The organism is Pseudomonas sp. L5B5 (assembly GCF_020520285.1).
Classification (GTDB): Bacteria; Pseudomonadota; Gammaproteobacteria; order Pseudomonadales; family Pseudomonadaceae; genus Aquipseudomonas.
The window spans coordinates 4,873,172-4,929,214 of sequence record NZ_CP084742.1 but is presented as its reverse complement, the minus strand read 5'-3'; the positions used below and the strand labels follow the sequence as shown (position 1 = coordinate 4,929,214).

61 protein-coding genes, 6 tRNA genes and 3 rRNA genes (2 of these 70 only partly in view) are annotated in these 56,043 nt (G+C 56.4%); 9 read left to right on the top strand and 61 right to left on the bottom strand.

Annotated elements, in window-relative coordinates; translation table 11 throughout:
* The 52 genes from LGQ10_RS22575 to tyrS form a co-directional block, all read right to left on the bottom strand.
* A protein-coding gene (locus LGQ10_RS22575; RefSeq protein WP_007970428.1) for a DNA-directed RNA polymerase subunit alpha crosses the window boundary here: on the bottom strand, positions 1-668 show its 5' portion. Its footprint begins 334 nt before the window's first position; the window shows 668 of its 1,002 coding nt (coding positions 1-668); its start codon is at positions 666-668; its stop codon lies beyond the left edge, outside the window.
* A gap of 22 nt (positions 669-690) precedes the next feature.
* The gene (gene rpsD, locus LGQ10_RS22570; RefSeq protein ID WP_011063772.1) at positions 691-1,311 is read right to left on the bottom strand and encodes a 30S ribosomal protein S4; all 621 of its coding nucleotides are present in this window, start codon (positions 1,309-1,311) and stop codon (positions 691-693) included.
* 18 nt (positions 1,312-1,329) lie between these two features.
* Positions 1,330-1,719 carry a 30S ribosomal protein S11 gene (gene rpsK / locus LGQ10_RS22565; protein ID WP_007924177.1) on the bottom strand — a complete coding sequence of 130 codons (390 nt, stop codon included), beginning with the start codon at positions 1,717-1,719 and terminating at the stop codon, positions 1,330-1,332.
* 30 nt (positions 1,720-1,749) lie between these two features.
* Positions 1,750-2,106 (bottom strand): 30S ribosomal protein S13, encoded by a 357-nt coding sequence (rpsM, locus tag LGQ10_RS22560; RefSeq protein ID WP_058438692.1) that lies wholly within the window; start codon positions 2,104-2,106, stop codon positions 1,750-1,752.
* A 130-nt stretch (positions 2,107-2,236) separates the two neighbouring features.
* Entirely contained in the window at positions 2,237-2,353 is a 117-nt protein-coding gene (rpmJ, locus tag LGQ10_RS22555; protein ID WP_002555468.1) for a 50S ribosomal protein L36, read from the bottom strand.
* A 24-nt stretch (positions 2,354-2,377) separates the two neighbouring features.
* Entirely contained in the window at positions 2,378-3,706 is a 1,329-nt protein-coding gene (gene secY / locus LGQ10_RS22550) for a preprotein translocase subunit SecY (protein ID WP_022641370.1), read from the bottom strand.
* Entirely contained in the window at positions 3,707-4,141 is a 435-nt protein-coding gene (gene rplO / locus LGQ10_RS22545; protein ID WP_007924183.1) for a 50S ribosomal protein L15, read from the bottom strand.
* Between the two features lie 3 nt (positions 4,142-4,144).
* Positions 4,145-4,321 carry a 50S ribosomal protein L30 gene (gene rpmD, locus LGQ10_RS22540; RefSeq protein WP_003176408.1) on the bottom strand — a complete coding sequence of 59 codons (177 nt, stop codon included), beginning with the start codon at positions 4,319-4,321 and terminating at the stop codon, positions 4,145-4,147.
* Between the two features lie 2 nt (positions 4,322-4,323).
* The gene (rpsE, locus tag LGQ10_RS22535; RefSeq protein WP_007924184.1) at positions 4,324-4,824 is read right to left on the bottom strand and encodes a 30S ribosomal protein S5; all 501 of its coding nucleotides are present in this window, start codon (positions 4,822-4,824) and stop codon (positions 4,324-4,326) included.
* 3 nt (positions 4,825-4,827) lie between these two features.
* On the bottom strand, positions 4,828-5,178 hold the full coding sequence (gene rplR / locus LGQ10_RS22530; protein ID WP_003186037.1) for a 50S ribosomal protein L18: 351 nt from the start codon (positions 5,176-5,178) through the stop codon (positions 4,828-4,830).
* 10 nt (positions 5,179-5,188) lie between these two features.
* The gene (gene rplF / locus LGQ10_RS22525) at positions 5,189-5,722 is read right to left on the bottom strand and encodes a 50S ribosomal protein L6 (protein ID WP_025129400.1); all 534 of its coding nucleotides are present in this window, start codon (positions 5,720-5,722) and stop codon (positions 5,189-5,191) included.
* A 12-nt stretch (positions 5,723-5,734) separates the two neighbouring features.
* Positions 5,735-6,127, bottom strand: coding sequence for a 30S ribosomal protein S8 (gene rpsH, locus LGQ10_RS22520; protein WP_011063773.1), 393 nt, complete (start codon positions 6,125-6,127; stop codon positions 5,735-5,737).
* Between the two features lie 207 nt (positions 6,128-6,334).
* On the bottom strand, positions 6,335-6,640 hold the full coding sequence (gene rpsN / locus LGQ10_RS22515) for a 30S ribosomal protein S14 (RefSeq protein WP_007918460.1): 306 nt from the start codon (positions 6,638-6,640) through the stop codon (positions 6,335-6,337).
* A gap of 13 nt (positions 6,641-6,653) precedes the next feature.
* Positions 6,654-7,193: a 50S ribosomal protein L5 gene (rplE, locus tag LGQ10_RS22510; protein ID WP_003210069.1), complete on the bottom strand. Its 540-nt coding sequence runs from the start codon at positions 7,191-7,193 to the stop codon at positions 6,654-6,656.
* Between the two features lie 20 nt (positions 7,194-7,213).
* Positions 7,214-7,528: a 50S ribosomal protein L24 gene (gene rplX, locus LGQ10_RS22505; RefSeq protein ID WP_007896770.1), complete on the bottom strand. Its 315-nt coding sequence runs from the start codon at positions 7,526-7,528 to the stop codon at positions 7,214-7,216.
* Between the two features lie 11 nt (positions 7,529-7,539).
* The gene (gene rplN, locus LGQ10_RS22500; RefSeq protein WP_002555479.1) at positions 7,540-7,908 is read right to left on the bottom strand and encodes a 50S ribosomal protein L14; all 369 of its coding nucleotides are present in this window, start codon (positions 7,906-7,908) and stop codon (positions 7,540-7,542) included.
* A gap of 23 nt (positions 7,909-7,931) precedes the next feature.
* Positions 7,932-8,198: a 30S ribosomal protein S17 gene (rpsQ, locus tag LGQ10_RS22495; protein WP_003194644.1), complete on the bottom strand. Its 267-nt coding sequence runs from the start codon at positions 8,196-8,198 to the stop codon at positions 7,932-7,934.
* Between the two features lie 2 nt (positions 8,199-8,200).
* Positions 8,201-8,392: a 50S ribosomal protein L29 gene (gene rpmC, locus LGQ10_RS22490; RefSeq protein ID WP_002555481.1), complete on the bottom strand. Its 192-nt coding sequence runs from the start codon at positions 8,390-8,392 to the stop codon at positions 8,201-8,203.
* Entirely contained in the window at positions 8,392-8,805 is a 414-nt protein-coding gene (gene rplP, locus LGQ10_RS22485) for a 50S ribosomal protein L16 (protein ID WP_025215754.1), read from the bottom strand. Before rplP ends, rpmC begins: the two co-directional genes overlap by 1 nt.
* 12 nt (positions 8,806-8,817) lie before the next feature.
* Positions 8,818-9,504, bottom strand: coding sequence for a 30S ribosomal protein S3 (gene rpsC, locus LGQ10_RS22480; protein ID WP_007924192.1), 687 nt, complete (start codon positions 9,502-9,504; stop codon positions 8,818-8,820).
* A 13-nt stretch (positions 9,505-9,517) separates the two neighbouring features.
* Complete coding sequence (rplV, locus tag LGQ10_RS22475; RefSeq protein WP_003103908.1) at positions 9,518-9,850, bottom strand: 50S ribosomal protein L22; 333 nt, start codon at positions 9,848-9,850, stop codon at positions 9,518-9,520.
* Between the two features lie 13 nt (positions 9,851-9,863).
* Positions 9,864-10,139 (bottom strand): 30S ribosomal protein S19, encoded by a 276-nt coding sequence (rpsS, locus tag LGQ10_RS22470; protein ID WP_002555486.1) that lies wholly within the window; start codon positions 10,137-10,139, stop codon positions 9,864-9,866.
* Positions 10,140-10,155: 16 nt separating this feature from the next.
* A complete protein-coding gene (gene rplB, locus LGQ10_RS22465; protein WP_058436290.1) occupies positions 10,156-10,980 on the bottom strand; it encodes a 50S ribosomal protein L2 in 825 nt (274 codons plus the stop codon).
* 14 nt (positions 10,981-10,994) lie between these two features.
* Complete coding sequence (gene rplW, locus LGQ10_RS22460) at positions 10,995-11,294, bottom strand: 50S ribosomal protein L23 (protein WP_002555488.1); 300 nt, start codon at positions 11,292-11,294, stop codon at positions 10,995-10,997.
* Positions 11,291-11,893, bottom strand: coding sequence for a 50S ribosomal protein L4 (gene rplD, locus LGQ10_RS22455; RefSeq protein WP_058436289.1), 603 nt, complete (start codon positions 11,891-11,893; stop codon positions 11,291-11,293). The genes rplW and rplD overlap by 4 nt, the downstream gene beginning before the upstream one ends.
* Positions 11,894-11,905: 12 nt before the next feature.
* On the bottom strand, positions 11,906-12,541 hold the full coding sequence (gene rplC, locus LGQ10_RS22450; protein ID WP_007924205.1) for a 50S ribosomal protein L3: 636 nt from the start codon (positions 12,539-12,541) through the stop codon (positions 11,906-11,908).
* An 80-nt stretch (positions 12,542-12,621) separates the two neighbouring features.
* Positions 12,622-12,933 carry a 30S ribosomal protein S10 gene (rpsJ, locus tag LGQ10_RS22445; protein ID WP_003186070.1) on the bottom strand — a complete coding sequence of 104 codons (312 nt, stop codon included), beginning with the start codon at positions 12,931-12,933 and terminating at the stop codon, positions 12,622-12,624.
* A 140-nt stretch (positions 12,934-13,073) separates the two neighbouring features.
* Positions 13,074-14,267 carry an elongation factor Tu gene (gene tuf, locus LGQ10_RS22440; RefSeq protein ID WP_226523231.1) on the bottom strand — a complete coding sequence of 398 codons (1,194 nt, stop codon included), beginning with the start codon at positions 14,265-14,267 and terminating at the stop codon, positions 13,074-13,076.
* Between the two features lie 34 nt (positions 14,268-14,301).
* Entirely contained in the window at positions 14,302-16,449 is a 2,148-nt protein-coding gene (gene fusA / locus LGQ10_RS22435) for an elongation factor G (RefSeq protein WP_226523236.1), read from the bottom strand.
* A gap of 30 nt (positions 16,450-16,479) precedes the next feature.
* Positions 16,480-16,950, bottom strand: a complete 471-nt coding sequence (gene rpsG / locus LGQ10_RS22430) for a 30S ribosomal protein S7 (RefSeq protein ID WP_003186074.1) — start codon at positions 16,948-16,950, stop codon at positions 16,480-16,482.
* 111 nt (positions 16,951-17,061) lie between these two features.
* On the bottom strand, positions 17,062-17,433 hold the full coding sequence (gene rpsL / locus LGQ10_RS22425) for a 30S ribosomal protein S12 (RefSeq protein WP_003186084.1): 372 nt from the start codon (positions 17,431-17,433) through the stop codon (positions 17,062-17,064).
* A gap of 199 nt (positions 17,434-17,632) precedes the next feature.
* A complete protein-coding gene (gene rpoC, locus LGQ10_RS22420) occupies positions 17,633-21,832 on the bottom strand; it encodes a DNA-directed RNA polymerase subunit beta' (protein WP_226523235.1) in 4,200 nt (1,399 codons plus the stop codon).
* Between the two features lie 64 nt (positions 21,833-21,896).
* Positions 21,897-25,970 carry a DNA-directed RNA polymerase subunit beta gene (rpoB, locus tag LGQ10_RS22415; protein WP_226523234.1) on the bottom strand — a complete coding sequence of 1,358 codons (4,074 nt, stop codon included), beginning with the start codon at positions 25,968-25,970 and terminating at the stop codon, positions 21,897-21,899.
* Positions 25,971-26,191: 221 nt separating this feature from the next.
* A complete protein-coding gene (rplL, locus tag LGQ10_RS22410; RefSeq protein WP_058437692.1) occupies positions 26,192-26,557 on the bottom strand; it encodes a 50S ribosomal protein L7/L12 in 366 nt (121 codons plus the stop codon).
* A gap of 80 nt (positions 26,558-26,637) precedes the next feature.
* Positions 26,638-27,138, bottom strand: a complete 501-nt coding sequence (rplJ, locus tag LGQ10_RS22405; protein ID WP_025132369.1) for a 50S ribosomal protein L10 — start codon at positions 27,136-27,138, stop codon at positions 26,638-26,640.
* Positions 27,139-27,336: 198 nt separating this feature from the next.
* Complete coding sequence (rplA, locus tag LGQ10_RS22400) at positions 27,337-28,032, bottom strand: 50S ribosomal protein L1 (protein ID WP_226523233.1); 696 nt, start codon at positions 28,030-28,032, stop codon at positions 27,337-27,339.
* Positions 28,032-28,463 carry a 50S ribosomal protein L11 gene (gene rplK, locus LGQ10_RS22395; RefSeq protein WP_003176435.1) on the bottom strand — a complete coding sequence of 144 codons (432 nt, stop codon included), beginning with the start codon at positions 28,461-28,463 and terminating at the stop codon, positions 28,032-28,034. Before rplK ends, rplA begins: the two co-directional genes overlap by 1 nt.
* A gap of 117 nt (positions 28,464-28,580) precedes the next feature.
* Positions 28,581-29,114 (bottom strand): transcription termination/antitermination protein NusG, encoded by a 534-nt coding sequence (gene nusG, locus LGQ10_RS22390; protein ID WP_002555501.1) that lies wholly within the window; start codon positions 29,112-29,114, stop codon positions 28,581-28,583.
* Positions 29,115-29,123: 9 nt separating this feature from the next.
* Positions 29,124-29,492, bottom strand: a complete 369-nt coding sequence (gene secE / locus LGQ10_RS22385; protein ID WP_226523232.1) for a preprotein translocase subunit SecE — start codon at positions 29,490-29,492, stop codon at positions 29,124-29,126.
* Positions 29,493-29,537: 45 nt separating this feature from the next.
* Positions 29,538-29,613: transfer RNA gene (locus LGQ10_RS22380), tRNA-Trp, on the bottom strand.
* 54 nt (positions 29,614-29,667) lie between these two features.
* Positions 29,668-30,861 (bottom strand): elongation factor Tu, encoded by a 1,194-nt coding sequence (tuf, locus tag LGQ10_RS22375; protein ID WP_226523231.1) that lies wholly within the window; start codon positions 30,859-30,861, stop codon positions 29,668-29,670.
* An 84-nt stretch (positions 30,862-30,945) separates the two neighbouring features.
* A tRNA-Thr gene (locus tag LGQ10_RS22370) sits at positions 30,946-31,021 on the bottom strand.
* A 26-nt stretch (positions 31,022-31,047) separates the two neighbouring features.
* Positions 31,048-31,121: transfer RNA gene (locus LGQ10_RS22365), tRNA-Gly, on the bottom strand.
* 24 nt (positions 31,122-31,145) lie between these two features.
* Positions 31,146-31,230 (bottom strand) — tRNA-Tyr (locus tag LGQ10_RS22360).
* 142 nt (positions 31,231-31,372) lie between these two features.
* A complete protein-coding gene (locus LGQ10_RS22355; RefSeq protein WP_226523230.1) occupies positions 31,373-31,819 on the bottom strand; it encodes a hypothetical protein in 447 nt (148 codons plus the stop codon).
* Positions 31,820-32,007: 188 nt separating this feature from the next.
* Positions 32,008-32,967, bottom strand: coding sequence for a bifunctional biotin--[acetyl-CoA-carboxylase] ligase/biotin operon repressor BirA (gene birA / locus LGQ10_RS22350; protein ID WP_226523229.1), 960 nt, complete (start codon positions 32,965-32,967; stop codon positions 32,008-32,010).
* A 241-nt stretch (positions 32,968-33,208) separates the two neighbouring features.
* A 5S ribosomal RNA gene (gene rrf, locus LGQ10_RS22345) occupies positions 33,209-33,324 on the bottom strand.
* 145 nt (positions 33,325-33,469) lie between these two features.
* A 23S ribosomal RNA gene (locus tag LGQ10_RS22340) occupies positions 33,470-36,360 on the bottom strand.
* 216 nt (positions 36,361-36,576) lie between these two features.
* Positions 36,577-36,652, bottom strand: a tRNA-Ala gene (locus LGQ10_RS22335).
* Between the two features lie 10 nt (positions 36,653-36,662).
* Positions 36,663-36,739, bottom strand: a tRNA-Ile gene (locus tag LGQ10_RS22330).
* 123 nt (positions 36,740-36,862) lie between these two features.
* Positions 36,863-38,399 (bottom strand): 16S ribosomal RNA (locus LGQ10_RS22325).
* The 16S, 23S and 5S rRNA genes sit together here with 2 tRNA genes alongside, the layout of an rRNA operon.
* Before the next feature lie 552 nt (positions 38,400-38,951).
* Entirely contained in the window at positions 38,952-40,151 is a 1,200-nt protein-coding gene (gene tyrS / locus LGQ10_RS22320; RefSeq protein ID WP_226523228.1) for a tyrosine--tRNA ligase, read from the bottom strand.
* A 210-nt stretch (positions 40,152-40,361) separates the two neighbouring features.
* On the opposite strand from tyrS, the gene LGQ10_RS22315 reads away from it, so the two are divergent.
* The gene (locus LGQ10_RS22315; protein WP_058436445.1) at positions 40,362-41,783 is read left to right on the top strand and encodes a peptidoglycan DD-metalloendopeptidase family protein; all 1,422 of its coding nucleotides are present in this window, start codon (positions 40,362-40,364) and stop codon (positions 41,781-41,783) included.
* Positions 41,784-41,786: 3 nt separating this feature from the next.
* Positions 41,787-42,878 (top strand): anhydro-N-acetylmuramic acid kinase, encoded by a 1,092-nt coding sequence (locus tag LGQ10_RS22310; RefSeq protein WP_226523227.1) that lies wholly within the window; start codon positions 41,787-41,789, stop codon positions 42,876-42,878.
* Positions 42,879-42,947: 69 nt separating this feature from the next.
* Here LGQ10_RS22310 and erpA read toward each other — a convergent pair whose 3' ends face one another.
* Positions 42,948-43,298 carry an iron-sulfur cluster insertion protein ErpA gene (gene erpA / locus LGQ10_RS22305; RefSeq protein WP_226523226.1) on the bottom strand — a complete coding sequence of 117 codons (351 nt, stop codon included), beginning with the start codon at positions 43,296-43,298 and terminating at the stop codon, positions 42,948-42,950.
* Between the two features lie 169 nt (positions 43,299-43,467).
* Complete coding sequence (gene argC, locus LGQ10_RS22300) at positions 43,468-44,502, bottom strand: N-acetyl-gamma-glutamyl-phosphate reductase (RefSeq protein ID WP_226523225.1); 1,035 nt, start codon at positions 44,500-44,502, stop codon at positions 43,468-43,470.
* A gap of 137 nt (positions 44,503-44,639) precedes the next feature.
* Here argC and hemJ point away from each other — a divergent pair, with 137 nt between their 5' ends.
* The 6 genes from hemJ to coq7 all read left to right on the top strand — a co-directional run bounded on the left by hemJ (position 44,640) and on the right by coq7 (position 49,140).
* Complete coding sequence (hemJ, locus tag LGQ10_RS22295; RefSeq protein ID WP_058437217.1) at positions 44,640-45,071, top strand: protoporphyrinogen oxidase HemJ; 432 nt, start codon at positions 44,640-44,642, stop codon at positions 45,069-45,071.
* Positions 45,072-45,103: 32 nt separating this feature from the next.
* Positions 45,104-46,072, top strand: a complete 969-nt coding sequence (locus tag LGQ10_RS22290; protein ID WP_058437216.1) for an NAD(P)H-dependent flavin oxidoreductase — start codon at positions 45,104-45,106, stop codon at positions 46,070-46,072.
* Between the two features lie 94 nt (positions 46,073-46,166).
* Positions 46,167-47,111: a DUF805 domain-containing protein gene (locus LGQ10_RS22285; protein WP_226523224.1), complete on the top strand. Its 945-nt coding sequence runs from the start codon at positions 46,167-46,169 to the stop codon at positions 47,109-47,111.
* 60 nt (positions 47,112-47,171) lie between these two features.
* Positions 47,172-47,960 carry an SDR family NAD(P)-dependent oxidoreductase gene (locus LGQ10_RS22280; protein WP_058434066.1) on the top strand — a complete coding sequence of 263 codons (789 nt, stop codon included), beginning with the start codon at positions 47,172-47,174 and terminating at the stop codon, positions 47,958-47,960.
* 75 nt (positions 47,961-48,035) lie between these two features.
* Positions 48,036-48,374, top strand: a complete 339-nt coding sequence (locus LGQ10_RS22275; RefSeq protein ID WP_058434065.1) for a histidine triad nucleotide-binding protein — start codon at positions 48,036-48,038, stop codon at positions 48,372-48,374.
* Positions 48,375-48,492: 118 nt separating this feature from the next.
* Positions 48,493-49,140, top strand: coding sequence for a 2-polyprenyl-3-methyl-6-methoxy-1,4-benzoquinone monooxygenase (gene coq7, locus LGQ10_RS22270; protein ID WP_058434064.1), 648 nt, complete (start codon positions 48,493-48,495; stop codon positions 49,138-49,140).
* Positions 49,141-49,211: 71 nt separating this feature from the next.
* On the opposite strand, the gene LGQ10_RS22265 is transcribed toward coq7, so the two are convergent.
* Complete coding sequence (locus tag LGQ10_RS22265; RefSeq protein ID WP_058434063.1) at positions 49,212-49,634, bottom strand: OsmC family protein; 423 nt, start codon at positions 49,632-49,634, stop codon at positions 49,212-49,214.
* A gap of 239 nt (positions 49,635-49,873) precedes the next feature.
* Between LGQ10_RS22265 and crp the strand changes: the two genes are divergently transcribed.
* A complete protein-coding gene (gene crp, locus LGQ10_RS22260) occupies positions 49,874-50,518 on the top strand; it encodes a cAMP-activated global transcriptional regulator CRP (protein WP_226523223.1) in 645 nt (214 codons plus the stop codon).
* Here the strand turns inward: crp and LGQ10_RS22255 are convergent.
* The 6 genes from LGQ10_RS22255 to LGQ10_RS22230 all read right to left on the bottom strand — a co-directional run.
* Entirely contained in the window at positions 50,515-51,216 is a 702-nt protein-coding gene (locus tag LGQ10_RS22255) for a biotin/lipoate A/B protein ligase family protein (protein WP_058434062.1), read from the bottom strand. The two genes, crp and LGQ10_RS22255, sit on opposite strands and share 4 nt — an antisense overlap.
* A 68-nt stretch (positions 51,217-51,284) precedes the next feature.
* A complete protein-coding gene (gene trpC, locus LGQ10_RS22250; protein WP_226523222.1) occupies positions 51,285-52,121 on the bottom strand; it encodes an indole-3-glycerol phosphate synthase TrpC in 837 nt (278 codons plus the stop codon).
* The gene (trpD, locus tag LGQ10_RS22245; protein ID WP_058434060.1) at positions 52,118-53,167 is read right to left on the bottom strand and encodes an anthranilate phosphoribosyltransferase; all 1,050 of its coding nucleotides are present in this window, start codon (positions 53,165-53,167) and stop codon (positions 52,118-52,120) included. The genes trpC and trpD overlap by 4 nt, the downstream gene beginning before the upstream one ends.
* A gap of 9 nt (positions 53,168-53,176) precedes the next feature.
* Positions 53,177-53,770 carry an aminodeoxychorismate/anthranilate synthase component II gene (locus tag LGQ10_RS22240; protein WP_058434059.1) on the bottom strand — a complete coding sequence of 198 codons (594 nt, stop codon included), beginning with the start codon at positions 53,768-53,770 and terminating at the stop codon, positions 53,177-53,179.
* 12 nt (positions 53,771-53,782) lie between these two features.
* On the bottom strand, positions 53,783-55,270 hold the full coding sequence (trpE, locus tag LGQ10_RS22235; RefSeq protein ID WP_226523221.1) for an anthranilate synthase component I: 1,488 nt from the start codon (positions 55,268-55,270) through the stop codon (positions 53,783-53,785).
* Between the two features lie 71 nt (positions 55,271-55,341).
* On the bottom strand, positions 55,342-56,043 hold the 3' portion of the coding sequence (locus LGQ10_RS22230) for a phosphoglycolate phosphatase (protein ID WP_058434058.1). It continues 117 nt past the right edge of the window; 702 of the gene's 819 nt are visible here — the last part of the coding sequence; its start codon lies off the right edge, out of view; the stop codon is at positions 55,342-55,344.

Below are 56,043 nucleotides of genomic sequence, written 5' to 3'. Positions count from 1 at the left end.
AGGATGGTTGCAGCACGACGGATAGCCTCTTCAGGATCCAGAGTACCGTTGGTTTCCAGATCAATAACCAGCTTGTCCAGGTTGGTACGCTGCTCGACACGGGCGTTTTCCACCACGTAGGCGATACGGCGAACCGGGCTGAACGAAGAGTCGAGCTGCAAGCGACCAATGCTGCGGCTTTCATCTTCATCGCTTTGACGCGAGTCGGCCGGTTCATAACCACGACCACGAGCTACGACGAGCTTCATGTTCAGAGCGCCGTTAGACGCCAGGTTAGCGATTACGTGATCGGGGTTAACGATCTCGACATCATGATCCAGCTGAATATCGGCAGCGGTAACCACCCCCGAACCCTTCTTCGACAAGGTCAGCGTAACTTCGTCACGGCCGTGCAGCTTGATAGCCAGACCTTTAAGGTTCAACAGGATTTCAATTACGTCTTCCTGTACACCTTCGATGGCGCTGTACTCGTGGAGCACACCGTCAATCTCGGCCTCGACTACTGCACAGCCGGGCATTGAGGACAACAGGATGCGGCGCAGCGCGTTGCCCAGGGTGTGGCCAAAACCACGCTCGAGAGGCTCGAGAGTGATCTTGGCGCGGGTTGGACTGACAACCTGCACATCAATATGGCGGGGTGTCAGGAACTCATTTACCGAAATCTGCATGGATGCACCTATTTTCTAGCCCTTACTTGGAGTAGAGCTCGACAATCAGGCTTTCGTTGATGTCGGCGGACAGATCACTGCGAGCTGGAACGTTCTTGAAAACGCCCGACTTCTTCTCAGTGTCTACTTCTACCCATTCTACGCGGCCACGTTGGGCACACAGATCGAGAGCTTGGACAATGCGAAGTTGATTTTTTGCTTTCTCGCGGACAGCGACCACGTCACCAGCACGAACCTGGTAGGACGGAACGTTAACGGTCTGACCGTTTACGCTGATCGACTTGTGCGATACCAGCTGACGGGATTCGGCACGAGTGGAACCGAAGCCCATGCGGTATACAACGTTGTCCAGACGGCATTCCAGCAGCTGCAACAGGTTCTCACCGGTTGCGCCCTTCTTGCCGGCTGCTTGCTTGTAGTAACCGCTGAATTGACGCTCGAGAACGCCGTAGATACGACGAACTTTTTGCTTTTCACGCAGCTGGGTACCGTAGTCGGATTGACGACCACGACGCTGGCCATGGATGCCAGGAGCTGCTTCGATGTTGCACTTGGATTCGATAGCGCGCACGCCGCTCTTCAGGAAGAGATCGGTGCCCTCGCGACGAGCCAGTTTGCATTTTGGACCAATGTAACGAGCCATTCTTTACAATCTCCTGGATTACACGCGGCGCTTCTTCGGCGGACGGCACCCGTTGTGCGGGATTGGCGTCACGTCGGTGATGCTGGCGATCTTGTAGCCACAGCCGTTGAGAGCGCGGACTGCGGATTCACGACCTGGACCTGGACCCTTGACGTTAACGTCGAGGTTCTTCAGGCCATATTCCAGCGCAGCTTGGCCAGCACGTTCAGCAGCTACTTGAGCAGCAAACGGAGTGGACTTGCGAGAACCGCGGAAACCCGAACCACCGGAGGTAGCCCAAGAAAGAGCGTTGCCTTGACGGTCGGTGATGGTCACGATGGTGTTGTTGAAAGACGCGTGGATGTGGGCGATGCCATCAACCACTGTCTTTTTGATTTTCTTACGAGGACGAGCAGCAGGTTTTGCCATGACTAAATTCCTGTCGATTCGCTGGTGCGATTACTTGCGGATCGGCTTACGCGGACCTTTGCGAGTACGCGCGTTGGTCTTGGTACGCTGACCGCGTACTGGCAGACCACGACGATGGCGCAGACCGCGGTAGCAGCCCAGATCCATCAAGCGTTTGATTTTCATGTTGTTTTCGCGACGCAGGTCACCTTCAGTGGTGAACTTCGCCACTTCGCCACGCAGCTGTTCAATTTGCTCGTCGCTCAGATCCTTGATCTTCGCAGCTGGGTTGACCCCAGTCTCTGCACAGATTTTATGTGCAGTAGTGCGACCGACACCATAGATGTAGGTCAGCGAGATAACAGTATGCTTGTTATCTGGAATGTTAACGCCTGCAATACGGGCCATTCAGTGGGACTCCAATTGACAGCTACCTACGCCCCGGAAGCCAAGAAATAGGGCGCGAGATAATATCGCTGTAATAACAAATAATCAACCCGGCAGCGCACTAGCTGCCGGGCTTGAAGCACAATCACACTCAGCCTTGGCGCTGCTTGTGACGTGGTTCCGCGCTGCAAATTACTCGAACAACACCTTCGCGGCGAATAATCTTGCAGTTGCGGCACAGCTTTTTCACCGATGCACGAACTTTCATCACCAACTCCTCGAACCTTATGGATTAGCGCAGCATGCCGCTGCCGTAACCCTTCAGGTTGGCTTTCTTCATCAGGGATTCGTACTGGTGGGAAACGAGATGCGATTGTACTTGCGACATAAAGTCCATAACAACCACAACCACGATCAGCAACGAGGTCCCGCCAAGGTAGAACGGAACGTTTGCAGCAACCACCAAGAACTGTGGCAACAGGCAGACGGCCGTCATATATAGAGCACCGAACATGGTCAAGCGGGTCAGAACACCATCAATGTAGCGTGCCGACTGCTCGCCTGGACGGATGCCCGGAATAAAGGCACCGGACTTCTTCAGGTTTTCCGCTACGTCTTTCGGATTGAACATCAACGCCGTATAGAAGAAGCAGAAGAAAATAATCCCTGCACTAAACAGCAGAATATTCAACGGCTGACCAGGAGCGATCGACTGCGAGATGTCCTGCAACCAGCCCATACCTTCAGACTGACCGAACCAGGCACCCAACGAAGCCGGAAACAGCAAAATGCTGCTCGCGAAGATAGCTGGAATAACACCGGCCATATTCACTTTCAGCGGCAAGTGGCTGGTCTGAGCAGCAAAGACCTTGCGGCCTTGCTGACGCTTGGCGTAGTGAACAGCAATACGACGCTGGCCACGCTCAATGAACACCACAAAACCGATGATCGCTACCGCCAGCAAACCGATCGCAACCAGGGCGAAGATGTTGATATCACCCTGACGTGCAGACTCGAAGGACTGCCCAATCGCTCTCGGAAGACCGGCGACGATACCTGCGAAGATCAACATCGAGATACCGTTGCCAACACCACGCTCAGTAATCTGCTCACCCAGCCACATCATGAACATCGCGCCAGCCACAAACGTGGATACCGCGACGAAATGGAAGCCAAAGTCACCAGTGAACGCAACGCCCTGTCCAGCCAGACCAACGGACATGCCGATGGCCTGAACCAGAGCTAGGACGACAGTGCCGTAGCGGGTGTACTGGCTGATCTTGCGACGGCCAGCTTCACCTTCCTTCTTCAACTGCTCCAACTGCGGACTGACAGCGGTCATGAGCTGCATGATGATCGACGCCGAAATGTACGGCATGATCCCCAATGCAAAAATACTCATGCGCTCCAGTGCACCGCCGGAAAACATGTTGAACAAGCTAAGAATGGTCCCCTCATTCTGTCGAAACAGGTCTGCGAGTCGATCAGGGTTGATACCTGGAACCGGGATGTGCGCACCTATCCGATAGACGATAATCGCCATGAACAGAAAACGCAGACGAGCCCAGAGTTCAGACATACCGCCTTTGCCGAGCGCAGAGAGAGCACCTTGCTTAGCCATTTATTCCTCGAACTTGCCGCCAGCTGCTTCGATAGCCGCACGCGCACCTTTGGTGGCGGCGATACCCTTGATGGTCACAGCGCGAGTAACTTCACCGGACAGCATGATTTTCACACGCTGAACGTTCTGGTTAATCACGTTGGCATCTTTCAGGGACTGCACGGTGACGATATCGCCTTCCACTTTAGCCAACTCGGACAGACGCACTTCTGCGCGATCCATGGCTTTCAGGGAAACGAAACCGAACTTTGGCAGGCGACGATGCAGCGGCTGTTGGCCGCCTTCAAAGCCTGGAGCGATGGTGCCACCGGAGCGGGAAGTCTGACCTTTGTGACCACGGCCACCAGTCTTACCCAAACCACTACCGATACCACGGCCCGGACGATGCTTTTCGCGACGGGAACCCGGCGCTGGACTCAGATCATTGAGTTTCATCGATTAACCCTCGACACGCAGCATGTAGTAAGCCTTGTTGATCATCCCGCGATTCTCGGGAGTATCCTGGACTTCTACAGTGTGACCGATGCGACGCAGACCCAGACCCTTAACGCACAGTTTGTGGTTAGGGATACGGCCGGTCATGCTTTTGATCAGCGTTACTTTTACGGTAGCCATGATCAGATAATCTCCTGGACGCTTTTGCCACGCTTGGCGGCAATGGATTCAGGGGACTGCATTGCTTTCAAACCCTTGAAAGTGGCGTGAACCACGTTTACTGGGTTAGTCGAGCCGTAGCACTTGGCCAGAACGTTCTGAACGCCAGCAACTTCGAGGACAGCACGCATAGCGCCGCCAGCGATGATACCGGTACCTTCAGAGGCAGGCTGCATGTACACCTTGGAAGCACCGTGAGCGGACTTCATTGCGTACTGCAGAGTAGTACCGTTCAGATCAACTTGGATCATGTTGCGGCGAGCAGCTTCCATTGCCTTCTGGATCGCAGCAGGCACTTCACGCGACTTGCCACGGCCGAAGCCAACACGCCCCTTACCATCACCAACCACGGTCAACGCGGTGAAAGTGAAGATACGGCCGCCTTTTACGGTTTTGGCTACGCGGTTAACTTGAACCAGCTTCTCAATGTAGCCTTCGTCGCGCTTTTGGTCGTTATTTGACATAACTTAGAACTCCAGCCCAGCTTCACGAGCAGCATCAGCCAGCGCCTTGACGCGGCCGTGGTACTTGAAGCCAGAGCGGTCGAAAGCCACCTGCGAGACGCCAGCGGCTTTCGCACGCGTAGCGACCAGCTGGCCAACCTTAGTGGCCGCGTCGATGTTGCCAGTGGCGCCATCACGCAGTTCTTTATCCAAAGTCGAGGCACTTGCCAGGACTTTGTTGCCGTCGGCCGAAATGACCTGGGCGTAGATGTGCTGCGAAGAGCGGAACACGCAGAGACGCACGACTTCGAGTTCGTGCATTTTCAGGCGTGCTTTGCGAGCGCGACGCAGTCGAGTAACTTTTTTGTCGGTCATTTGCTATGCCCTACTTCTTCTTGGCTTCTTTACGACGGACGACTTCGTCCGCGTAGCGCACACCTTTGCCTTTGTAAGGCTCTGGTGGACGGAAGTCGCGGATCTCAGCGGCCACTTGACCTACCAGCTGCTTATCGATGCCCTTGATCAGGATATCGGTCTGGCTAGGAGTCTCAGCGGTAATGCCTTCCGGCAGTTCGTAATCCACTGGATGCGAGAAGCCGAGAGCCAGGTTCAGCACTGTGCCTTTTGCTTGTGCCTTGTAACCAACACCGACCAGCTGGAGCTTACGCTCGAAGCCTTGGCTTACGCCTTGGACCATGTTGTTTACCAGAGCACGAGTGGTACCGGCCATTGCACGAGTTTGTTGGTCGCCGTTGCGAGCAGCAAAACGCAGCTCACCAGCTTCCTCAACGATTTCAACGGACGAGTGTACGTTCAGTTCGAGAGTGCCCTTGGCACCCTTCACCGAAAGCTGTTGGCCGGCGAACTTAACTTCGACACCAGCTGGCAGCTTAACGGGGTTCTTAGCGACGCGAGACATGCTTATCCCCCCTTAGAACACAGTGCAAAGAACTTCGCCGCCGACACCGGCAGCGCGCGCAGCACGATCAGTCATCACACCTTTGTTGGTGGAGACGATAGACACGCCAAGACCGCCACGTACTTTCGGCAGTTCTTCAACGGACTTGTACTGACGCAGGCCTGGACGGCTAACGCGCTTGACTTCCTCGATGACCGGACGGCCTTCGAAGTATTTCAGCTCGATGGACAGCAGAGGTTTGATTTCGCTGCTGATCTGATAACCCGCGATGTAACCTTCGTCCTTCAGGACTTTTGCTACAGCCACCTTCAACGTGGAAGACGGCATGCTTACGACGGACTTTTCAGCCATCTGGGCATTACGGATTCGAGTTAGCATGTCCGCTAACGGGTCCTGCATACTCATGGGCTAGATGCTCCTGATACAAAAAGAATTAGCCTTGCGGCCACAACTGTCGCCTGGAAAACCCGGGCAAAAAACACGGGCTCAGGCGAGCCGGTCATTCTAGACACACCCCAGAAATGAATCAAGCCCCAAAAGGGGCTTGATTCATGTTCAAGGCCACCGGTGATCGGGATCTTGCGACCCCGAACGCCGAGACTTTGATAGCTATTACCAGCTGGCTTTAACCAGACCTGGTACGTCACCACGCATAGCAGCTTCACGCAGCTTGTTACGGCCAAGGCCGAACTTGCGGTAAACGCCGTGCGGACGACCAGTCAGGCGGCAGCGGTTACGCATGCGCGCGGCGCTTGCGTCACGTGGCTGCTTCTGCAGAGCTACGGTAGCTTCCCAACGAGCTTCTGGACTTGCGTTCAGATCCACGATGATAGCTTTCAGCGCTGCACGCTTGGTGGCGTACTTGGCAACAGTGAGCTGACGCTTCAGCTCACGGTTTTTCATGCTCTTCTTGGCCATTTTCCTACTCCAATCAGTTGCGGAACGGGAATTTGAAAGCACGCAGCAGAGCGCGGCCTTCATCATCGTTCTTGGCAGTGGTGGTCAGGGTAATGTCCAGACCGCGGAGAGCATCGATCTTGTCGTAATCGATTTCCGGGAAAATGATCTGCTCTTTCACGCCCATGCTGTAGTTACCACGACCATCGAAGGACTTGGCATTCAGGCCGCGGAAGTCGCGAACCCGAGGCAGGGAGATCGACAGCAGACGATCCAGGAACTCGTACATACGCTCACGGCGCAGAGTCACCTTAACACCGATCGGCCATCCTTCGCGGACTTTGAAGCCAGCGATGGATTTACGAGCGTAGGTCACAACGACTTTTTGGCCGGTGATCTTTTCCAGGTCAGCAACAGCATGCTCGATGACTTTCTTGTCACCGATTGCTTCGCCCAGACCCATGTTCAGGGTGATTTTGGTAACGCGCGGAACTTCCATCACGTTCGAAAGCTTAAGTTCTTCCTTAAGTTTCGGAGCGATTTCCTTCCGGTAAATCTCTTTTAGTCGTGCCATGGTCTTCTACCTAGCAGTGTTCAAGCATCAACCGCTTTTTGGGTCGACTTGAAGACACGAATTTTTTTGCCGTCTTCTACTTTGAAACCAACGCGATCAGCCTTGTTGGTTTCGCCGTTGAAAATGGCGACGTTGGAAGCGTGCAGTGGCGCTTCTTTCTCGACGATACCGCCCTGTACGCCCGACATCGGGTTAGGCTTGGTATGACGCTTGACCAGATTCAGGCCACCAACGACCAGACGGTCATCAGCCAGAACCTTAAGCACCTTACCGCGCTTACCTTTGTCTTTGCCGGCGATCACGATGATCTCGTCGTCACGACGAATCTTTTGCATGTCGGATCTCCTTACAGCACTTCTGGGGCGAGCGAGACGATCTTCATGAACTTCTCAGTACGAAGTTCACGGGTCACTGGCCCAAAGATACGGGTGCCGATCGGCTCTTGCTTGTTGTTCAGAAGAACAGCAGCGTTACCATCAAAGCGAATGATCGAGCCATCTGCACGGCGAACACCGTGGCGAGTGCGGACTACAACAGCAGTCATCACTTGGCCTTTCTTGACCTTACCGCGAGGAATTGCTTCCTTGACGGTAACCTTGATGATGTCACCGATACCAGCGTAACGACGATGGGAGCCACCCAGCACCTTGATGCACATAACGCGGCGGGCGCCGCTGTTATCGGCCACATCGAGCATGGATTGAGTCTGAATCATATAATTTCTCCGACCCTTAGCCCTTAGACTTCCACAGCGCGTTCGAGAACATCAACCAGGGCCCAGGACTTGGTCTTGGCCATCGGACGAGTTTCACGAATAGTGACTTTGTCGCCGATGTGGCACTGGTTGGTTTCGTCGTGCGCGTGCAGCTTAGTCGAACGCTTAACGTATTTACCGTAGATAGGGTGCTTAACGCGACGCTCGATCAGAACGGTGATGGTCTTGTCCATCTTGTCGCTGACAACACGGCCAGTCAGCGTACGGACAGTTTTTTCGGCTTCAGCCATGATTACTTACCTGCCTGCTGGTTGAGCACAGTCTTCACGCGAGCGATGTCACGCTTAACTTGCGAGAGCAGATGAGACTGCCCCAACTGGCCAGTTGCTTTCTGCATACGCAGATTGAACTGGTCGCGCAGCAGGCCGAGCAGTTGCTCGTTCAGCTGCTGTGCGGATTTTTCACGAAGTTCATTCGCTTTCATCACATCACCGTCCGTTTAACAAAGGCGGTGGCGAGCGGCAGCTTTGCAGCAGCCAGGGCAAAAGCCTCACGCGCCAGCTCTTCAGTTACACCCTCGATTTCATACAGGACTTTGCCTGGCTGAATCTGGGCAACCCAGTATTCGACGTTACCCTTACCTTTACCCATCCGAACTTCGAGTGGCTTCTTGGAAATAGGCTTGTCCGGGAATACACGGATCCAGATCTTGCCGCCACGTTTTACGTGACGGGTCAGGGCACGACGTGCCGACTCGATCTGACGAGCGGTGAGACGACCACGAGCTACAGACTTCAGCGCGAACTCGCCGAAGCTGACTTTGCTACCGCGCAGTGCCAGACCACGGTTGTGGCCGGTCATTTGCTTGCGGAACTTCGTACGCTTTGGTTGCAACATTTGGCGTACCCCTTACTTAGCAGCTTTTTTACGAGGCGCAGGTGCTTGCGGCTTCAGCTCTTCTTGGCGACCACCAATTACTTCGCCTTTGAAGATCCAAACCTTCACACCGATCACACCGTAGGTGGTGTGAGCTTCGTAGGTGGCATAGTCGATATCGGCACGCAGGGTGTGCAGTGGCACACGACCTTCGCGATACCATTCAGTACGTGCGATTTCAGCACCGCCGAGACGACCGCTCACTTGGATTTTGATGCCTTTGGCACCAATGCGCATGGCGTTCTGTACGGCGCGCTTCATGGCGCGACGGAACATAACACGACGCTCCAGCTGCTGAGCTACGCTCTGCGCAACCAGCATACCGTCGAGCTCCGGCTTGCGGATCTCTTCGATATTGATGTGCACAGGCACACCCATTTGCTTGGTCAGGTCCTGACGCAGTTTTTCAACATCTTCACCTTTCTTGCCGATCACGATGCCGGGACGAGCGGTGTGGATGGTGATGCGTGCAGTTTGAGCCGGACGATGAATATCGATACGGCTTACGGACGCGCTTTTTAGTTTGTCTTGGAGATACTCACGCACATTCAGATCTGCGAGCAAATAGTCCGCATAAGTCCGACCGTCTGCGTACCAGACGGAGGTGTGCTCCTTGACGATTCCCAGGCGAATGCCAATGGGATGTACTTTCTGACCCATCTCTTCGACTCCGTTACTTGTCAGCAACCTTGACAGTGATATGGCAAGACCGCTTGACGATGCGATCAGCACGGCCTTTGGCACGTGGCATGATGCGCTTCAGCGAACGCCCTTCGTTGACGAAAACGGTGGAGACCTTCAGGTCATCAACGTCTGCGCCTTCGTTATGCTCGGCGTTGGCTACGGCCGACTCCAGCACTTTCTTCATGATCTCGGCGGCTTTCTTACTGCTGAAAGCCAGCAGGTTGAGCGCTTCGCCCACCTTCTTCCCGCGGATCTGGTCGGCGACCAAGCGGGCTTTCTGGGCGGAGATTCGAGCGCCCGACAACTTAGCGGCTACTTCCATCGTTCCTTACCCCTTAACGCTTGGCTTTCTTGTCAGCCACGTGCCCGCGATATGTACGGGTACCGGCGAACTCGCCCAGTTTGTGGCCGACCATGTCTTCGTTCACGAGAACTGGAACATGCTGACGACCGTTATGCACAGCAATGGTCAGACCGACCATTTGTGGCAGGATCATGGAACGGCGCGACCAGGTCTTAACTGGTTTGCGATCGTTCTTTTCCGCCGCCACTTCGATCTTCTTCAGTAGGTGAAGATCAATAAAAGGACCTTTTTTCAGAGAACGTGGCACTGTCGTATCCCTCTATTTACTTGCGACGACGGACGATCATTTTGTCGGTACGCTTATTACCACGAGTCTTCGCGCCCTTAGTCGGGAAGCCCCATGGCGATACCGGATGACGACCACCGGAGGTACGACCTTCACCACCACCATGTGGGTGGTCAACCGGGTTCATGGCAACACCACGAACGGTTGGGCGAACGCCACGCCAGCGTTTGGCACCAGCTTTACCCAGCGAACGCAGGCTGTGCTCGGAGTTCGAGACTTCGCCCAGGGTCGCACGGCATTCAGCCAATACTTTACGCATTTCACCAGAGCGCAGACGCAGGGTGACGTAGACACCTTCGCGAGCGACCAACTGAGCCGAAGCACCAGCGGAACGAGCGATTTGGGCACCCTTGCCTGGCTTCAGTTCGATGCCGTGCACGGTGCTACCAACTGGAATGTTACGCAGCTGCAGAGCGTTGCCCGGCTTGATCGGTGCCAGGGCACCTGCGATCAGCTGGTCGCCAGCACTCACGCCTTTAGGGGCGATGATGTAGCGACGCTCGCCATCTGCATAGCACAGCAGGGCGATGTGAGCAGTACGGTTTGGATCGTATTCGATGCGCTCGACGGTGGCAGCGATGCCATCCTTGTCGTTGCGACGGAAGTCGACCAGACGATAATGCTGCTTATGACCACCACCAACGTGACGAGTAGTGATACGGCCATTGTTGTTACGACCACCAGACTTCGATTTTTTCTCGATCAGCGGTGCGTGAGGAGCGCCTTTATGCAGCTCCTGGTTGACCACCTTGACCACAAAACGGCGGCCAGGGGAAGTCGGTTTGCATTTAACGATTGCCATGATGCGCCCCTTCCTTACTCAGCACTGCTGCTGAAATCGAGATCTTGGCCTGGCTGAAGGGAGATAACTGCCTTCTTCCAGTCATTACGCTTGCCCAGACCGCGAGCGGTACGCTTGCTCTTACCCAGAACATTCAGGGTAGTAACGCGTTCCACTTTCACGCTGAACAGGCTTTCGACGGCCTTCTTGATTTCCAGCTTGGTTGCATCGGTAGCAACCTTGAAAACGAACTGGCCTTTTTTGTCTGCCAGAACCGTAGCCTTCTCGGAAACATGCGGGCCAAGCAGAACTTTAAATACGCGTTCCTGGTTCATCCCAGCAGCTCCTCGAATTTCTTCACGGCCGACACAGTGATCAACACTTTGTCGTATGCGATCAGACTAACTGGATCGGAACCCTGCACATCACGTACATCGACGTGAGGAAGGTTACGAGCAGCCAGGTACAGGTTCTGATCAACAGCGTCAGACACGATCAGAACGTCGGTCAGACTCATGCTGTTCAGCTTGCCCAGCAGATCTTTGGTTTTTGGAGTTTCAACAGCGAAATCCTGAACCACGACCAGACGATCAGTACGCACCAGCTCAGCAAGGATGGAACGCATTGCTGCGCGATACATCTTCTTGTTCAGCTTCTGGGAGTGATCCTGTGGACGAGCTGCGAAAGTGGTACCGCCGCCACGCCAGATTGGGCTACGGATAGTACCGGCACGAGCACGGCCAGTACCTTTCTGACGCCATGGGCGCTTGCCGCCACCGGAAACGTCGGAACGGGTCTTTTGCTGCTTGCTACCCTGACGGCCGCCGGCCATATAGGCCACGACTGCTTGGTGAACCAGCGTCTCGTTGAATTCGCCGCCAAATGTCAGTTCGGAAACTTCGATCGCTTGAGCGTCATTTACATTTAATTGCATGTCAGCTTCCCCTTAACCGCGAGCCTTGGCAGCCGGACGCACAACCAGATTGCCGCCAGTAGCGCCAGGAACAGCACCCTTGACCAACAACAGATTGCGTTCAGCGTCGACGCGCACTACTTCCAGGGACTGTACGGTCACGCGCTCAGCGCCCATATGACCGGACATTTTCTTGCCCTTGAATACACGACCAGGAGTCTGGCACTGGCCAATAGAACCCGGGACGCGGTGGGAGACGGAGTTACCGTGGGTGTTATCTTGACCGCGGAAATTCCAACGCTTGATGGTACCGGCGAAGCCTTTACCTTTCGACTGACCGGTAACATCTACCAGTTGGCCAGCTGCGAAGATTTCTGCATTGATCAGATCGCCAGCTTGGTACTCGCCTTCTTCAAGACGAAACTCCCAAACGCCACGACCGGCAGCAACGTTCGCTTTAGCGAAGTGGCCTGCTTGAGCAGCAGTCACGCGCGAAGCACGACGCTCACCTACAGTGACTTGCACTGCACGATAGCCATCGGTTTCTTCAGTTTTGAACTGGGTGACGCGATTCGGCTCGATCTCAATGACCGTGACCGGAATGGAGACACCTTCTTCGGTGAAAATACGGGTCATACCGCATTTACGACCGACTACACCAATAGTCATGTTGTAAACCTCATGAGTGTACGGGGCTTTCACCCGCTATGGCCGCCCATTTCAGAGCGTTACACGACTAAGACCGAGTCTTAGCCGAGGCTGATCTGCACTTCCACACCTGCCGCAAGATCAAGCTTCATAAGAGCATCAACGGTTTTATCCGTTGGCTGGACGATGTCCAGTACACGCTTATGAGTACGGATCTCGTACTGGTCGCGCGCGTCTTTGTTGACGTGCGGAGAGACCAGAACGGTGAACCGTTCTTTACGGGTAGGCAGTGGAATTGGACCACGCACTTGAGCACCAGTACGTTTCGCGGTTTCCACGATTTCCTGGGTGGATTGGTCGATCAGGCGATGGTCGAAAGCCTTCAACCTGATACGGATTTGCTGATTTTGCATTGGATTTCAGACTCCAGGCTGCTATTCCCACCGGGCGCAATACGCCCGTTAAAAGGAGGCGCAATTCTATAGACGGCCCCACAGAGTGTCAACCCAATAAAAAAGCCCCCGCAAGCGGGGGCTTCTTCATGAGCCGTCGATTACTCGATGACTTTGGCTACGACGCCAGCGCCGACGGTACGACCGCCTTCACGGATAGCGAAACGCAGACCATCTTCCATCGCGATGGTTTTGATCAGAGTAACAACCATTTGGATGTTGTCACCTGGCATTACCATTTCAACGCCTTCTGGCAGCTCGCAGTTACCAGTCACGTCAGTAGTACGGAAGTAGAACTGTGGACGGTAGCCTTTGAAGAACGGAGTATGACGACCGCCTTCTTCCTTGCTCAGAACGTAAACTTCTGCAGTGAACTTGGTGTGCGGCTTAACGGTACCTGGCTTAACCAGAACCTGACCACGCTCAACATCATCACGCTTGGTGCCGCGCAGCAGAACGCCGCAGTTCTCGCCAGCACGACCTTCGTCGAGCAGCTTGCGGAACATTTCAACGCCGGTGCAGGTAGTTTTCTGAGTATCGCGCAGACCAACGATCTCAACTTCTTCCTGGATGCGAACGATGCCACGCTCAACACGGCCAGTTACCACGGTGCCACGACCGGAGATCGAGAACACGTCTTCGATTGGCATCAGGAACGGCTTGTCGATTGCACGCTCTGGCTCTGGAATGTAGGTATCTAGAGTTTCTACCAGACGCTTAACAGCGGTGGTACCCATTTCGTTGTCGTCTTGGCCGTTCAGAGCCATCAGAGCCGAACCGATGATGATCGGAGTGTCGTCACCTGGGAAGTCGTAAGTGCTCAGCAGATCGCGCACTTCCATCTCAACCAGCTCCAGCAGCTCAGCATCATCAACCATGTCAGCCTTGTTCAGGAAGACAACGATGTACGGAACGCCAACCTGACGGGACAGCAGGATGTGCTCACGAGTTTGTGGCATCGGACCATCAGCGGCCGAACAAACCAGAATCGCGCCATCCATCTGGGCAGCACCGGTGATCATGTTTTTTACGTAGTCGGCGTGACCTGGGCAGTCAACGTGCGCGTAGTGACGCACAGCCGAATCGTATTCAACGTGAGCGGTGTTGATGGTGATACCACGAGCTTTTTCTTCCGGGGCGCTGTCGATCTTGTCGAAGTCAACCTTGGCCGAACCGAAAACCTCGGAGCAAACGCGAGTCAGAGCAGCAGTCAGAGTGGTTTTACCGTGGTCAACGTGACCGATGGTGCCAACGTTGACGTGCGGTTTGTTACGTTCAAATTTTTCTTTAGCCACGACAATTAACTCCTAGCCTAAAGGGGAGGCTGAATCAGCCTTGTTTTTTAACGAGAGCTTCGACGATGTTCGACGGAGCTTCGGCGTATTTGGAGAATTCCATAGAGTAGCTCGCGCGACCCTGAGACATGGAACGGACGTCGGTCGCATAACCGAACATCTCACCCAGTGGCACTTCGGCACGGATAACCTTGCCGGACACCGAGTCGTCCATACCCTGGATCAGACCACGACGACGGTTCAGGTCACCCATCACGTCACCCATGTAGTCCTCGGGGGTTACTACTTCAACCTTCATGATCGGCTCAAGCACAACACCACCGCCCTTCTGGGCCAGCTGCTTGGTCGCCATGGAGGCCGCTACCTTGAACGCCATCTCGTTGGAGTCGACGTCGTGGTAGGAACCATCAAACACGGTAGCCTTCAGGCCGATCAGCGGATAGCCGGCAACGACGCCGTTCTTCATCTGCTCTTCGATACCCTTCTGGATAGCCGGAATGTATTCCTTAGGAACCACACCACCAACAACCTCGTTGGTGAAGACCAGGCCTTCAGTGATGTTGCCGCTCGCATCGACGTCCGGCTCCGAGAAACGGATCCAGCAATGACCGAACTGACCGCGACCGCCGGACTGGCGAACGAACTTGCCTTCGATCTCGACGTTGCTCTTGCTGATCTTCTCGCGGTACGAAACCTGCGGCTTGCCGATGTTGGCCTCGACGTTGAACTCGCGCTTCATGCGGTCAACGAGGATGTCCAGGTGCAGCTCACCCATACCGGAGATGATGGTTTGACCCGTCTCTTCGTCGGTCTTGACACGGAACGACGGGTCTTCCTGAGCCAGCTTGCCCAGTGCGATACCCATCTTTTCCTGGTCCTGCTTGGTTTTCGGCTCTACCGCTACCGAAATCACAGGCTCAGGGAAGTCCATACGCTCAAGAATGATCTGCTTGTCGAGATCGCACAGAGTGTCACCAGTAGTGACGTCCTTCATGCCGATCAGCGCAGCGATATCACCTGCACGCACTTCCTTGATTTCTTCACGCTGGTTGGCGTGCATCTGCACCATACGACCAACGCGCTCTTTCTTGCCCTTGACCGAGTTGATCACGGAGTCGCCCGAGCTCAGGAAGCCCGAGTAAACGCGCACGAAAGTCAGAGTACCAACGAACGGGTCAGTGGCAATCTTGAACGCCAGAGCAGAGAAGGGCTCAGCATCATCCGCGTGACGCTCGTCGTAATCCGCCTCCACCAACTCCTCTTTCGGCTTCTCGATGAGATCCGGATGGATACCCTTGATCGCTGGGATCTCGGTAGGAGCAGGCAGGAAGTCGATAACGGCGTCGAGAACCAGGGGAACACCCTTGTTCTTGAACGAAGAACCGCAGACAGCCGGAACGATCTCGCTAGCCAAGGTGCGCGCACGCAGGCCGGCCTTGATCTCTTCAGCGGTCAGCTCACCTTCTTCAAGGTACTTGTTCATCAGCTCTTCGTTGGCTTCAGCAGCAGCTTCAACCATGTTGGAGCGCCACTCGTTAGCCAGGTCCAGCATATCGGCAGGAATCTCTTCCTCACGATAGGTAGTACCCTTGTCGTCGTCGTTCCAGTAGATCGCCTTCATCTTGATCAGGTCGACCTGACCCTGGAAGTTATCTTCCGAACCGATAGCCAACTGAACCGGAACCGGGGTGTGCCCCAGACGATTCTTGATCTGACCAACAACGCGCAGGAAGTTAGCACCCGCACGGTCCATCTTGTTCACGTAGACAATACGTGGAACGCCGTACTTGTTGGCTTGACGCCATACGGTTTCGGACTGAGGCTCAACACCGGATGTACCGCAGAACACAACGACCGCACCGTCGAGTACGCGCAGGGAACGCTCTACTTCAATAGTGAAGTCTACGTGACCAGGGGTATCGATAACGTTTACACGATAGTTATCGTATTGGCCGCGCGAACCCTTCCAGAAGGTAGTAACAGCAGCGGACGTGATGGTAATACCACGCTCCTGCTCCTGCACCATCCAGTCGGTAGTAGCAGCGCCGTCATGCACCTCACCCATCTTGTGGCTGAGACCTGTATAGAACAGGATCCGCTCGGTAGTGGTAGTCTTGCCCGCATCAACGTGGGCACAGATACCAATGTTACGGTAGCGGTTGATTGCTGTAGTACGAGCCATAAAGCCCTCGCAAATTGAATGATGCCGATATTAGAAGCGGTAGTGCGAGAAAGCCTTGTTGGCTTCAGCCATACGGTGAACGTCTTCACGCTTCTTAACTGCAGCACCCTTGCCTTCGGCAGCGTCCAGCAGTTCGCCAGCCAAACGCAGAGCCATAGACTTCTCACCGCGCTTGCGCGCGAAGTCTACCAACCAGCGCATTGCCAGAGCGTTACGACGGGACGGACGAACTTCGACCGGAACCTGGTAAGTAGCACCGCCTACACGGCGCGACTTCACTTCGACCAGCGGAGCGATGGCGTCGAGAGCTTTCTCGAAGATTTCCAGGGGATCGCTGTTCTTGCGCTCTTTAACTTTGTCCAGCGCGCCATAAACAATACGCTCGGCAACGGCTTTCTTGCCGCTTTCCATTACGTGGTTCATGAACTTGGCGAGGATCTGGCTTCCGTATTTCGGATCGTCCAGAATCTCACGTTTGGCTGCTACGCGACGTCTTGGCATTGATAAGCCCTCAAACGGTCTTCAGGTTAGCTCGGGACAGGTCATCCAAAGAATGCGTGCCCGACCTTACTCTTATCGACTCAATATAAATAAAAACCGCAAAACGACCGATTACTTCGGACGCTTGGTACCGTACTTCGAACGACCCTGGTTACGACCTTTAACGCCGGAGGTATCCAGAGAGCCGCGAACGGTGTGGTAACGAACACCTGGCAAGTCTTTTACACGGCCGCCACGAATCAGAACGACGCTGTGCTCTTGCAGGTTGTGGCCTTCACCACCGATGTACGAGGAAACCTCGAAACCGTTGGTCAGACGCACACGGCATACTTTACGCAGTGCCGAGTTTGGTTTTTTCGGCGTAGTGGTATACACGCGAGTGCACACGCCACGACGTTGCGGGCAGTTCTGCAGCGCAGGCACGTCGGATTTCTCGACGATACGCTTACGCGGCTGACGTACCAGCTGGTTGATAGTTGCCATCTACTAGCTCCACTGTTGTCTTTCGACATAAACAAAATGGCAGAGCAGGAGCTCTACCAAATTTAGGGGTACAAGAGTCTAAAGAGGATCTTGCCCCCAGTCAAGACAAGGCCCCGGCCTCCCCGATCAGTGAACCTCGACACAAATGCCGTGGTTTACTCCCGGGAAGTCGGGGCCTCGCCTCAATCCACTACCGGCATCAGCTACCGCTAGAGTTCAAAGCTTCAGTCAGTGCTGCTTCGACTTCGCTTGCACTTACGCGCAGAGGCTTGTCGGCATCACGACGACGCTTGCGCTCGCTGTGGTAAGCCAGACCGGTACCAGCCGGGATCAGACGACCCACGACCACGTTCTCTTTCAGGCCGCGCAGGTAGTCACGCTTGCCAGTCACTGCCGCCTCGGTCAGTACTCGTGTGGTCTCCTGGAAGGAGGCCGCCGAGATGAACGATTCGGTGGACAAGGACGCCTTCGTAATACCCAACAGCACGCGGGTGTACTTGGAGATGAACTTGTCTTCGCTGCTCAGGCGCTCGTTTTCTACCAGTACGTGAGTCAGTTCCATCTGGTCGCCCTTGATGAAACTGGAATCGCCGGACTCGGCAATCTCAACCTTACGCAGCATCTGACGCAGGATGGTCTCGATGTGCTTGTCGTTGATCTTCACGCCCTGCAGGCGATAAACGTCCTGGATCTCATTGACGATGTACTTGGCCAGCGCACTGACACCCAGCAAACGCAGGATGTCGTGTGGATCACTCGGACCGTCGGAGATAACTTCGCCGCGATTCACTTGCTCGCCTTCGAAGACGTTCAGGTGACGCCACTTCGGAATCAGCTCTTCGTACGGATCGCTTCCGTCGTTCGGGGTAATGACCAGACGGCGCTTGCCCTTGGTTTCCTTACCGAACGCGATGGTGCCGCTGACTTCAGCCAGAATCGAGGCCTCTTTCGGGCGACGAGCTTCGAACAAGTCGGCAACACGCGGCAGACCACCGGTGATGTCGCGGGTCTTCGAAGTTTCTTGCGGAATACGAGCGATAACATCACCGATCGCAATCTGCGCACCGTCGGCAACACCGACCAGGGCGTTAGCCGGCAGGAAGTACTGGGCCGGTACGTCGGTACCCGGCAGTAGCAGATCCTTGCCATCCATACCCACCATCTTCACCGCAGGACGAATATCCTTGCCGGCAGCTGGACGATCTTTGACGTCAAGCACTTCAATGTTGGTCATACCGGTCAATTCGTCAGTCTGACGCTTGATCGTGATGCCTTCTTCCATGCCCACGTAGGTCACGGTACCTTTCATTTCGGTAACGATCGGGTGGGTGTGCGGGTCCCACTTGGCCACGATTGCGCCAGCGTCGACCTTGTCGCCTTCTTTAACCGAGATCACAGCACCGTACGGCAGCTTGTAGCGCTCGCGCTCACGACCGAAGTCGTCAGCGATAGCCAGCTCACCCGAACGAGACACAGCAACCAAATGGCCATCCACTCGCTCAACGTGCTTCAGGTTGTGCAGACGGACGGTACCGCCATTCTTCACCTGAACGCTGTCAGCTGCAGAGGTCCGGCTTGCCGCACCACCGATGTGGAACGTACGCATGGTCAACTGGGTACCCGGCTCACCGATGGACTGGGCAGCGATAACGCCGACAGCTTCACCGATGTTCACCTGGTGACCACGAGCCAAGTCACGACCGTAGCACTTGGCGCAAATGCCGTAGCGGGTTTCGCAGCTGATCGGAGAACGCACGATCACTTCGTCGATGCTGTTCAGCTCGATGAACTCAACCCACTTCTCGTCTACCAGAGTGCCCGCAGGAACGATGACGTCTTCGGTACCTGGCTTGAATACATCACGGGCAATAACACGACCCAATACGCGCTCACCCAGCGGCTCTACAACATCACCGCCTTCAATGTGCGGAGTCATCAGCAGGCCGTGTTCGGTGCCGCAATCGATCTCGGTTACCACCAGGTCCTGCGCTACGTCTACCAGACGACGAGTCAGGTAACCGGAGTTCGCAGTTTTCAACGCGGTATCCGCCAGACCTTTACGAGCACCGTGAGTCGAGATGAAGTACTGGAGTACGCTCAGACCTTCACGGAAGTTCGCAGTAATCGGCGTTTCGATGATGGAGCCGTCCGGCTTGGCCATCAGACCACGCATACCGGCCAACTGGCGGATCTGTGCGGCGGAACCCCGCGCACCCGAGTCAGCCATCATGTACATCGAGTTGAAAGATTCCTGATCGACTTCGTCACCATTGCGATCAATGACCTTCTCTTTCGAGAGGTTGGCCATCATCGCCTTGGAGACTTCGTCGTTGGCCTTCGACCAAAGGTCGATCACCTTGTTGTACTTCTCGCCCTGGGTTACCAGGCCGGAGGCGTACTGGCTCTCGATTTCTTTCACTTCGTCGGTGGCAGCACCGATGATGCGGGCCTTTTCATCAGGGATAACGAAGTCGTTAACGCCGATGGAAACACCAGAGATAGTCGAGTAGGCAAAACCGGTGTACATCAACTGGTCAGCGAAGATCACGGTCTCTTTCAAACCAACCACGCGGTAGCACTGGTTGATCAGCTTGGAGATCGCTTTTTTCTTCATCGGCAGGTTGACGACGTCGAACGACAGGCCTTTTGGCACAACCTGGAACAGCAGTGCACGACCGACAGTGGTGTCGACAATACGGGTAGCACTCACGCTGCCGCCATCACGATCGTTGACGGTTTCGTTGATACGAACCTTGATCTTCGCGTGCAGCGCGGCTTCGCCGGCGCGGAACACACGGTCAACTTCTTGCAGGTCCGCGAACACACGACCCTCGCCCTTGGCGTTGATCGCTTCACGAGTCATGTAGTACAGACCCAGTACAACGTCCTGCGACGGAACGATGATTGGCTCACCGTTGGCTGGCGACAGAATGTTGTTGGTCGACATCATCAACGCACGCGCTTCCAGCTGGGCTTCCAGTGTCAGCGGTACGTGCACGGCCATTTGGTCGCCGTCGAAGTCGGCGTTGTACGCAGCACAGACCAGAGGGTGCAGCTGGATAGCCTTGCCTTCGATCAGTACCGGCTCAAACGCCTGGATACCCAGACGGTGAAGGGTCGGTGCACGGTTGAGGAGAACCGGGTGTTCGCGAATCACTTCAGCGAGAACGTCCCAAACCTCTGGCAGTTCGCGCTCGACCATTTTCTTGGCCGCCTTGATGGTGGTCGCGAGACCGCGCATTTCCAGCTTGCCGAAGATGAACGGCTTGAACAGCTCAAGAGCCATCTTCTTAGGCAGGCCGCACTGGTGCAGACGCAGGGTCGGGCCTACGGTAATTACCGAACGACCGGAGTAGTCAACACGCTTACCGAGCAAGTTCTGACGGAAACGACCTTGCTTACCCTTGATCATGTCAGCCAGGGATTTCAGAGGACGCTTGTTCGAACCGGTGATAGCGCGGCCACGACGACCGTTGTCGAGCAAGGCGTCGACCGCTTCTTGCAACATACGCTTTTCGTTGCGCACGATGATGTCCGGAGCGGACAGGTCAAGCAGGCGCTTCAAGCGGTTGTTACGGTTGATCACGCGGCGGTACAGGTCGTTGAGGTCGGACGTCGCGAAACGACCACCGTCCAACGGTACCAGCGGACGCAGGTCTGGCGGCAGAACCGGCAGAACGGTCAGCACCATCCACTCTGGCAGGTTGCCGGAACCCTGGAAGGCTTCCATCAACTTCAGACGCTTGGACAGTTTCTTGATCTTGGTTTCGGAGTTGGTTTGCGGAATTTCTTCGCGCAGACGACCAATCTCGTGCTCCAGGTCGATAGCGTGCAGCAGTTCGCGGACAGCCTCGGCACCCATGCGGGCATCGAAATCGTCGCCGAACTCTTCCAGCGCTTCGAAGTACTGCTCGTCGTTCAGCAACTGACCCTTTTCAAGGGTGGTCATGCCTGGATCGATAACGACATAGCTCTCGAAGTAGAGAACGCGCTCGATATCACGCAGGGTCATGTCCATCAGCAAGCCGATACGGGACGGCAGCGATTTCAGGAACCAGATGTGGGCAACCGGCGAAGCCAGCTCGATGTGCGCCATGCGCTCACGACGAACCTTGGCCAGCGCGACTTCAACGCCGCACTTCTCGCAAATCACACCACGGTGCTTCAAGCGCTTGTACTTACCGCACAGGCACTCGTAATCCTTTACCGGGCCAAAGATCTTGGCGCAGAACAGGCCGTCACGCTCAGGTTTGAACGTACGGTAGTTGATGGTTTCCGGCTTTTTAACTTCACCGAACGACCACGAACGGATCATCTCAGGCGAAGCCAATCCGATACGGATGGCGTCGAACTCTTCGACTTGACCCTGGTTTTTCAGCAAATTCAGTAGGTCTTTCAAGGCCTTTCCTCCTGGCGGAGCAGGGAGCGGGCAATGCCTGCCCCGCTCCCCTTCGCGTCACGTGTTATTCGGTTTCCAGATCGATATCGATGCCGAGGGAACGAATTTCCTTGATCAACACGTTGAAGGACTCGGGCATGCCCGGCTCCATACGGTGATCGCCGTCCACGATGTTTTTGTACATCTTGGTACGACCGTTCACATCGTCCGACTTCACTGTGAGCATTTCTTGCAGAGTGTATGCAGCACCGTACGCTTCCAGTGCCCAGACCTCCATCTCCCCGAAACGCTGACCACCGAACTGCGCCTTACCACCCAGCGGTTGCTGAGTAACCAGGCTGTAAGAACCGGTAGAACGAGCGTGCATCTTGTCGTCTACCAAGTGGTTCAGCTTCAGCATGTACATGTAGCCAACGGTAACTGGACGCTCGAACTTGTTGCCGGTACGGCCGTCGGTCAGCTGCATCTGGCCGCTTTCTGGCAGGTCTGCCAGTTTCAGCATGGCCTTGATTTCGCTTTCCTTGGCGCCGTCGAACACCGGAGTGGCCATCGGCACACCGCCGCGCAGGTTGTTCGCCAGGTCCAGGATCTCCTGATCGGAGAAGCTGTCCAGATCTTCGTTACGACCGCCAATCTGGTTGTAGATCTCGTCCAGGAAGGTACGCAGTTCTGCGACCTTGCGCTGTTCTTCGACCATGCGGTTGATCTTCTCGCCCAGACCTTTGGCCGCGAGGCCCAGGTGAGTTTCGAGAATCTGACCAACGTTCATACGCGAAGGTACACCCAGCGGGTTGAGGACCACGTCGACCGGCGTGCCATTGGCATCGTGCGGCATGTCTTCAACCGGCATGATCACGGAGACCACACCCTTGTTACCGTGACGACCGGCCATCTTGTCGCCCGGCTGGATGCGACGACGGATTGCCAGGTAGACCTTGACGATTTTCAGCACGCCCGGAGCCAGGTCATCGCCCTGCTGCAGTTTGCGCTTCTTGTCTTCGAACTTGTCGTCCAGCAGACGACGACGATCAACGATGTAGGCCTGGGCCTTCTCGAGTTGCTCGTTCAAAGCGTCTTCAGCCATGCGCAGCTTGAACCACTGCCCATGCTCGAGACCGTCGAGAACTTCGTCGGTGATTTCCTGACCCTTCTTCAGGCCAGCACCACCTTCAGCCTTGTGGCCAACCAGGGCAGCACGCAGACGCTCGAAGGTTGCGCCTTCAACGATGCGGAACTCTTCGTTCAGGTCCTTGCGAATCTCATCCAGCTGGCTCTTCTCGATCGACAGGGCACGAGAGTCACGCTCCACGCCATCACGAGTGAACACCTGTACGTCGATGACAGTACCCTTGGTACCGGTAGGCACACGCAGGGAAGTGTCTTTAACATCGCTGGCCTTTTCACCGAAGATTGCGCGCAGCAGCTTTTCTTCCGGAGTCAGCTGGGTCTCGCCTTTCGGAGTGACCTTGCCCACCAGGATGTCGCCAGCGCCGACTTCAGCACCCACATAAACGATACCGGCTTCGTCCAGCTTGTTCAGCGCAGCTTCACCCACGTTCGGGATATCCGCGGTGATTTCCTCTGGCCCAAGCTTGGTATCACGAGCCACACAGGTCAGTTCCTGGATGTGGATCGTGGTGAAGCGGTCTTCCTGAACCACACGCTCGGACAGGCAGATGGAGTCTTCAAAGTTGAAGCCGTTCCATGCCATGAACGCGATGCGCATGTTCTGACCCAGCGCCAGTTCACCCATATCGGTAGACGGACCGTCGGCCATGATGTCGCTGCGCTGAACCCGATCACCCTTGCTCACCAGCGGACGCTGGTTGATGCAGGTGTTCTGGTTGGAGCGGGTGTACTTGGTGAGGTTGTAGATGTCGACACCGGCTTCACCGGTTTCAACTTCGTCATCAGCAACACGAACCACGATACGGCTGGCGTCGACCGAGTCGATCACGCCGCCACGACGAGCCACGACGCAGACGCCGGAGTCACGGGCAACGTTGCGCTCCATGCCGGTACCCACCAGCGGCTTGTCGGCACGCAGGGTCGGTACAGCCTGACGCTGCATGTTGGAACCCATCAACGCACGGTTGGCGTCGTCGTGCTCGAGGAACGGAATCAGCGACGCTGCAACCGAAACTACCTGCTTCGGCGAAACGTCCATCAAGGTGACGTCTTCCGGCGCCTTGACGGTGAATTCGTTCAGGTGACGAACAGCTACCAGCTCGTCGATCAGCTGACCTTTGTCGTTCATGGTCGCCGAAGCCTGGGCGATCACGTGATCGGCCTCTTCGATGGCGGACAGGAACACGATCTCGTCGGTTACCAGACCCTCCTTCACCACACGGTACGGGCTCTCCAGGAAGCCGTACTGGTTGGTGCGAGCGTAGGCAGCCAAGGAGTTGATCAGACCGATGTTCGGACCTTCAGGCGTTTCGATCGGGCACACACGACCGTAATGAGTCGGGTGCACGTCACGAACTTCGAAGCCCGCGCGCTCACGAGTCAGACCACCTGGGCCGAGTGCAGATACACGACGTTTGTGGGTGATCTCGGACAGCGGGTTGTTCTGGTCCATGAACTGGGACAGCTGGCTGGAACCGAAGAACTCTTTCACCGCGGCAGCCACTGGCTTGGCGTTGATCAGATCTTGCGGCATCAGGCCTTCGCTTTCAGCCATCGACAGACGCTCTTTGACCGCGCGCTCTACGCGCACCAGGCCAACGCGGAACTGGTTCTCGGCCATTTCGCCAACACAGCGAACACGACGGTTACCCAGGTGGTCGATGTCGTCGACGATGCCTTTACCGTTACGGATGTCGACCAGAGTCTTCAGTACGGCAACGATGTCTTCCTTGCACAGAACGCCCGAACCTTCGATCTCGGTACGACCGATACGACGGTTGAACTTCATCCGGCCAACGGCGGACAGGTCATAGCGCTCAGGACTGAAGAACAGGTTGTTGAACAGAGTCTCGGCAGCATCTTTGGTCGGTGGCTCGCCAGGACGCATCATGCGATAGATCTCGACCAGCGCTTCCAATTGGTTGCTGGTGGAGTCGATCTTCAGAGTGTCAGAGACGAACGGACCGCAGTCGATGTCGTTGGTGTACAGAGTCTCGATACGAACAACCTGAGCCTTGGCAATTTTTGCCAGGATCTCGGTGTTCAGCTCGGTGTTGCACTCTGCCAGGATTTCACCGGTAGCCGGGTGCACGATAGCCTTGGCGGTGGTACGGCCCAGGACGTAGTCCAGAGGTACATCCAGCTCTTTGATACCGGCTTTTTCCAGCTGGTTGATGTGACGAGCGGTGATACGACGACCCTGCTCGACAATAACCTTGCCCTTGTCATCCTGGATGTCCAGAACGGCAATCTCACCACGCAGGCGCTGAGGCACCAACTCCAGGCTCAGGCTCTCGCCTTTAACGTGGAATACGTTGGTGGTGTAGAAAGCGTCCAGCACTTCTTCAGTGGTGTAGCCCAGCGCGCGCAGCAGAACCGATGCCGGCAGCTTGCGACGACGGTCGATACGGACGAACACGCAGTCTTTCGGGTCGAACTCGAAGTCCAGCCACGAACCGCGGTAAGGAATGATCCGCGCGGAGTACAGCAGCTTACCGGAACTGTGCGTCTTGCCACGGTCGTGGTCGAAGAATACGCCAGGGGAGCGGTGCAACTGGGAAACGATCACACGCTCGGTACCGTTGATAACGAAGGTACCGTTTTCAGTCATCAGGGGAATTTCACCCATGTAGACTTCTTGTTCCTTGATGTCCTTGATCGCTTTATTCGACGACTCTTTGTCGAAAATGATCAGACGAACTTTTACCCGCAAAGGTACGGCGTAAGTCACACCACGCAACACGCATTCTTTGACATCAAACGCCGGTTCGCCCAGACGATAACCGACATACTCCAACGCAGCATTGCCGGAGTAGCTGATGATCGGGAAAACGGATTTGAAGGCCGCATGCAGGCCCACGTCGCGGAACTGATCTTTAGTCGCTCCCGCTTGCAAGAATTCACGATACGAATCCAGCTGGATGGCCAGGAGGTACGGCACATCCATGACGTCCGGCAACTTGCTAAAGTCCTTGCGGATACGTTTTTTCTCAGTGTATGAGTAAGCCATCAGCGTTCCCCAGCTTGGTCACCTGCTTATTCGGCTCCTCCCGACGGGAGCAGCCAGAAAATCGTGCAAACCCTTTGGTTTGCGCCACCACTCAGGGTGGATTACAGCACGTTAAAGGCACCAACTCAGTCGGCTGCCAATAACGGAAAAAGGCCGGTGGCAAAAGCCACCAGCCATCAGCCGTTCGCTCAACGCTTGGGCTGGAGACACAAAGTCGATGCTTACTTGAGCTCGACTTTAGCGCCTGCTTCTTCCAGAGCGGCTTTGGCTTTTTCAGCGGCTTCTTTAGCAACGCCTTCCAGAACCATGCCAGGAGCACCGTCAACTACTGCCTTGGCTTCTTTCAAGCCCAGACCGGTCAGCTCACGTACTGCCTTGATCACGTTCACTTTCTTATCGCCAGCTTCAGCCAGGATAACGTTGAACTCGGTTTGCTCTTCAGCAACAGCAGCAACAGCAGCTGGGCCAGCAGCGGCAACAGCAGCGGTAACACCGAAGGTTTCTTCCATCGCTTTGATCAGCTCAACAACTTCCAGAACAGTTTTCTGGCCGATAGCTTCGATGATTTGCTCGTTAGTCAGAGACATGACTATAGATTCCTGTATTGGGGTGACAGCCTACGCAGCCATCAAATTAAACGTATGATTTTGAAAGGGCTTGCGGTGCCTTAGGCAGCAGCAGCTTCTTTCTGGTCGCGAATAGCCGCCAGAGTACGAGCCAGCTTGCTGGTAGCGCCTTGAATCACGCTCATCAGCTTCGCAATAGCTTCGTCGCGAGTTGGCAGCGAAGCCAACACGTCGATCTCGTTTGCTGCGAGGTACTTGCCCTCGAACGCAGCTGCCTTGATCTCGAACTTGTCCTGACCCTTTGCGAACTCTTTGAAAATACGGGCAGCAGCGCCCGGATGTTCCTTGGAGAATGCAATCAGGGTAGGGCCGACGAACGCGTCGTTGAGCACGTCATATTGAGTGCCTTCAACAGCGCGCTTGAGCAAGGTGTTACGTACGACACGCACATAAACACCAGCTTCGCGGGCCTCTTTACGGAGTCCGGTCATAGCGCCTACTGTCACACCACGGGCATCAGCCACGACAGCGGACAGAGCAGCTTTGGCAGCCTCGTTGACTTCAGCGACGATGGCCTTCTTGTCTTCGAGTTTAATTGCCACGGGTTTAACTCCTGCTTGTTACCGTTTCATCCAACCTGAGCTGGATGTCGTTTTGGTGTCTGATTCGGTAAGGAACCGGGAGCACCATCTGCGTAGGCTTGTGGTTTAAGACTTGCGTCGCCTACGGTCTTGGATAGCCCCCGCCAGGCAGGGACCCCAATTTTCCAACTGACGAAATTGATAGCGTCAGTTCGTGTCTTATACGTCCAGCGAGCTCTGGTCGATGACCAGACCTGGGCCCATCGTGGTGCTCAGGGTAACGCGCTTAACGTAGATACCTTTCGAGGAAGCTGGCTTGATGCGCTTAAGGTCAGCGATCAGAGCTTCAACGTTTTCCTTCAGCTTGACGGCGTCGAAGCCGACCTTGCCAACGGAGGTGTGAATGATGCCGTTTTTGTCGGTACGATAACGAACCTGACCAGCCTTGGCGTTCTTAACAGCCGAAGCTACGTCTGGAGTCACGGTACCAACTTTCGGGTTAGGCATCAGACCACGAGGACCCAGAACCTGACCCAGCTGACCTACGACGCGCATTGCATCCGGAGAAGCGATAACCACGTCATAGCTCAGGTCGCCGCCTTTCATTTCGGCAGCCAGATCGTCCATACCTACACGATCAGCACCGGCAGCCAAGGCTGCCTCAGCAGCTGGACCCTGGGTGAACACAGCAACACGAACGGTCTTGCCAGTGCCGTGCGGCAGCACGGTAGCGCTGCGAACAACCTGGTCAGACTTACGTGGGTCTACGCCCAGGTTCACAGCGACGTCTACGGACTCACTGAACTTAACGGTCGACAGCTCGGCCAGGAGAGAGGCAGCATCTACAAAACTGTAGGCTTTACCTGCTTCAATCTTGCCAGCGATAGCCTTTTGACGCTTGGTCAGCTTAGCCATTACACACCCTCCACGTTAAGGCCCATGCTACGAGCAGAACCGGCGATAGTGCGCACGGCTGCATCCATATCAGCTGCTGTCAGATCGGCGTTTTTGGTTTTCGCGATCTCTTCCAGCTGAGCACGGGTAACAGTGCCAACCTTAACGGTGTTCGGACGAGCTGAGCCGCTGGTCAAACCGGCAGCTTTCTTCAACAGAACCGAAGCAGGGGTGCTCTTGGTTTCGAAAGTGAAGCTACGGTCACTGTAAACAGTGATGATCACAGGAGTCGGCAGGCCTGGCTCGAGACCCTGAGTACGGGCGTTGAAAGCCTTGCAGAATTCCATGATGTTCACGCCATGCTGACCCAGAGCAGGACCAACGGGCGGACTTGGGTTGGCCTGAGCGGCCTTAACTTGCAGCTTGATGTAAGCAGTAATCTTCTTAGCCATGAGGCACTCCAATTACGGGTTCAGACGCCTAAAAGGCTCCCCGGTTACTTGCGCGTTTATCCCAGTGACGAAAAAACCCCACAGCCTATGGCTGCGGGGTATGGGATTCTCGTTCAGTTATGCCTTTTCGACCTGACTGAACTCTAGCTCTACCGGAGTAGAGCGACCGAAAATAAGCACAGCCACTTGGATCCGGCTCTTTTCGTAGTTAACCTCTTCAACGGTACCGTTGAAGTCAGCGAATGGACCATCAGTAACACGGACCACTTCACCCGGCTCAAACAAAGTCTTGGGCTTTGGCTTGTCACTACCATCAGCAACGCGACGCAGAATTGCTTCTGCCTCTTTATCAGTAATAGGAGCCGGTTTGTCGGCAGTCCCACCAATAAAGCCCATAACGCGAGGAGTATCCTTGACCAAGTGCCAAGTACCCTCATTCATATCCATCTGAACCAGCACATAGCCTGGAAAGAACTTACGCTCACTTTTGCGTTTCTGGCCATTACGCATCTCAACCACTTCTTCAGTGGGGACCAGAATTTCGCCAAAGCCATCTTCCATGCCAGCCAGTTTCACACGCTCGATCAGCGAGCGCATGACATGCTTCTCGTAACCCGAGTAAGCATGCACTACGTACCAACGCTTAGCCACGGGACACCCTTAGCCAACAATCAAGGAAACGAGCCAACCCAGGAGGGAGTCAAGCCCCCACAGCAGCAATGCCATGACCAAAACCACAGCCACAACGATCAGCGTGGTCTGCGTGGTCTCCTGACGAGTAGGCCATACGACTTTACGAATCTCAGTTCTAGCTTCTTTAACCAGGACGAAGAACGACTTACCTTTTGCAGTCTGCAAACCAACAAAAGCAGCGAGAGCAGCAATAGCAAGCAGAGCCAAGACACGGTACAGGATTGGAGAGCCAGAGTAATACTGATTACCAACAACACCAACAACCACCAAAGCGACAACAACGAGCCACTTCAGCAGATCGAAGCGAGAACCTTGAGCTTCAGCCTTAGGAGTCATCTATGAAGATCCTGTAAAAAGAAAGCCAGATACATTGAGTGAATCTGGCAGGTCAGGAGGGAATCGAACCCCCAACCTACGGTTTTGGAGACCGTCGCTCTGCCAATTGAGCTACTGACCTAAAAACAAAATCAGGCCGACCATTATGCCGGCCCGATTAGAATATTGCAACAACTTACTCGATGACTTTGGCTACGACGCCAGCGCCGACGGTACGACCGCCTTCACGGATAGCGAAACGCAGACCATCTTCCATCGCGATGGTTTTGATCAGAGTAACAACCATTTGGATGTTGTCACCTGGCATTACCATTTCAACGCCTTCTGGCAGCTCGCAGTTACCAGTCACGTCAGTAGTACGGAAGTAGAACTGTGGACGGTAGCCTTTGAAGAACGGAGTATGACGACCGCCTTCTTCCTTGCTCAGAACGTAAACTTCTGCAGTGAACTTGGTGTGCGGCTTAACGGTACCTGGCTTAACCAGAACCTGACCACGCTCAACATCATCACGCTTGGTGCCGCGCAGCAGAACGCCGCAGTTCTCGCCAGCACGACCTTCGTCGAGCAGCTTGCGGAACATTTCAACGCCGGTGCAGGTAGTTTTCTGAGTATCGCGCAGACCAACGATCTCAACTTCTTCCTGGATGCGAACGATGCCACGCTCAACACGGCCAGTTACCACGGTGCCACGACCGGAGATCGAGAACACGTCTTCGATTGGCATCAGGAACGGCTTGTCGATTGCACGCTCTGGCTCTGGAATGTAGGTATCTAGAGTTTCTACCAGACGCTTAACAGCGGTGGTACCCATTTCGTTGTCGTCTTGGCCGTTCAGAGCCATCAGAGCCGAACCGATGATGATCGGAGTGTCGTCACCTGGGAAGTCGTAAGTGCTCAGCAGATCGCGCACTTCCATCTCAACCAGCTCCAGCAGCTCAGCATCATCAACCATGTCAGCCTTGTTCAGGAAGACAACGATGTACGGAACGCCAACCTGACGGGACAGCAGGATGTGCTCACGAGTTTGTGGCATCGGACCATCAGCAGCCGAACAAACCAGGATCGCGCCATCCATCTGGGCAGCACCGGTGATCATGTTTTTTACGTAGTCGGCGTGACCTGGACAGTCAACGTGCGCGTAGTGACGCACAGCCGAATCGTATTCAACGTGAGCGGTGTTGATGGTGATACCACGAGCTTTTTCTTCCGGGGCGCTGTCGATCTTGTCGAAGTCAACCTTGGCCGAACCGAAAACCTCGGAGCAAACGCGAGTCAGAGCAGCAGTCAGAGTGGTTTTACCGTGGTCAACGTGACCGATAGTACCCACGTTAACGTGCGGCTTATTACGTTCGAACTTTTCCTTAGCCATCGAAGTCACCCCTAGGAGAAGAATTAAGCAAGTCACTAAAGCCATTAAAACAAAGGCAGATATTTTCATATCTGCCTTGTTATATGGAGCTCTTGAGCGGATTTGAACCGCTGACCTCACCCTTACCAAGGGTGTGCTCTACCAACTGAGCTACAAGAGCGTAACACTTTGCAAAACCTGCGAACTTGGAGCGGGTAGCGGGAATCGAACCCGCATCATCAGCTTGGAAGGCTGAGGTTCTACCACTAAACTATACCCGCGGAGCCGGCAGCTCTCGCTAAATCTGGTGGAGGGGGAAGGATTCGAACCTTCGAAGTCGTAGACGTCAGATTTACAGTCTGATCCCTTTGGCCGCTCGGGAACCCCTCCTAAGCGAGGCGACATTCTATATCATGCCACCCTTCTGTCAAGCATTTTCTCAATAAAATCTTGAGGTTAGCTGCATTGACGCTGCTCTTAAGCTTCAACTTCAAGAAGTCTTCACTGCGGAGCGGGCGCCATTCTATGCAACCTAATCGCCAGTTGCAACCCCCTGACATGGCATTATTTTATGTTTTAACTCATTGAATTCCTTAGCAAGGTTCTGCAACTGGGAATCGTCCAGTAAATGCCTGCTTTCAGGAGATATGCGCAGCCAGAACCCCGGAGTTGCCCCCCCTGCGATGGATTGCAGTCGGATATCCAGACCTAGCCCGACCAGTTGCTGCTCGAGCGACTGCGCCGACTCTCGACGAAGGAAACCACCAAGATAGAGGCAACCGGCACCAGCCTCCTCACCTTGATTCCCATTCCGACGCTCCATCGAGCCTGCAGACTCACTCAATAACCGAATATCCTGCTGAGAACCACGATAGAGCGCCAAAGGCATGACCTCTTTTGCACGAAGCGGCGCTTCTTGCTGATGCCAGACGTAGTAAAAACCATTGAGAACCAACAACAAGAGAAACAACCAGCGCATAAAAACCTCAGGACAAAGGGTCAATGACAGCTACCCCAACATAGACCAGACCCCATATCACTTCCCTTACGCACCAGGAAGGCGGCTGATCACGCCTCTATCGCTCTCATTAGGCACTCAGGTGAGAAAGCCATAAACCGCTCAACCGGAGAACCCGAGAGAGAGCAAAATCCCTTCCATGGCAGAACTCAAGAATCCGCACGCAATCTCAAACTGAGCTCACCGCCGCTGTATACCCTCTCTGCGCCGTCCACACTCAAGCGCAAGGCGCCTTGTCGATCTATTCCGAGCACAACGCCATCAACCTTGCTTACACCTGCAATGAGCGATACCGCACAACCTTGCCAAAGATGGTTTTTTTCCCACTCATCCTGAATAACGGAGAAACCTTCCGAACGATGACGTGCCAGATACATCGCCAGAACCTCATTCAAACGAGCAATCAGACGATTGCGATCTACAACCTTGCCGGACTGTAGCCTCACAGAAGTCCATTCTTGACCGACCTCTTCAGAGCGCTGCATATTCACATTAATCCCGACCCCCAGGACCACATGGCAAACATCGGCCGGATCTCCAACCAACTCCAAAAGGATTCCGGCAATTTTTTTCTGACCGACCAAAACATCATTTGGCCATTTCAAACCTGCCCCTGGTACCCCGCACTCTCTAAGTGTATGCATGGCAGCTAGCCCAACGACAAGGCTAAGCCCTTCCAACTGCCGCATTCCACCTTCGACACGAAGCACAAGGCTGTAATAAATATTTTCAGCAAAGGGACTGACCCACTTGCGACCTCGCCGCCCGCGCCCTGCAGTTTGTCGCTCTGCAACCACAAGGGCCGGCGCAGAACCCCCACGCTCAATGAAGCGCAACGCTTCTGCATTCGTCGAATCGATGGAGTCGTGAATCCGGATATCCCAGCCCAAATCAGAGGAGTATCCGAGAATTTCTTTGGCGCTCAACAACATAATCGGAGAAGCCAACTGATATCCACGCCCCCGAACCTTATGAATAACAAGACCTAACTCTGCCTCAAGAAGCTGCAGCTGCTTCCAGATAGCACTACGACTGACACCTAGCGCCTCCCCAAGGGCTTGCCCTGAGTGAAATCGTCCATCCTTAAGAAGCTCTAACAGCGTTGGCATGAAAATTCCAAGTCACAATGAGCTTGGCATGATATCCATGCCCAAGGCCATTGCATAGAAATCGCCATGCAAACCATTGAGCAGTCCTGGAACACAAGATATGCAAGGAGGAGAAGGAACAGCACGGCAGGAGGATCAGCCAGTTGCAGCGTGGGGACTCCTTCAGCCGAGCCACTGGCATGTTTTCCGCGCACAAAGACAAAACCCCAACTGCTTTCGCAATTGGGGTTTCGGAATTTAATCTTGACGATGACCTACTCTCACATGGGGAAACCCCACACTACCATCGGCGATGCATCGTTTCACTACTGAGTTCGGGATGGGATCAGGTGGTTCCAACGCTCTATGGTCGTCAAGAAATTCTGGAGCCGATCCGTTGCTTATGCAACGAGCCAGCAAATGGGTATGTAATAGGTTTGGTTTGTGCTTCAAACTTTCGGTCTGTCATCTTCACACACCGCAATCTGGCCTCTTTCGAGTTCGCAAATTGCTTGGGTGTTATATGGTCAAGCCTCACGGGCAATTAGTATTGGTTAGCTCAACGCCTCACAGCGCTTACACACCCAACCTATCAACGTCGTAGTCTTCGACGGCCCTTTAGGGGATTCAAGATCCCAGTGAGATCTCATCTTGAGGCAAGTTTCCCGCTTAGATGCTTTCAGCGGTTATCTTTTCCGAACATAGCTACCCGGCAATGCCACTGGCGTGACAACCGGAACACCAGAGGTTCGTCCACTCCGGTCCTCTCGTACTAGGAGCAGCCCCTCTCAAATCTCAAACGTCCACGGCAGATAGGGACCGAACTGTCTCACGACGTTCTAAACCCAGCTCGCGTACCACTTTAAATGGCGAACAGCCATACCCTTGGGACCGGCTTCAGCCCCAGGATGTGATGAGCCGACATCGAGGTGCCAAACACCGCCGTCGATATGAACTCTTGGGCGGTATCAGCCTGTTATCCCCGGAGTACCTTTTATCCGTTGAGCGATGGCCCTTCCATACAGAACCACCGGATCACTAAGACCTACTTTCGTACCTGCTCGACGTGTTTGTCTCGCAGTCAAGCGCGCTTTTGCCTTTATACTCTACGACCGATTTCCGACCGGTCTGAGCGCACCTTCGTACTCCTCCGTTACTCTTTAGGAGGAGACCGCCCCAGTCAAACTACCCACCATACACTGTCCTCGATCCGGATAACGGACCTGAGTTAGAACCTCAAGATTGCCAGGGTGGTATTTCAAGGATGGCTCCATGAGAACTGGCGTCCCCACTTCAAAGCCTCCCACCTATCCTACACAAGCAAGCTCAAAGTCCAGTGCAAAGCTATAGTAAAGGTTCACGGGGTCTTTCCGTCTAGCCGCGGATACACTGCATCTTCACAGCGATTTCAATTTCACTGAGTCTCGGGTGGAGACAGCGCCGCCATCGTTACGCCATTCGTGCAGGTCGGAACTTACCCGACAAGGAATTTCGCTACCTTAGGACCGTTATAGTTACGGCCGCCGTTTACCGGGGCTTCGATCAAGAGCTTCGCTTGCGCTAACCCCATCAATTAACCTTCCGGCACCGGGCAGGCGTCACACCCTATACGTCCACTTTCGTGTTTGCAGAGTGCTGTGTTTTTAATAAACAGTCGCAGCGGCCTGGTATCTTCGACCGGCATGGGCTTACGGAGCAAGTCCTTCACCCTCACCGGCGCACCTTCTCCCGAAGTTACGGTGCCATTTTGCCTAGTTCCTTCACCCGAGTTCTCTCAAGCGCCTTGGTATTCTCTACCCAACCACCTGTGTCGGTTTGGGGTACGGTTCCTAGTTATCTGAAGCTTAGAAGCTTTTCTTGGAAGCATGGCATCAACCACTTCGTCGCCTAAAGGCAACTCGTCATCAGCTCTCGGCCTTAAGATCCCGGATTTACCTAAGATCTCAGCCTACCACCTTAAACTTGGACAACCAACGCCAAGCTGGCCTAGCCTTCTCCGTCCCTCCATCGCAATAACTAGAAGTACAGGAATATTAACCTGTTTTCCATCGACTACGCTTTTCAGCCTCGCCTTAGGGACCGACTAACCCTGCGTCGATTAACGTTGCGCAGGAAACCTTGGTCTTTCGGCGTGGGAGTTTTTCACTCCCATTGTCGTTACTCATGTCAGCATTCGCACTTCTGATACCTCCAGCAAGCTTCTCAACTCACCTTCACAGGCTTACAGAACGCTCCTCTACCGCATCACTTACGTGATACCCGTAGCTTCGGTGTATGGTTTGAGCCCCGTTACATCTTCCGCGCAGGCCGACTCGACTAGTGAGCTATTACGCTTTCTTTAAAGGGTGGCTGCTTCTAAGCCAACCTCCTAGCTGTCTAAGCCTTCCCACATCGTTTCCCACTTAACCATAACTTTGGGACCTTAGCTGACGGTCTGGGTTGTTTCCCTTTTCACGACGGACGTTAGCACCCGCCGTGTGTCTCCCATGCTCGGCACTTGTAGGTATTCGGAGTTTGCATCGGTTTGGTAAGTCGGGATGACCCCCTAGCCGAAACAGTGCTCTACCCCCTACAGTGATACATGAGGCGCTACCTAAATAGCTTTCGAGGAGAACCAGCTATCTCCGAGCTTGATTAGCCTTTCACTCCGATCCACAGGTCATCCGCTAACTTTTCAACGGTAGTCGGTTCGGTCCTCCAGTCAGTGTTACCTAACCTTCAACCTGCCCATGGATAGATCGCCCGGTTTCGGGTCTATACCCAGCGACTAAACGCCCTATTAAGACTCGCTTTCGCTACGCCTCCCCTATTCGGTTAAGCTTGCCACTGAATATAAGTCGCTGACCCATTATACAAAAGGTACGCAGTCACAGAACAAAGTCTGCTCCCACTGCTTGTACGCATACGGTTTCAGGATCTATTTCACTCCCCTCTCCGGGGTTCTTTTCGCCTTTCCCTCACGGTACTAGTTCACTATCGGTCAGTCAGTAGTATTTAGCCTTGGAGGATGGTCCCCCCATATTCAGACAAGGTTTCTCGTGCCCCGTCCTACTCGATTTCACTTCTAAGATCCTTTCGCGTACAGGGCTATCACCCACTATGGCCGCACTTTCCAGAGCGTTCCGCTAAAATCAAAGAAGCTTAAGGGCTAGTCCCCGTTCGCTCGCCACTACTAAGGGAATCTCGGTTGATTTCTTTTCCTCAGGGTACTTAGATGTTTCAGTTCCCCTGGTTCGCCTCTTGCACCTATGTATTCAGTACAAGATAACCATCTTATGATGGCTGGGTTCCCCCATTCAGACATCTCCGGATCACAGTCTGTTTGCCGACTCCCCGAAGCTTTTCGCAGGCTACCACGTCTTTCATCGCCTCTGACTGCCAAGGCATCCACCGTATGCGCTTCTTCACTTGACCATATAACCCCAAGCAATCTGGTTATACTGTGAAGACGACATTCGCCGAAAGTTTGTTCTCACAAACTTTACCTTAGCCTGATCCACTACCAGTGAAAGTAGTGTTCAGTCTATCTTTCTATCACATACCCAAATTTTTAAAGAACGATCTAATCAAAAGACTAGAAATCAACATTCGTGTCTGAATGCTCATTTCTAAGCTTTTCGAAGCAGTTTATGGTGGAGCCAAGCGGGATCGAACCGCTGACCTCCTGCGTGCAAGGCAGGCGCTCTCCCAGCTGAGCTATGGCCCCATAACAAAATTGGTGGGTCTGGGCAGATTCGAACTGCCGACCTCACCCTTATCAGGGGTGCGCTCTAACCAACTGAGCTACAGACCCAATTTCGAGCTTGTAACTGTTAGCTTGGAGCTATCAGCTTGGAGCTTAAAGCTGCTTCTATCGTCTTCTTCAATGAATCAAGCAATTCGTGTGGGTGCTTATGAAGCAGCTGATGTCGTCGATTAAGGAGGTGATCCAGCCGCAGGTTCCCCTACGGCTACCTTGTTACGACTTCACCCCAGTCATGAATCACACCGTGGTAACCGTCCTCCCGAAGGTTAGACTAGCTACTTCTGGTGCAACCCACTCCCATGGTGTGACGGGCGGTGTGTACAAGGCCCGGGAACGTATTCACCGCGACATTCTGATTCGCGATTACTAGCGATTCCGACTTCACGCAGTCGAGTTGCAGACTGCGATCCGGACTACGATCGGTTTTGTGGGATTAGCTCCACCTCGCGGCTTGGCAACCCTCTGTACCGACCATTGTAGCACGTGTGTAGCCCAGGCCGTAAGGGCCATGATGACTTGACGTCATCCCCACCTTCCTCCGGTTTGTCACCGGCAGTCTCCTTAGAGTGCCCACCATAACGTGCTGGTAACTAAGGACAAGGGTTGCGCTCGTTACGGGACTTAACCCAACATCTCACGACACGAGCTGACGACAGCCATGCAGCACCTGTGTCAGAGTTCCCGAAGGCACCAATCCATCTCTGGAAAGTTCTCTGCATGTCAAGGCCTGGTAAGGTTCTTCGCGTTGCTTCGAATTAAACCACATGCTCCACCGCTTGTGCGGGCCCCCGTCAATTCATTTGAGTTTTAACCTTGCGGCCGTACTCCCCAGGCGGTCAACTTAATGCGTTAGCTGCGCCACTAAGAGCTCAAGGCTCCCAACGGCTAGTTGACATCGTTTACGGCGTGGACTACCAGGGTATCTAATCCTGTTTGCTCCCCACGCTTTCGCACCTCAGTGTCAGTATCAGTCCAGGTGGTCGCCTTCGCCACTGGTGTTCCTTCCTATATCTACGCATTTCACCGCTACACAGGAAATTCCACCACCCTCTACCATACTCTAGCTTGCCAGTTTTGGATGCAGTTCCCAGGTTGAGCCCGGGGCTTTCACATCCAACTTAACAAACCACCTACGCGCGCTTTACGCCCAGTAATTCCGATTAACGCTTGCACCCTCTGTATTACCGCGGCTGCTGGCACAGAGTTAGCCGGTGCTTATTCTGTCGGTAACGTCAAAACAGCAAGATATTAGCTTACTGCCCTTCCTCCCAACTTAAAGTGCTTTACAATCCGAAGACCTTCTTCACACACGCGGCATGGCTGGATCAGGCTTTCGCCCATTGTCCAATATTCCCCACTGCTGCCTCCCGTAGGAGTCTGGACCGTGTCTCAGTTCCAGTGTGACTGATCATCCTCTCAGACCAGTTACGGATCGTAGCCTTGGTGAGCCATTACCTCACCAACTAGCTAATCCGACCTAGGCTCATCTGATAGCGCAAGGCCCGAAGGTCCCCTGCTTTCTCCCGTAGGACGTATGCGGTATTAGCGCTCCTTTCGAAACGTTATCCCCCACTACCAGGCAGATTCCTAGGCATTACTCACCCGTCCGCCGCTGAATCCGTAAGCAAGCTTACTTCATCCGCTCGACTTGCATGTGTTAGGCCTGCCGCCAGCGTTCAATCTGAGCCATGATCAAACTCTTCAGTTCAATACTGCTTGGGTTTTTAAGTAACCCTAAACTTGGCTCAGCAATCTCAAATGACTATGTGATTTCTCGCATGGTCACTCGTGATGCTGATAATCTTTCTGACTATCAGTCTGACTACACAAGCACCCACACGAATTGCTTGATTCAGTTGTTAAAGAGCGGTTGGTTAAGAGCTTTCGTCTCAACCGAGGCGCGCATTCTACAGCAGCCTCATTTACTGTCAAGTGATTATTTTCAGAAGCTTTCGAAGATTTCTTCAACAACTTCAACCACTTGCGCTTCCGATCTCTCGTCAGCGGGAGGCGAATTCTACAGCGCTACACGCTGCTGTCAACACCTCTTTTTATCCGCTTTCGATCGAGAGGATCGAAACGCTAACAAGGCGAAAAACGCTGCCTTATCAGCTCCTTCTGGGCTTCGATGAACTGAAGCGTTACCGCTGTCGAAAACCATGTAACTCATTGAATCTCAAGGAATTTTCCGTTTCGACTGCGCCGGAAGTGGGGCGAATTATAGACCTGTAGAATCTGCCGTCAACACTTAATTTCAGCTTTACTCGGATTTCAGCGTGATACGTGCAAATGCCTTCTTCCCGGCCTGGCAAACATAGCTCGAGCCCAGCACACATATAAAGGCACGATCTACGACCTGACCATCCACCCGCACACCGCCAGCCCCCAAAAGATCCCGCGCGACCGCCGAGTTCTTTACCAGCCCGGCCTTATTAAGGACAGCCGCAATCGGCATATCTTCAGCAGCAACCAACTCGACCTCAGGCAGATCATCCGGAAGCTCGCCATCCTTCATACGATTGCCCGCAGCACGATGAGCATTCGCGGCAGCTTCCTCGCCATGGAAACGCGCCACGATCTCTTCAGCCAGCTTGATCTTGATGTCACGCGGATTTGCACCGGCCTCTACATCAGCCCTGAGCGCATTGATCTCATCCATCGAGCGGAAGCTAAGCAACTCGAAATAGCGCCACATCAAGGCATCAGGAATGGACACCAGCTTGCTGTACATCACACCTGGCGCCTCTTGGATACCAACATAGTTACCCAGAGATTTAGACATCTTCTTGATGCCATCCAAGCCCTCAAGCAGTGGCATCGTCAGGATGCACTGGGCTTCCTGACCATAACCGCGCTGCAGTTCACGCCCCATCAGGAGATTGAACTTCTGGTCGGTGCCCCCCAACTCGACATCCGCCCGCAAAGCTACCGAGTCATAACCCTGCACCAGTGGATAGAGAAACTCGTGAATAGCGATGGGCTGGTTGGTCGAATAGCGCTTGTCGAAGTCATCTCGCTCCAGCATGCGCGCAACAGTGTATTGGGAGGTGAGGCGAATGAAGTCCGCAGGCCCCATCTTGTCCATCCAGGTGGAGTTGAATGCCACCTCGGTCTTGGCTGGGTCCAGGATCTTGAAGACCTGGCTCTTGTAGGTCTCGGCGTTTTCCAGAACCTGCTCGCGAGTCAATGGTGGACGTGTGGCGCTTTTACCACTCGGATCACCAATCATCCCGGTGAAGTCGCCAATCAGGAAGATCACCTGATGCCCGAGCTCCTGGAACTGACGCAGCTTATTAATGAGCACGGTATGCCCGAGATGAAGGTCCGGCGCAGTCGGATCGAAGCCCGCCTTGATACGCAGCGGCTCGCCGCGCTTGAGCTTCTCGATCAGCTCGGACTCGACCAACAACTCTTCCGCACCACGTTTGATCAGCGCTAGCTGTTCTTCAACCGACTTCATAACAGACCCGCAAGGCTCAGATTCAAAAAGGAACCAACCATACAAGATCACGGACTAATTACAAGTTTTGCCCGGCGTACGGAGACATCAGGGGAAGGGAGTACCCGCACGCTTGCGTCACAGATGATTTGGTTATATTTTATACAGTTATTTCATCTTCATCATGTCATTCATCTTTTCCATTTCATCTTTTTCAAAGTCAAATTACCTATGAGCACCGAACCGACTAAAGCGCCACCGCTTTATCCGAAGAGCCACCTGCTCGCCGCAAGTGGTATCGCAGCCCTTCTAAGCCTGGCCCTGCTGGTATTCCCTTCCAGCGATGTCGAGGCAAAAAAAACGACCTTGAGTCTTGATCTGGAAAGCCCGATCGAGCAACTGCGACAAGATCAAGACGCTGCATCCGTCGATCAAGCCACAAACGAAGCAGCTGCTTCACCATTCGCGCAAATCGACGACACCACACAACCCACCACAGAAACCGCCAAAAGCGAGCCAATTCCCGCCGCTCCAGAAGAACCCAAGGCCCCAGGTCACCGCGAGGTCATCGTCTCAAAGGGCGATACCCTCTCCACCCTGTTCGAGAAGGTCGGCCTGCCAGCAACCGCAGTCCATGAGGTACTGGCCAGCGACAAGCAGGCCAAGCAGTTTTCCCAGCTCAAGCATGGCCAGAAGCTCGAATTCGAATTGACCCCCGACGGTCAACTGAACAAGCTTCATAGCAAGGTCAGTGACCTTGAAACCATCACGCTGACTAAAGGTGCAAAAGGCTTTTCCTTCGCCAAGGTCATCACCAAGCCTGTGGTCCGCTCCGCTTACATCCACGGTGTGATCAATAGCTCCCTGTCACAGTCGGCTGCTCGTGCCGGCCTTTCCCATAGCCTGACCATGGACATGGCCAACGTCTTCGGTTACGACATCGACTTCGCCCAGGACATTCGCCAGGGTGACGAGTTCGACGTGATCTACGAGCAGAAAGTGGCCAACGGCAAGGTCGTGGGGACTGGCAATATCCTCTCGGCGCGCTTCACCAACCGTGGCAAGACCTACACTGCCGTGCGCTATACCAACAAACAGGGCTCCAGTAGCTACTACACCGCCGACGGTAGCAGCATGCGCAAGGCCTTTATCCGCACGCCAGTGGACTTCGCCCGCATCAGCTCGCGCTTTTCCGCGGGTCGCAAGCACCCCATTCTGAACAAGATCCGTGCTCACAAGGGCGTCGACTATGCCGCGCCACGAGGCACGCCAATCAAGGCTGCCGGCGATGGCAAGGTGCTGCTGGCGGGTCGTCGTGGCGGCTACGGCAACACTGTGATCATTCAGCACGGCAACACCTACCGCACCTTATATGGCCACATGCAAGGCTTCGCCAAAGGCGTCAAGACCGGCGGCTCGGTGAAACAGGGACAAGTAATCGGTTACATCGGCACCACCGGCCTCTCCACCGGCCCGCACCTGCACTACGAGTTCCAGGTCAACGGGGTCCACGTGGATCCACTCGGACAGAAGCTGCCCATGGCCGACCCGATCGCCAAAGCCGAGCGTCCACGCTTTCTTCAGCAGAGCCAACCACTGATGGCCCGGATGGACCAGGAAAAGGCCACCATGCTGGCCTCGAGCAAGCGCTGAGCCATGGCGCTCTATATAGGGGTAATGTCCGGGACCAGCCTTGATGGCCTGGACATCGCCCTGATCGAACAGAGCCCGGCGATCCAGTTGGTCGCCACCCACTACATTCCCATGCCCTCCTCCCTCCGCGCCGAGCTCCTGAGCTTGTGCGCCAGCGGCCCCGACGAGATCGCCCGCTCCGCCATCGCCCAGCAACACTGGGTGCAACTGGCGGCAGATGGCATTCACAGCCTCCTGCAACAACAACGACTGCAAGCCCGGGATATCCGGGCCATCGGCAGCCACGGACAAACCGTGCGCCACGAACCGAGCCGCGGTTTCACCGTGCAGATAGGCAACCCGGCGCTGCTGACCGAACTCACCGGGATTAGTGTCGTCAGCGATTTCCGCAGCCGTGATGTGGCTGCAGGCGGGCAAGGCGCCCCTCTGGTCCCGGCATTTCACGAAGCGCTGTTCGAACAACGACCGGGCAACCGTGCGGTATTGAACGTAGGAGGCTTCAGCAATCTGAGCCTGATCGAGACCGACAAGCCGGTCGCCGGCTTCGACTGCGGTCCGGGTAATGTCCTGCTCGATGCCTGGATCCAGCTCCAGCGGGGGGAAGAGTTCGATCAGGGCGGCCAATGGGCAGCCAGCGGCCAAGTTGATCCTGCGCTACTGAAGTCCCTGCTCGGCGACCCATTCTTCGCCACCCTCGGGCCCAAAAGCACTGGACGAGAAGTCTTCAACCTCCCGTGGTTACAGCAGCACCTGGCGCAACACCAGGCGATCCCCGCCGAGCACGTACAAGCCACACTGCTGGAACTGACAGCTGTGACCATTGCCGAGTCTCTGCAATCCGCCCAACTCGACACTCAGGAGTTGCTGGTGTGTGGTGGCGGCGCCCACAACACAACCCTGATGCAACGCCTTGCGGCGCTTCTGCCCTCAACTCAGGTCAACAGCACCGCTGTTTACGGCGTGGACCCGAACTGGGTTGAAGCCATGGCCTTTGCCTGGCTGGCCCACTGCTGCCTGGAAGGTATTGCCGGCAATCGCCCCAGCGTTACCGGAGCCCGTGGCTTGCGCATTCTGGGTGCCATCTATCCGGCCTGAGCGCCGGACAGCAAAACGCCGCAGGACCATCGGCCCGTGCGGCGCTCGAGAAAAGCTCTTGCTGATCAGTCAGATCGAGAACGACGACCCGCAACCACAGGTGGTGGTGGCATTAGGGTTCTTGATCACGAACCGCGACCCCTCAAGGCCTTCCTGATAGTCCACTTCAGCACCTGCCAGATACTGGAAACTCATGGGGTCGACAACCAGGCTCACACCTTCGCGTTCAACGATGGTGTCATCTTCGGCTACTTCTTCATCGAAGGTGAAACCGTACTGAAACCCCGAACAACCGCCGCCCGTAACGAATACGCGCAGCTTCAAGCGATCATTACCCTCTTCATCGACCAGCGTCTTCACCTTGTGCGCTGCACCTTGAGTGAATTGCAAAGCCATGGGGGTGAAGGATTCAACGCTCATGCTGACTATCTCCCGGCGCTACGCCGCCATACTGCGTGATGACGCGCATTATCCGCTTCTCCCAGAAAAGCGGTCAACTATTGTTACGGTATATCAATAGTCGTACAGGGACGCCCATAACGCAAAAAGGCCCGTCAGACGGGCCTTTTGCATGATGAATGCAACGACTTCAAGGCAACATGCCCGCGTGTGACAGTCCCAGACGTTCATCCAGGCCAAACAGGATATTGAGGTTCTGCACCGCCTGGCCGGAAGCTCCCTTGACCAGGTTGTCGATCACCGACAGCACCACCACCAGGTCGCCATCCTGCGGCCGATGCACGGCAATCCGACAGACGTTGGCACCACGCACGCTACGCGTCTCCGGATGGCTGCCCGCCGGCATAACGTCGACAAAAGGCTCATCGGCGTAGCGCTTCTCGAACAGTGCTTGCAAGTCCACCGACCTGTCCACGACTGTGGCATAGAGTGTGGAATGGATGCCGCGAATCATCGGGGTCAGGTGCGGCACAAAGGTCAAACCTACATCCTTGCCCGCTGCCCGACGCAGCCCCTGGCGAATCTCCGGCAGGTGACGATGCCCCTTGACCGCATAGGCCTTCATGCTCTCGGAAGTTTCCGAATATAACGACCCCACGCTTGCACCACGCCCTGCACCACTGACTCCGGACTTGCAGTCGGCGATCAGGCGGGTGCTATCGGCCAGGCCGGACTCAAGCAGTGGCAGGAACCCCAGCTGGGTGGCCGTCGGGTAGCAACCCGGGACTGCGATCAGGCGAGCCCGCTTGATCTGCTCGCGATTGACTTCCGGCAGGCCATAGACCGCCTCGTCCAACAACGCCGGAGCACCATGGGGCTGGCCATACCACGTGGCCCATTCATCGGCATCCTGCAGGCGGAAGTCCGCCGACAAATCAATGACCTTGGTCCCTGCAGCCAGCAGTTCGCCAGCCAGTGCATGGGCAACACCGTGGGGCGTGGCGAAGAACACCACATCACAAGCCCCCAGGGTCTTGACGTCCGGAACACTGAAAGCCAGACCGTCATAGTGGCCACGCAGGTTCGGATACATGTCGGCAACGGCCAAGCCTGCCTCGGATCGCGAGGTGATGACCTCTACCCGCGCCTGCGGATGCTGTGCCAACAGACGCAGCAGCTCGACACCGGTGTAACCCGTGCCGCCGACGATACCGACCTTGACCATAAACCTGTCCTCAACGAACCCATTGGAAAGCTGTCGATAATAGAGGCGGCAACCCCCTGCGACAACCGCCAAGGTGACGTGCGCCCGCTCTACCCTCTACTATCGTCGCCACCGTGAATCTGGGGGATAACCAAAACATGCTTTATCTATGGCTCAAGGCCTTTCATATCGTCAGTGTGGTCTGCTGGTTCGCCGGCCTATTCTACCTGCCGCGCCTGTTCGTCTACCACGCCCAAAGCGAAGACAGCATCAGCCGAGAACGCTTTTGCATCATGGAGCGCAAGCTCTATCGCTTCATCATGGGGCCGGCAATGATCGCGGCGCTGGTCTTCGGCATCGGGCTGATCAGTCTCAACCCCGGCGCCTACTTCAGCCAGGGTGGCTGGATGCACGCCAAGCTGACTCTGGTGGTGATCCTGATCGGCTACCACCATATGTGCGGCGCACAGGTGAAACGCTTCGCCCGTGGCGAAAACGGCCGCAGCCATGTCTTTTATCGCTGGTTCAATGAAATACCGGTCCTGCTATTGCTGGCTATTGTAATTCTGGTCGTCGTACGACCGTTCTGACTCTATCTAGCCGCATCCCTGGGGGTATACCGATGTCTCTGCCCGCTTTGCTCGAACAACGCTTGCGCCTGCCAGTGGTGGCAGCACCGATGTTCCTGATCTCCAACCCCGAACTGGTCCTGGCCTGCTGTCGCAACGGTGTGGTCGGTACCTTCCCGGCGCTCAACCAACGCGAGAGCAGCGGCTTCAAGGCCTGGCTCGAGGAGATCGAGGCGGGCCTGAGCCTCCTGGAAAATCCGGCGCCCTATGCCGTGAACCTGATCGTGCACAACAGCAACCCACGGCTGCAGGCCGATTTGCAGATCTGTATCGAGCACAGGGTGCCGATCGTCATCACCAGCCTGGGAGCAGTCAAGGAAGTGGTGGATGCCGTGCACAGCTACGGCGGCCTGGTATTCCACGACGTGACGACTCGACGTCATGCGGAAAAAGCCGCCCAGGCCGGAGTCGATGGCCTGATTGCCGTCGCAGCAGGTGCCGGTGGCCATGCCGGAACCTGGAGCCCGTTCTCGCTGATCGCCGAGATCCGCCAGTTCTTCGACAAGACCCTGCTACTGGCCGGTTGCCTGAATCATGGGCACGAAATTCTCGCAGCCCAGGTGCTGGGCGCCGACCTGGCCTACCTGGGCACACGTTTCATTGCCACCTCTGAAAGCCATGCGCCCCAGGGTTACAAGGACATGCTGCTGGGCTCTCGCGCCGCCGATATCGTGCATACCGCCGCGGTCTCTGGAGTACCCGCCAGCTTCATGCGTCAGAGCCTGGAGAACGCGGGCTTCGACCTGGATGCCCTGCAGGGCAAGGGCGAGATCAATTTCGGCTCCAAGCTCAAACCCATCAGCGACGAAGCCAAGGCTTGGAAAACCGTATGGTCCGCCGGCCAGGGCGTGGGCGAAATCAACGACCTGCCCGGCGTCGATCAACTGATCGAACGACTGGACAAGGAATACCGCAGCGCCCAGGAGCGCTCAGGACTACTAACCAAACGCTGGCCACGATAACCAGTTCTCATAGTTTCTTGGCCAGCCGGGGGGCGCTGGCCTTAAACTATGCGTCTTTATGTAAGTCTTCATTTCAAGTGACAGGGATGCCCCCATGAGCGAAACCCGCTACAAGATCGTCTTCGACGGCACATTGCTGCCCGGTGTCGAAAAATCCACGGCGCAACTGAGCCTCGCAGAGCTGTTCAAGACCGATACGGCAGCAGTGGAACGCCTGTTCAGTGGGCAACCCGTTGAGCTCAAGCGCGACCTGCCCCAGGCCGATGCCCAACGCTACCTGGAAGCCCTGAAGAACGCCGGACTGGATGCCCGGATCGAAGCCGAGCCCACCCTGGAACTGAACCTGGAAGCCGTCGCCCCGGCCGCCCCTCGTCCAGCCAGTGTCGCCGACTCTCCCTACGCACCGCCCCAGGCCACCGTCGGTGAGAGCGTTCCTCAATTCGCAACACTCAACGTCTTTAGCTTCGAAGGCCGTATCGGCCGCCTGCGCTACCTGGCCTGGACCCTGGTCCTGACCGTGGCCCTGCTGGCGGTAGTCGGCGTCGGCGCACTCTTCGGCGCCATTTCTGCGGCAGTGCTCAACTCGACGCTGCTCATGGGACTGGGGATTCTCGCGGGCGCCGTGGTGTTCATCGGTTTCATCGTCGTCAGCATCCAGATCAGCGTGCAACGCCTGCATGACCTGGGCTGGTCCGGTTGGCTGTGGCTACTGAACTTCGTCCCCATCGTGGGCAGCATTTTCCCTCTGGTATTGATGGTCAGCCCCGGCAGCAACGTGGCCAACCGCTATGGCGCTCCACCGCCACCCAATACCACCGCGGTCAAGGTCCTGTCCTGGATGTGGGTGGTCCTGCTGGTTGCACTCATCATCGGCATGGTGGCCGGCGGCCTGAGCTCCCTGGAAGAGCGCTACAGCGAAACCAGCTACAGCGAGACCTACGACTCCAGCAGTGACGAAGCCGACAGCGCTGCCGATGCGGCAACCGAAGCTGCAGAGGCCGCCGATGCAGCGGCCACTGTAGAATCCGAGGAAGAATAAGCGCACCGAGCCTGCGACCCTCCCTGTCGCAGGCCGGCGGCCGTTGCGATGGAGAAATGCATGACCCGTTACGCTCTGATCACCGGTGCTTCCAGCGGCATAGGCCTGGCCATGGCCGAAGCGCTGGCCCGGCGCGGCCGCAATCTGCTCCTGGTGGCCCGCCAGCGTGATCAGCTGGAAAGTATCGCTCTGGAACTGACCCAGCGCTTTGGCGTCGAGGTCCTGTTCCGCGCCTGTGACCTGGGCGAACCCCTGAGGCTGTCCGGTTTCCTGCTAGAGCTGGAAGAAGGCGACCGGCAGATCGACCTGTTAGTCAACTGCGCCGGCATCGGCACCAGCGGACCATTCCTGGCCCAGGACTGGATGACCGAGCAGGACCTGATCGAGGTCAACATCCTCGCCCTCACCCGCCTGTGCCACGCCCTGGGCAACAGCATGGCGCTGCTGGGGGGCGGCCAGATCCTCAACGTCGCCTCGGTGGCCGCCTTCCATCCCGGCCCCTGGATGAGCACCTACTACGCCAGCAAGGCCTATGTCCTGCATTTCTCCGAAGGACTGCGCGAGGAACTGAAGAAGTGTGCGGTCAAGGTCTCGGTGCTTTGCCCCGGGCCAACGCGCACTGCGTTCTTCCGTACCGCCCAGATGGATACCCGCAAGCTCGACGACAGCAAATGGCTCATGAGCCCCGAGGAAGTGGCGCTGTACACGGTCCGGGCTCTGGAAAAGAACCGCGCCATCATCATTCCCGGGCGCCTGAACCGCTGGCTGGCCCGGGGCAATCGCCTGAGCTCGCGCTGGCTGACCCGCAAGATTGTCGGTTACGTCAACCGGGCCTATTGCCCACGCTAGACACCCTGCCGGGGCTGGGCGCAGGACCTGCGCCTGAGTACACTCAGCCCGGACCAACCCAATGGAGAAACAGCTGTGGATACTCTGTTCACCAAGATCATCAACAGAGAAATACCCGCCAAGATCATCTACGAAGACGACCAGGTTCTGGCCTTTCACGATATCGCCCCACAGGCGCCGGTGCATTTCCTGGTGATTCCGAAGAAACCCATCCCCACCCTCAACGACCTCACAGAGGACGACAAGGCGCTGGCTGGCCACATCCTGTTCACTGCCCAACGCCTGGCCAGGGAACAAGGGTGCGAGGACGGTTTCCGGGTGGTGATGAACTGCAATGAAATGGGCGGCCAGACCGTCTACCACATTCATATGCACGTCCTGGGTCAGCGGCAGATGAACTGGCCTCCGGGCTGATTACCCGCCTCTACCAGCGCCCTTGCGCCCGCCCCGGGCGAAGGTGCGCTGATCCAGCGCAGGTTTCCCCACATTGATTGGAGTAAACTGGCCGCCGTGATTCTTCCCGGAGATAAGCATGACTACCCAACGTCACTACTCGCCGATTGACCGCCTGCTGCTGCAAGCCGACATGGCCATGCGTACGCTGCTGCCGTTCAGCGGCCAACCTTATCGCCCCTCACCGGCCATCGTGCAGCCGGAAGCGCAGATGAGTGACGAGGACACCCGGCACGTCGCCGGCCTGATGCGCATCAACCACACCGGTGAAGTCTGTGCCCAGGCGCTGTACCAGGGTCAGGCCCTGACCGCCAAGCTGCCCCAGGTGCGCCAGGCCATGGAGCATGCAGCCGAGGAAGAAATCGACCACCTGGCCTGGTGCGAACAACGCATCCGCCAACTGGGCAGTCACCCCAGCGTGCTCAACCCACTGTTCTATGGCCTGTCGTTCGGTATTGGTGCCGCCGCCGGCCTGATCAGCGACAAGGTCAGCCTGGGATTCGTCGCTGCCACCGAGGACCAGGTGTGCAAGCACTTGAACGAACACCTGGAACAACTGCCGCCTGAAGACGAAAAGTCCCGGGCGATCCTCGAGCAGATGCGCATCGACGAAGAGCACCACGCCGAGACCGCCCTGGAGGCTGGCGGCTTCCGTTTCCCGGCACCGGTGAAGTTCGGCATGAGCCTGTTGGCCAAGGTCATGACCAAAAGTACCTACCGGATCTGAAACCCGCAGCCAGATACCAGAAAGGGCGCTCCAGGAGCGCCCTTTCTTTTGCCGGGAAACCCCGCGCAGGCTCAACCCAGCTCGACAATCTCGTAATCATGGGTGATCGCCACGCCTGCGGCACCGAGCATGATCGAGGCCGAGCAGTACTTCTCGGCGGACAACTCGACGGCGCGCTTGACCTGGGCCTCCTTCAGCCCCCGGCCCTTGACCACGAAATGCAGATGGATCTTGGTAAAGACCTTGGGGTCCTCGGTGGCGCGTTCGGCCTCAAGGAAGGCTTCACAGCTCTCGACCGCCTGACGGGACTTCTTCAGGATGCTGACCACATCGAAGTTACTGCAACCGCCTACGCCAAGCAGAAGCATCTCCATGGGGCGAACACCCAGGTTACGCCCTCCGGCTTCAGGCGGGCCGTCCATCACTACCACGTGGCCACTGCCCGACTCACCGAGGAACATGGCTTCGCCAGCCCATTGGATGCGTGCCTTCATCGCCCAGACTCCACTGCTCTAAAAAAGGGTCGCCAGCTTAGCACAGGGTTTTGCACTGCCCGCGAGCTCCATCTTGATGCCAAAAGCGAGCTACATGTAGGAAAATTCTTAAATCTGCTTAGGATGTGTCTGTTAAGCTGACGCCAAATGAATGGCGCATCGCCAGCTTTTACGTGCCGACGCTTTCCGCCCCATAAGAACACCACCCCCATACCGTGCAGTCTTTCCGGGATCCACCCATGGTTGCTATTACCCCTACGCCCAGGATGAAACACCTCGACAAGCTGCTGATGCACTGTCAGCGCCGCAGGTACCAGGCCAAAAGCAACATCATCTGCGCCGGCGATAACGCCGACAGCCTGTATTTCATCATCAAGGGCTCGGTGACCATCCTCATCGAAGACGATGATGGCCGCGAAATGATCATCGCCTACCTCAACTCGGGGGACTTCTTCGGTGAACTGGGGCTATTCGAGGACGCTGGACACGAACAGCTGCGCAGCGCCTGGGTGCGAGCCAAGGTGGAATGCGAAGTGGCCGAAATCAGCTACACCAAGTTCCGCGAGCTGTCCCAGGGCGACCCGGACATTCTCTATGTGCTCAGCGGCCAGATCGCCCAGCGCCTGCGCAATACCACACGCAAAGTCGGCGACCTGGCCTTCTTCGACGTGACCGGGCGCGTCGCCCGATGCCTGCTGGAGCTGTGCAAGCAACCAGACGCCATGACTCATCCGGATGGCATGCAGATCAAGATCACCCGCCAGGAGATCGGACGGATCGTCGGTTGTTCCCGGGAAATGGTCGGTCGCGTCCTCAAAGACCTGGAAGAACGCAACCTGGTGCACGTCAAGGGCAAGACCATGGTGGTTTTCGGCACCCGCTAGCCGGGCAGGAAGCTGCCGAGCATCTGCCGGTACAGGCTGTCCAGTCGCGCCAAGGCGTCCGGGGCAGCGAATGCTTCATGCAGGGCAATATGACTCTGGGCCCGGCAACGCTGCTCCAACCCGCACGCCTGGTTGAAGCGATTGACCGCCCCCACCATGGATTCGCGCTCGTCATCCAGCAACAACGCCCCATGCACCAGGCCCACCGGCCGCTGCCCCCCCTTGCTCTGGCGCCAACGCTGAGCCGTGCCAACCATCTTGCGGCCATCGAGATTGACGTTGAAACGTCCATCGCAGAAAGCCCCGTCGACCTCCCCCAACGAAGGATTGCCACCCAACTCGCTGAGCAGATCGCAGATCGGCTGGCACAGGCGTCGATAGGCGGTTTCTATCCGACCCTGGTCGCCTTCGCTACGCGGTGGCGCATAGACCAGGGCGATGTTCACCGTGGCCGCCGACTGGGGCACCGGTTCGCCACCGGTTTCGCGCAGCAGCACTGGCCACCCCTGGGCGTGCGAGACCTGACAGGCCTGCTCGAAGCCGGGCAGGCGACTCAGCCGCCGTGGCATCACCAGCGCCTGGTCGCTCGGCTGCCAGAACAGCAAGCCAAATTCCTGATCACCGGCACACACGCGGGCCAGCAGGTCCTGCTCGGCCTGCAGGCCGTCTTCGACGGTAAGGGCAAGGGTTTGGGTCATGACAGCGGCAATTCCTTGGCAGTAGTCATGAAAAAGCCGGCATCGCCGGCTTTTTCATCGTCTCGGGTTCAGTCCAGGGTCGAGCCCGTGACTGGCAAACCGCGTTCGGGGAAGAACAGGCGCTGCAGTTCGGTGCCCGGATTCTCGGCCCGCATGAAGGCCTCGCCCACCAGAAACGAATAGACGTCGCTGATTTCCATGAGCTCGACATCGGCGCGGTTGAAGATGCCACTTTCGGTGATCACCAGGCGATCGCGAGGAATACGCGGCAGCAGGTCGAGAGTGGTCTCAAGATCGACCTCGAAAGTATGCAGGTTGCGGTTGTTGACCCCAACCAGCGGTGTGTCGAGAGTCTTCAGGGCCCGCTCCAGCTCATCGCCATCGTGCACTTCCACCAGAACATCCAGGCCGACGCCCTTGGCCACCGATGCCAGTTCCGCCATCCGGCCGTCGTCCAGCGCGGCAACGATCAGCAGCACACAGTCGGCGCTCAGGGCGCGTGCCTCGACGATCTGGTACGGGTCGATCATGAAATCCTTGCGGATCACCGGCAGCTTGCAAGCTGCACGTGCCTGCTGCAGATAGAGATCGGCACCCTGGAAAAAATCAACATCGGTGAGTACCGACAGGCAGGTGGCGCCGCCTTTCTCATAACTCTTGGCGATATCGGCAGGAACGAAATCTTCGCGGATCACGCCCTTGCTCGGCGAGGCCTTCTTGATCTCGGCGATCACCGCCGGATGCTTGAGCTTGACCTGGTCCTGCAAGGCCCTGGCGAACCCGCGCGGAGCGTCGGCCGCCCGCGCCAGGCTTTCCAGCTCGGCCAGGGTGACGCGCGCACTGCGCTCGGCAACCTCCTCGACCTTGCGGGCGAGGATCTTTTCCAGAACTGTCGGCACACTCATCCTTCATTCTCCTGCTTGAACACCGCGGTAAAGGCTCCCAACTCCTCGAGCTTCTCCCGGGCCAGCCCGGTGTGCAAGGCGTCGTGGGCCAGGGCCACCCCTTCTTTGAGGCTGCTGGCGTGATCGGCGGCATACAGGGCGGCGCCCGCATTGAGCACGATCATTTCGGCGGCTTTCTGGCCATGTTCGGTCTTGCGTCGCCCCAGGGCATCACGGATCAGTTCCAGGGACGCCGCCGGGCTTTCCACCACCAGCCCGAACAGGCTCTGGCTCTTCATGCCCAGGTCCTCGGGCTGCACCCAGTACTCGGTGATCTGGTCGTTCTTGAGCTCCGCAACAAAGGTCGGTGCTGCCAGGCTGAACTCGTCCAGGCCATCCTGGGAGTGCACCACCAGCACGTGCTTGCTGCCCAGGCGCTGCAGGACTTCGACCAATGGCCGGCACAGGGCCTGGGTGAACACACCCACCACCTGGTGCTTGACGCCGGCCGGATTCGTAAGCGGGCCGAGCATGTTGAACAGCGTGCGCAGCCCCAGATCGCGGCGAGGACCCGCCGCATACTTCATGGCGCCATGGTGGGATTGGGAGAACATGAAACCGATGCCGACGTTATCGATGCAACGCGCCACCTGCACCGGCGTCAGGTTCAGGTAGACCCCGGCCGCCTCCAGCAGATCGGCGCTGCCGCTCTTGCCGGACACCGCGCGGTTGCCGTGCTTGGCCACGGTGCAGCCGGCAGCGGCGACCACAAAGGCGGAAGCGGTGGACACGTTGAAGATGTTGGCGCCATCACCACCGGTGCCGACCACATCCACCACACCGTCGAGGGTCTTGAGCTCGACCTTGTCCGCCAGCTCGCGCATCACCGACACCGCACCGACGATCTCGTCGATGCTTTCACTTTTCATGCGCATGGCCATCATGAAGGCGCCAATCTGCGCATCGGTGCATTGGCCGGTCATGATTTCGCGCATCACCGAGCGCATTTCATCGGTGCTCAGGTCCAGGTGGCCGACAATCCGGCTCAGGGCAGTCTTGATATCCATGAAAAGTCCTTAGCGCGTGCCGCCGCTCTGTTTGAGGAAGTTGGCGAACAGCTCGTGGCCCTGCTCGGTGAGGATGGATTCGGGGTGAAATTGCACACCCTCGATGTTCAAAGTCTTGTGGCGCAGCCCCATGATCTCGTCAACGGAGCCGTCGTCCAGCTGGGTCCAGGCGGTGACCTCGAGGCACTCGGGCAAGGTTTCGTGCTTGACCACCAGCGAGTGGTAGCGCGTCACGGTCAGCGGCATGTTCAGGCCGCTGAACACACCCTGGTCGCGATGAAACACCGGGCTGGTCTTGCCGTGCATCACCTGGCGGGCCCGCACCACCTGGCCGCCAAAGGCCTGGCCGATGGACTGGTGGCCCAGGCAGACGCCCAGGATCGGCAGCTTGCCGGCGAAATGCTTGATCGCCTCGAGAGAAACACCGGCCTCGGTTGGCGTGCAGGGTCCGGGCGAGACCACGATGCGCTCGGGCTTGAGCGCTTCGATCTGGGCCACGGTCAACTCATCATTGCGCACCACCTTCACCTCGGCACCCAGCTCACCCAGGTACTGCACGACGTTATAGGTAAAGGAGTCGTAGTTATCGATCATCAGCAACATAGTGGAAACTCCTCAAGCCTTGGATGCGGGGGGTTGTTCAGCCAGTGCCACGGCACGGAACATTGCACGACGCTTGTTCAGCGTCTCTTCCCACTCCAGGGTCGGTACCGAGTCGGCGACGATGCCTCCGCCGGCCTGGACATGCAGCTCGCCATCCTTGATCACCGCCGTGCGGATGGCGATCGCGGTGTCCATGTTGCCGTTCCAGGCGAAGTAACCCACGGCGCCGCCATAGATTCCACGCTTGACCGGCTCCAGTTCGTCGATGATTTCCATGGCGCGGATCTTCGGTGCGCCGGACAAGGTGCCGGCCGGCAGGATCGCTCGCAGCGCATCCATCGCCGTCAGGCCTTCCTTCAATTGACCGGTGACGTTGGACACGATGTGCATCACGTTGGAATAACGCTCGATGACCATCTTCTCGGTGAGCTTCACCGAGCCGATTTCCGAGACCCGCCCAGTGTCGTTGCGCCCCAGGTCGATCAGCATCAAGTGTTCGGCAATTTCCTTGGCATCCGACAGCAGGTCCTGCTCCAGGGCCAGGTCGGCGTCCTCGGTGGCGCCCCGTGGACGGGTGCCCGCGATCGGCCGCACGGTAATGAGGTTGTCCTCGACCCGCACCAGCACCTCTGGCGAGCTGCCCACCACATGGAAATCACCGAAGTTGAAGAAGTACATGTAGGGGGTCGGGTTGAAGCAGCGCAGCGCCCGGTACAGATCGATGGGCGCCGCCTGGAAGTCGATGGACATGCGCTGGGACGGCACGACCTGCATGCAGTCGCCGGCCAGGATGTACTCCTTGATGGTCTCCACCGCCCGCTCATAGTCACCCTGGGTGAAGCTGGAGCGGAACACCGGATCGGCAGCCGGTGGCCGGTCCAGGTCCAGCCCGCAACGGGGGGTAATGGGCTGACGCAGTTGCTGGAGCAACGCTTGCAAGCGCGCCTGGCCAGCCTCGTAGGCGTTGTCCTGGCTCGGGTCGGCCAGCACGATCGCGTGCATCTTGCCTGCCAGGTTGTCGAATACCACCACCGCATCGGAAACCATCAGCAGGATATCCGGCACGCCTATCGGGTCCGGATTCGGGCACTGGCCCAGGCGTGGTTCCACATAACGCACGCAGTCATAACCGAAGTAGCCCACCAGGCCGCCGTTGAAACGCGGCAGGCCGGCAATGGTCGGTACGTTGTAGCGCGCCTTGAACTCCTCGACGAAGGCCAGCGGATCGGCCACTTCGCAGGTTTCGATCTCCTCGCCGTCATGGGTCACGCTGGCCTGGTAGCCGCGCACCCGCAATACGGTGCGGCACGGCAGACCGATGATCGAATAACGTCCCCATTTCTCGCCGCCCTGCACCGACTCCAGGAGGTAGGAGTTGGGCTGGTCGGCCAGTTTCAGGTAGATCGACAGCGGGGTATCGAAGTCGGCAATGGTTTCGCAGGCCAGCGGGATACGGTTGTAACCAGCTGCGGCCAGGCGCAGGAATTCTTCGCGAATCATGGGATGCCTCGTGGCTTGAGGGTCTAACAGTCAGGTATGCAAACGAGCCGGCAGGGCCGGCCAGACAAAAATCAGGCGCGCCAACGCCAGCGGGCCAAGGCCTTGATGACTTTCATCCAGAGTTTGCGAGTGACCACCACGATGGAGTTTCCAGAAGGGGATGGAACAGCGTCGGGCAACGTTATCTCAGCGGCAGGTTCTAAGCAACCGGGGATCAGCGCCCGCAAGTCGTCGATCACCAGGGCAGGCGACTCCTCGGCAATCGGCCGGCCATGGTTGTAGCCGTAGCTCAAGGCCACGCACTTGACTCCCGCCGCCCGAGCCGCCAGGACATCGCTGCGCGAGTCGCCGACGAACAGCGATTGCGAGGCCGGAATACTGGCCATTTTCATCACGAAAAACAGCGCCGCCGGGTCGGGCTTCTTCTGCGGCAGGGTATCGCCGCCGATGATCCAGCGAAAATAGCGACCGATGCGCATCTGGTCCAGCAAGGGAGCGACGAAGCGCTCGGGCTTGTTGGTGATCAGGGCCAGTTCCACACCTTGCTTGTACAGCCACTTGAGGGTCTCGCGCACGCCGGGATAGACCACGGTCAGCTCGTGATTGCCCTCATAGGCCGCATTGAACAGCTCCAGGGCGTACTCGACCTCGCCGTCGTCGATGTCCTGGGGATCCAGGCTATTGGCCAGGGCCCGGCGCACCAGCATCGGCGCACCATTGCCGACCCACAGGCGCACCGCCTCGAGGCCTGCGGGCGGACGGCCCAGCTTGAG

Bases quoted from the DNA above. Each gene is read 5' to 3' on its own strand.
- LGQ10_RS22280 (WP_058434066.1), top strand. From the start codon at position 47,172: ATGACCCGTTACGCTCTGATCACCGGTGCTTCCAGCGGCATAGGCCTG.
- rpsN (WP_007918460.1), bottom strand. From the start codon at position 6,640: ATGGCCAAGAAGAGCATGAAAAACCGTGAGCTGAAGCGTCAGCTCACT.
- trpC (WP_226523222.1), bottom strand. From the start codon at position 52,121: ATGAGTGTGCCGACAGTTCTGGAAAAGATCCTCGCCCGCAAGGTCGAG.
- rpsQ (WP_003194644.1), bottom strand. From the start codon at position 8,198: ATGGCTGAAGCCGAAAAAACTGTCCGTACGCTGACTGGCCGTGTTGTC.
- erpA (WP_226523226.1), bottom strand. From the start codon at position 43,298: ATGAGCGTTGAATCCTTCACCCCCATGGCTTTGCAATTCACTCAAGGT.
- rplA (WP_226523233.1), bottom strand. From the start codon at position 28,032: ATGGCTAAGCTGACCAAGCGTCAAAAGGCTATCGCTGGCAAGATTGAA.
- rplL (WP_058437692.1), bottom strand. From the start codon at position 26,557: ATGTCTCTGACTAACGAGCAAATCATCGAAGCTATCGGCCAGAAAACT.
- LGQ10_RS22290 (WP_058437216.1), top strand. From the start codon at position 45,104: ATGTCTCTGCCCGCTTTGCTCGAACAACGCTTGCGCCTGCCAGTGGTG.
- rpsL (WP_003186084.1), bottom strand. From the start codon at position 17,433: ATGGCAACTATCAACCAGCTGGTACGTCAGCCGCGTAAGCGTATCGTC.
- trpE (WP_226523221.1), bottom strand. From the start codon at position 55,270: ATGATTCGCGAAGAATTCCTGCGCCTGGCCGCAGCTGGTTACAACCGT.
- rplN (WP_002555479.1), bottom strand. From the start codon at position 7,908: ATGATTCAGACTCAATCCATGCTCGATGTGGCCGATAACAGCGGCGCC.
- secY (WP_022641370.1), bottom strand. From the start codon at position 3,706: ATGGCTAAGCAAGGTGCTCTCTCTGCGCTCGGCAAAGGCGGTATGTCT.
- rplF (WP_025129400.1), bottom strand. From the start codon at position 5,722: ATGTCTCGCGTCGCTAAGAACCCCGTTAAGCTGCCAGCTGGTGTCGAA.
- rpsJ (WP_003186070.1), bottom strand. From the start codon at position 12,933: ATGCAAAATCAGCAAATCCGTATCAGGTTGAAGGCTTTCGACCATCGC.
- rplC (WP_007924205.1), bottom strand. From the start codon at position 12,541: ATGACTATTGGTGTAGTCGGTCGTAAATGCGGTATGACCCGTATTTTC.
- LGQ10_RS22240 (WP_058434059.1), bottom strand. From the start codon at position 53,770: ATGTTGCTGATGATCGATAACTACGACTCCTTTACCTATAACGTCGTG.
- rplR (WP_003186037.1), bottom strand. From the start codon at position 5,178: ATGACCGACAAAAAAGTTACTCGACTGCGTCGCGCTCGCAAAGCACGC.
- tuf (WP_226523231.1), bottom strand. From the start codon at position 30,861: ATGGCTAAGGAAAAGTTCGAACGTAATAAGCCGCACGTTAACGTGGGT.
- rpsM (WP_058438692.1), bottom strand. From the start codon at position 2,106: ATGGCCCGTATTGCAGGCGTTAACATTCCAGATAACAAGCATACTGTT.
- rpsH (WP_011063773.1), bottom strand. From the start codon at position 6,127: ATGAGTATGCAGGACCCGTTAGCGGACATGCTAACTCGAATCCGTAAT.
- birA (WP_226523229.1), bottom strand. From the start codon at position 32,967: ATGCCAACGCTGTTAGAGCTTCTTAAGGATGGACGATTTCACTCAGGG.
- rpsG (WP_003186074.1), bottom strand. From the start codon at position 16,950: ATGCCAAGACGTCGCGTAGCAGCCAAACGTGAGATTCTGGACGATCCG.
- tyrS (WP_226523228.1), bottom strand. From the start codon at position 40,151: ATGAAGTCGGTTGAAGAACAGCTAGCGCTGATCAAACGTGGTGCGGAA.
- argC (WP_226523225.1), bottom strand. From the start codon at position 44,502: ATGGTCAAGGTCGGTATCGTCGGCGGCACGGGTTACACCGGTGTCGAG.
- rplB (WP_058436290.1), bottom strand. From the start codon at position 10,980: ATGGCAATCGTTAAATGCAAACCGACTTCCCCTGGCCGCCGTTTTGTG.
- LGQ10_RS22315 (WP_058436445.1), top strand. From the start codon at position 40,362: ATGAGCACCGAACCGACTAAAGCGCCACCGCTTTATCCGAAGAGCCAC.
- fusA (WP_226523236.1), bottom strand. From the start codon at position 16,449: ATGGCTCGTACTACAGCAATCAACCGCTACCGTAACATTGGTATCTGT.
- rpmJ (WP_002555468.1), bottom strand. From the start codon at position 2,353: ATGAAAGTTCGTGCATCGGTGAAAAAGCTGTGCCGCAACTGCAAGATT.
- coq7 (WP_058434064.1), top strand. From the start codon at position 48,493: ATGACTACCCAACGTCACTACTCGCCGATTGACCGCCTGCTGCTGCAA.
- LGQ10_RS22255 (WP_058434062.1), bottom strand. From the start codon at position 51,216: ATGACCCAAACCCTTGCCCTTACCGTCGAAGACGGCCTGCAGGCCGAG.
- rplX (WP_007896770.1), bottom strand. From the start codon at position 7,528: ATGCAAAAGATTCGTCGTGACGACGAGATCATCGTGATCGCCGGCAAA.
- rpoB (WP_226523234.1), bottom strand. From the start codon at position 25,970: ATGGCTTACTCATACACTGAGAAAAAACGTATCCGCAAGGACTTTAGC.
- rpsD (WP_011063772.1), bottom strand. From the start codon at position 1,311: ATGGCTCGTTACATTGGTCCAAAATGCAAACTGGCTCGTCGCGAGGGC.
- hemJ (WP_058437217.1), top strand. From the start codon at position 44,640: ATGCTTTATCTATGGCTCAAGGCCTTTCATATCGTCAGTGTGGTCTGC.
- rpsE (WP_007924184.1), bottom strand. From the start codon at position 4,824: ATGTCAAATAACGACCAAAAGCGCGACGAAGGCTACATTGAGAAGCTG.
- rpmD (WP_003176408.1), bottom strand. From the start codon at position 4,321: ATGGCTACCGTAAAAGTAACGCTGATCAAAAGCATGACCGGCCGTATC.
- rplO (WP_007924183.1), bottom strand. From the start codon at position 4,141: ATGAAACTCAATGATCTGAGTCCAGCGCCGGGTTCCCGTCGCGAAAAG.
- secE (WP_226523232.1), bottom strand. From the start codon at position 29,492: ATGACTCCTAAGGCTGAAGCTCAAGGTTCTCGCTTCGATCTGCTGAAG.
- rplK (WP_003176435.1), bottom strand. From the start codon at position 28,463: ATGGCTAAGAAGATTACTGCTTACATCAAGCTGCAAGTTAAGGCCGCT.
- rpsK (WP_007924177.1), bottom strand. From the start codon at position 1,719: ATGGCAAAACCTGCTGCTCGTCCTCGTAAGAAAATCAAAAAGACAGTG.
- LGQ10_RS22285 (WP_226523224.1), top strand. From the start codon at position 46,167: ATGAGCGAAACCCGCTACAAGATCGTCTTCGACGGCACATTGCTGCCC.
- LGQ10_RS22265 (WP_058434063.1), bottom strand. From the start codon at position 49,634: ATGAAGGCACGCATCCAATGGGCTGGCGAAGCCATGTTCCTCGGTGAG.
- rpsC (WP_007924192.1), bottom strand. From the start codon at position 9,504: ATGGGTCAGAAAGTACATCCCATTGGCATTCGCCTGGGAATCGTCAAG.
- trpD (WP_058434060.1), bottom strand. From the start codon at position 53,167: ATGGATATCAAGACTGCCCTGAGCCGGATTGTCGGCCACCTGGACCTG.
- rplV (WP_003103908.1), bottom strand. From the start codon at position 9,850: ATGGAAGTAGCCGCTAAGTTGTCGGGCGCTCGAATCTCCGCCCAGAAA.
- crp (WP_226523223.1), top strand. From the start codon at position 49,874: ATGGTTGCTATTACCCCTACGCCCAGGATGAAACACCTCGACAAGCTG.
- rplW (WP_002555488.1), bottom strand. From the start codon at position 11,294: ATGAACCAGGAACGCGTATTTAAAGTTCTGCTTGGCCCGCATGTTTCC.
- rpmC (WP_002555481.1), bottom strand. From the start codon at position 8,392: ATGAAAGCGAATGAACTTCGTGAAAAATCCGCACAGCAGCTGAACGAG.
- rplE (WP_003210069.1), bottom strand. From the start codon at position 7,193: ATGGCACGACTAAAAGAGATTTACCGGAAGGAAATCGCTCCGAAACTT.
- rplP (WP_025215754.1), bottom strand. From the start codon at position 8,805: ATGTTGCAACCAAAGCGTACGAAGTTCCGCAAGCAAATGACCGGCCAC.
- LGQ10_RS22355 (WP_226523230.1), bottom strand. From the start codon at position 31,819: ATGCGCTGGTTGTTTCTCTTGTTGTTGGTTCTCAATGGTTTTTACTAC.
- rplD (WP_058436289.1), bottom strand. From the start codon at position 11,893: ATGCAATTAAATGTAAATGACGCTCAAGCGATCGAAGTTTCCGAACTG.
- LGQ10_RS22310 (WP_226523227.1), top strand. From the start codon at position 41,787: ATGGCGCTCTATATAGGGGTAATGTCCGGGACCAGCCTTGATGGCCTG.